At 44.3% G+C, this 57671-nt stretch carries 48 protein-coding genes, 1 tRNA gene, 2 pseudogenes and 1 riboswitch (1 of these 52 cut by a window edge); of the genes and pseudogenes, 38 read left to right on the top strand and 13 right to left on the bottom strand.

The features are described from left to right. Positions 1–1183 (bottom strand): annotated as a pseudogene (locus HMPREF1535_RS18625) (beta-N-acetylhexosaminidase); its annotated part reaches 399 nt to the left of the window's first position; the annotation flags it as partial. Between the two features lie 4 nt (positions 1184–1187). Here HMPREF1535_RS18625 and HMPREF1535_RS18620 point away from each other — a divergent pair. After that, positions 1188–1871 (top strand): annotated as a pseudogene (locus HMPREF1535_RS18620) (PA14 domain-containing protein); the annotation flags it as partial. A gap of 86 nt (positions 1872–1957) precedes the next feature. On the opposite strand, the gene HMPREF1535_RS18615 reads toward HMPREF1535_RS18620, so the two are convergent. After that, positions 1958–3331: an aminopeptidase P family protein gene (locus HMPREF1535_RS18615; RefSeq protein ID WP_007656811.1), complete on the bottom strand. Its 1374-nt coding sequence runs from the start codon at positions 3329–3331 to the stop codon at positions 1958–1960. A 196-nt stretch (positions 3332–3527) separates the two neighbouring features. Between HMPREF1535_RS18615 and HMPREF1535_RS18610 the strand changes: the two genes are divergently transcribed. From HMPREF1535_RS18610 to HMPREF1535_RS18585, 6 genes are all read left to right on the top strand, one after another. Beyond that, positions 3528–3872: a hypothetical protein gene (locus HMPREF1535_RS18610; protein ID WP_046147622.1), complete on the top strand. Its 345-nt coding sequence runs from the start codon at positions 3528–3530 to the stop codon at positions 3870–3872. 14 nt (positions 3873–3886) lie between these two features. Beyond that, a complete protein-coding gene (locus HMPREF1535_RS18605) occupies positions 3887–4309 on the top strand; it encodes an ATP-binding protein (protein ID WP_007656804.1) in 423 nt (140 codons plus the stop codon). 6 nt (positions 4310–4315) lie between these two features. Then, a complete protein-coding gene (locus tag HMPREF1535_RS18600) occupies positions 4316–5695 on the top strand; it encodes a [Fe-Fe] hydrogenase large subunit C-terminal domain-containing protein (protein WP_046147114.1) in 1380 nt (459 codons plus the stop codon). Beyond that, positions 5682–6020, top strand: a complete 339-nt coding sequence (locus tag HMPREF1535_RS18595; RefSeq protein ID WP_007656800.1) for a DRTGG domain-containing protein — start codon at positions 5682–5684, stop codon at positions 6018–6020. Before HMPREF1535_RS18600 ends, HMPREF1535_RS18595 begins: the two co-directional genes overlap by 14 nt. Next, positions 6017–6760 carry a PHP domain-containing protein gene (locus tag HMPREF1535_RS18590; RefSeq protein WP_046147113.1) on the top strand — a complete coding sequence of 248 codons (744 nt, stop codon included), beginning with the start codon at positions 6017–6019 and terminating at the stop codon, positions 6758–6760. The genes HMPREF1535_RS18595 and HMPREF1535_RS18590 overlap by 4 nt, the downstream gene beginning before the upstream one ends. Before the next feature lie 150 nt (positions 6761–6910). After that, positions 6911–7435, top strand: coding sequence for a sensor histidine kinase (locus tag HMPREF1535_RS18585; protein ID WP_046147112.1), 525 nt, complete (start codon positions 6911–6913; stop codon positions 7433–7435). 1 nt (position 7436) lies between these two features. Here the strand turns inward: HMPREF1535_RS18585 and HMPREF1535_RS18580 are convergent, their stop codons facing one another. Both HMPREF1535_RS18580 and rlmD read right to left on the bottom strand, forming a co-directional pair. Next, on the bottom strand, positions 7437–8831 hold the full coding sequence (locus HMPREF1535_RS18580; RefSeq protein WP_007656796.1) for an MltF family protein: 1395 nt from the start codon (positions 8829–8831) through the stop codon (positions 7437–7439). 11 nt (positions 8832–8842) lie between these two features. Further along, the gene (gene rlmD, locus HMPREF1535_RS18575; RefSeq protein WP_046147111.1) at positions 8843–10258 is read right to left on the bottom strand and encodes a 23S rRNA (uracil(1939)-C(5))-methyltransferase RlmD; all 1416 of its coding nucleotides are present in this window, start codon (positions 10256–10258) and stop codon (positions 8843–8845) included. A gap of 193 nt (positions 10259–10451) precedes the next feature. On the opposite strand from rlmD, the gene ppdK reads away from it, so the two are divergent. The 16 genes from ppdK (at position 10452) to HMPREF1535_RS18495 (ending at position 28318) form a co-directional block, all read left to right on the top strand. After that, positions 10452–13172 carry a pyruvate, phosphate dikinase gene (gene ppdK, locus HMPREF1535_RS18570; protein WP_007656792.1) on the top strand — a complete coding sequence of 907 codons (2721 nt, stop codon included), beginning with the start codon at positions 10452–10454 and terminating at the stop codon, positions 13170–13172. Positions 13173–13339: 167 nt separating this feature from the next. Next, on the top strand, positions 13340–13564 hold the full coding sequence (locus tag HMPREF1535_RS18565) for a hypothetical protein (protein ID WP_007656790.1): 225 nt from the start codon (positions 13340–13342) through the stop codon (positions 13562–13564). Positions 13565–13721: 157 nt separating this feature from the next. Then, positions 13722–14678, top strand: a complete 957-nt coding sequence (locus tag HMPREF1535_RS18560; RefSeq protein WP_046147110.1) for a fimbrillin family protein — start codon at positions 13722–13724, stop codon at positions 14676–14678. A 214-nt stretch (positions 14679–14892) separates the two neighbouring features. Further along, positions 14893–15291: a LytTR family DNA-binding domain-containing protein gene (locus HMPREF1535_RS18555; protein ID WP_007656787.1), complete on the top strand. Its 399-nt coding sequence runs from the start codon at positions 14893–14895 to the stop codon at positions 15289–15291. Further along, positions 15281–15934, top strand: coding sequence for an FHA domain-containing protein (locus HMPREF1535_RS18550; protein WP_046147109.1), 654 nt, complete (start codon positions 15281–15283; stop codon positions 15932–15934). The genes HMPREF1535_RS18555 and HMPREF1535_RS18550 overlap by 11 nt, the downstream gene beginning before the upstream one ends. A 137-nt stretch (positions 15935–16071) precedes the next feature. Next, the gene (locus tag HMPREF1535_RS18545) at positions 16072–16314 is read left to right on the top strand and encodes a hypothetical protein (protein WP_007656785.1); all 243 of its coding nucleotides are present in this window, start codon (positions 16072–16074) and stop codon (positions 16312–16314) included. Further along, the gene (locus HMPREF1535_RS18540) at positions 16311–16826 is read left to right on the top strand and encodes an FHA domain-containing protein (RefSeq protein ID WP_010803097.1); all 516 of its coding nucleotides are present in this window, start codon (positions 16311–16313) and stop codon (positions 16824–16826) included. Before HMPREF1535_RS18545 ends, HMPREF1535_RS18540 begins: the two co-directional genes overlap by 4 nt. A 14-nt stretch (positions 16827–16840) precedes the next feature. Continuing rightward, a complete protein-coding gene (locus tag HMPREF1535_RS18535; protein ID WP_007656780.1) occupies positions 16841–17644 on the top strand; it encodes a PP2C family protein-serine/threonine phosphatase in 804 nt (267 codons plus the stop codon). A 44-nt stretch (positions 17645–17688) separates the two neighbouring features. Then, entirely contained in the window at positions 17689–19596 is a 1908-nt protein-coding gene (locus HMPREF1535_RS18530) for a serine/threonine protein kinase (protein WP_046147108.1), read from the top strand. 8 nt (positions 19597–19604) lie between these two features. Continuing rightward, complete coding sequence (locus tag HMPREF1535_RS18525; protein ID WP_046147107.1) at positions 19605–20552, top strand: hypothetical protein; 948 nt, start codon at positions 19605–19607, stop codon at positions 20550–20552. An 11-nt stretch (positions 20553–20563) separates the two neighbouring features. After that, the gene (locus HMPREF1535_RS18520; protein ID WP_046147106.1) at positions 20564–22783 is read left to right on the top strand and encodes a Kelch repeat-containing protein; all 2220 of its coding nucleotides are present in this window, start codon (positions 20564–20566) and stop codon (positions 22781–22783) included. Between the two features lie 7 nt (positions 22784–22790). After that, positions 22791–23678 carry a serine O-acetyltransferase gene (locus tag HMPREF1535_RS18515; RefSeq protein ID WP_010803101.1) on the top strand — a complete coding sequence of 296 codons (888 nt, stop codon included), beginning with the start codon at positions 22791–22793 and terminating at the stop codon, positions 23676–23678. A gap of 101 nt (positions 23679–23779) precedes the next feature. Further along, on the top strand, positions 23780–24178 hold the full coding sequence (locus tag HMPREF1535_RS18510) for a (2Fe-2S) ferredoxin domain-containing protein (protein ID WP_007656771.1): 399 nt from the start codon (positions 23780–23782) through the stop codon (positions 24176–24178). 24 nt (positions 24179–24202) lie between these two features. Then, positions 24203–25996: an NADH-ubiquinone oxidoreductase-F iron-sulfur binding region domain-containing protein gene (locus HMPREF1535_RS18505; protein WP_010803102.1), complete on the top strand. Its 1794-nt coding sequence runs from the start codon at positions 24203–24205 to the stop codon at positions 25994–25996. Positions 25997–26035: 39 nt separating this feature from the next. Continuing rightward, positions 26036–27826 carry an NADH-dependent [FeFe] hydrogenase, group A6 gene (locus HMPREF1535_RS18500; protein WP_046147105.1) on the top strand — a complete coding sequence of 597 codons (1791 nt, stop codon included), beginning with the start codon at positions 26036–26038 and terminating at the stop codon, positions 27824–27826. A 3-nt stretch (positions 27827–27829) separates the two neighbouring features. Beyond that, positions 27830–28318 (top strand): NADH-quinone oxidoreductase subunit NuoE family protein, encoded by a 489-nt coding sequence (locus tag HMPREF1535_RS18495; RefSeq protein WP_010803104.1) that lies wholly within the window; start codon positions 27830–27832, stop codon positions 28316–28318. Between the two features lie 496 nt (positions 28319–28814). Here HMPREF1535_RS18495 and HMPREF1535_RS18490 read toward each other — a convergent pair whose 3' ends face one another. Together HMPREF1535_RS18490 and HMPREF1535_RS18485 are read right to left on the bottom strand one after the other, a co-directional pair. Then, positions 28815–29810 (bottom strand): TPM domain-containing protein, encoded by a 996-nt coding sequence (locus HMPREF1535_RS18490; protein WP_046147104.1) that lies wholly within the window; start codon positions 29808–29810, stop codon positions 28815–28817. A 21-nt stretch (positions 29811–29831) separates the two neighbouring features. Continuing rightward, the gene (locus tag HMPREF1535_RS18485; RefSeq protein ID WP_010803106.1) at positions 29832–30431 is read right to left on the bottom strand and encodes a LemA family protein; all 600 of its coding nucleotides are present in this window, start codon (positions 30429–30431) and stop codon (positions 29832–29834) included. A 251-nt stretch (positions 30432–30682) separates the two neighbouring features. Between HMPREF1535_RS18485 and HMPREF1535_RS18480 the strand changes: the two genes are divergently transcribed. The 9 genes from HMPREF1535_RS18480 to HMPREF1535_RS26430 all read left to right on the top strand — a co-directional run bounded on the left by HMPREF1535_RS18480 (position 30683) and on the right by HMPREF1535_RS26430 (position 40487). Continuing rightward, positions 30683–32056, top strand: a complete 1374-nt coding sequence (locus HMPREF1535_RS18480; RefSeq protein WP_046147103.1) for a cytochrome c peroxidase — start codon at positions 30683–30685, stop codon at positions 32054–32056. A gap of 23 nt (positions 32057–32079) precedes the next feature. After that, on the top strand, positions 32080–32544 hold the full coding sequence (locus tag HMPREF1535_RS18475; protein WP_010803108.1) for a septal ring lytic transglycosylase RlpA family protein: 465 nt from the start codon (positions 32080–32082) through the stop codon (positions 32542–32544). A 107-nt stretch (positions 32545–32651) separates the two neighbouring features. Next, complete coding sequence (locus tag HMPREF1535_RS18470; protein ID WP_010803109.1) at positions 32652–33920, top strand: TolC family protein; 1269 nt, start codon at positions 32652–32654, stop codon at positions 33918–33920. 39 nt (positions 33921–33959) lie between these two features. Beyond that, a complete protein-coding gene (locus tag HMPREF1535_RS18465; protein WP_046147102.1) occupies positions 33960–35045 on the top strand; it encodes an efflux RND transporter periplasmic adaptor subunit in 1086 nt (361 codons plus the stop codon). Positions 35046–35055: 10 nt separating this feature from the next. Next, entirely contained in the window at positions 35056–38181 is a 3126-nt protein-coding gene (locus tag HMPREF1535_RS18460) for an efflux RND transporter permease subunit (RefSeq protein ID WP_046147101.1), read from the top strand. Between the two features lie 41 nt (positions 38182–38222). Beyond that, a complete protein-coding gene (locus HMPREF1535_RS18455) occupies positions 38223–38900 on the top strand; it encodes a response regulator transcription factor (protein WP_007656744.1) in 678 nt (225 codons plus the stop codon). Next, entirely contained in the window at positions 38897–40075 is a 1179-nt protein-coding gene (locus HMPREF1535_RS18450) for a sensor histidine kinase (protein ID WP_007656742.1), read from the top strand. The genes HMPREF1535_RS18455 and HMPREF1535_RS18450 overlap by 4 nt, the downstream gene beginning before the upstream one ends. An 80-nt stretch (positions 40076–40155) precedes the next feature. Continuing rightward, positions 40156–40356, top strand: a complete 201-nt coding sequence (locus HMPREF1535_RS18445; protein ID WP_007656741.1) for a DUF6722 family protein — start codon at positions 40156–40158, stop codon at positions 40354–40356. Beyond that, positions 40353–40487, top strand: a complete 135-nt coding sequence (locus HMPREF1535_RS26430) for a hypothetical protein (protein WP_007656740.1) — start codon at positions 40353–40355, stop codon at positions 40485–40487. Before HMPREF1535_RS18445 ends, HMPREF1535_RS26430 begins: the two co-directional genes overlap by 4 nt. Here HMPREF1535_RS26430 and HMPREF1535_RS18440 read toward each other — a convergent pair. Beyond that, entirely contained in the window at positions 40477–42399 is a 1923-nt protein-coding gene (locus HMPREF1535_RS18440; RefSeq protein WP_046147100.1) for a biosynthetic peptidoglycan transglycosylase, read from the bottom strand. The two genes, HMPREF1535_RS26430 and HMPREF1535_RS18440, sit on opposite strands and share 11 nt — an antisense overlap. A gap of 87 nt (positions 42400–42486) precedes the next feature. On the opposite strand from HMPREF1535_RS18440, the gene HMPREF1535_RS18435 reads away from it, so the two are divergent. Continuing rightward, positions 42487–43485 (top strand): 2-hydroxyacid dehydrogenase, encoded by a 999-nt coding sequence (locus HMPREF1535_RS18435; protein ID WP_046147099.1) that lies wholly within the window; start codon positions 42487–42489, stop codon positions 43483–43485. Positions 43486–43573: 88 nt separating this feature from the next. After that, on the top strand, positions 43574–44428 hold the full coding sequence (locus tag HMPREF1535_RS18430; protein ID WP_007656737.1) for a patatin-like phospholipase family protein: 855 nt from the start codon (positions 43574–43576) through the stop codon (positions 44426–44428). Between the two features lie 5 nt (positions 44429–44433). Here the strand turns inward: HMPREF1535_RS18430 and thiC are convergent, their stop codons facing one another. From thiC to thiD, 4 genes are read right to left on the bottom strand one after another with little or no spacing between them, the layout of a single operon-like run. Continuing rightward, entirely contained in the window at positions 44434–46137 is a 1704-nt protein-coding gene (thiC, locus tag HMPREF1535_RS18425; RefSeq protein ID WP_046147098.1) for a phosphomethylpyrimidine synthase ThiC, read from the bottom strand. 10 nt (positions 46138–46147) lie between these two features. Then, positions 46148–46852, bottom strand: coding sequence for a thiamine phosphate synthase (locus tag HMPREF1535_RS18420; RefSeq protein ID WP_046147097.1), 705 nt, complete (start codon positions 46850–46852; stop codon positions 46148–46150). Beyond that, a complete protein-coding gene (locus tag HMPREF1535_RS18415; RefSeq protein WP_046147096.1) occupies positions 46843–47439 on the bottom strand; it encodes a thiamine phosphate synthase in 597 nt (198 codons plus the stop codon). Before HMPREF1535_RS18415 ends, HMPREF1535_RS18420 begins: the two co-directional genes overlap by 10 nt. Before the next feature lies 1 nt (position 47440). Beyond that, the gene (thiD, locus tag HMPREF1535_RS18410; RefSeq protein WP_046147095.1) at positions 47441–48286 is read right to left on the bottom strand and encodes a bifunctional hydroxymethylpyrimidine kinase/phosphomethylpyrimidine kinase; all 846 of its coding nucleotides are present in this window, start codon (positions 48284–48286) and stop codon (positions 47441–47443) included. Positions 48287–48306: 20 nt separating this feature from the next. Further along, a riboswitch (TPP riboswitch) is annotated at positions 48307–48404 on the bottom strand. 169 nt (positions 48405–48573) lie between these two features. On the opposite strand from thiD, the gene HMPREF1535_RS18405 reads away from it, so the two are divergent. Further along, entirely contained in the window at positions 48574–49122 is a 549-nt protein-coding gene (locus HMPREF1535_RS18405) for an AAA family ATPase (protein WP_046147094.1), read from the top strand. A 127-nt stretch (positions 49123–49249) separates the two neighbouring features. Then, positions 49250–51802, top strand: a complete 2553-nt coding sequence (locus HMPREF1535_RS18400; RefSeq protein ID WP_007656729.1) for a DUF5686 family protein — start codon at positions 49250–49252, stop codon at positions 51800–51802. A gap of 210 nt (positions 51803–52012) precedes the next feature. Here the strand turns inward: HMPREF1535_RS18400 and HMPREF1535_RS18395 are convergent, their stop codons facing one another. Both HMPREF1535_RS18395 and HMPREF1535_RS18390 read right to left on the bottom strand, forming a co-directional pair. Further along, complete coding sequence (locus HMPREF1535_RS18395) at positions 52013–53248, bottom strand: BamA/TamA family outer membrane protein (protein ID WP_046147093.1); 1236 nt, start codon at positions 53246–53248, stop codon at positions 52013–52015. A gap of 82 nt (positions 53249–53330) precedes the next feature. Beyond that, positions 53331–54989, bottom strand: a complete 1659-nt coding sequence (locus tag HMPREF1535_RS18390; protein WP_046147092.1) for a PAS domain-containing sensor histidine kinase — start codon at positions 54987–54989, stop codon at positions 53331–53333. A 199-nt stretch (positions 54990–55188) separates the two neighbouring features. Between HMPREF1535_RS18390 and HMPREF1535_RS18385 the strand changes: the two genes are divergently transcribed. Both HMPREF1535_RS18385 and HMPREF1535_RS18380 read left to right on the top strand, forming a co-directional pair. Beyond that, positions 55189–57501, top strand: coding sequence for a patatin-like phospholipase family protein (locus HMPREF1535_RS18385; protein WP_007656726.1), 2313 nt, complete (start codon positions 55189–55191; stop codon positions 57499–57501). A gap of 76 nt (positions 57502–57577) precedes the next feature. Further along, a tRNA-Arg gene (locus tag HMPREF1535_RS18380) sits at positions 57578–57654 on the top strand. Positions 57655–57671 lie beyond the last annotated feature (17 nt).

Genomic DNA, 57671 nt, shown 5'->3' with positions numbered 1-57671 from the left:
CAAACCGCCTTCCAGGATTTCATCCCAGCCGATCATTTCTTTTCCGTTATCATTAAAGAACTTCTCCATGTTATGAACAAACCAGGACTGCAACTCTTCTTCTGTCTTCAGCCCGTTATCTTTCATTCGCTTCTGGCAATCCGGACATTTCTTCCAGTTCGTTTTTTCTACTTCATCGGCTCCCAGATGGATATATTTATAAGGGAAAAGCGGAATGATTTCGCTATAAACATTCTTACAAAACTCAAGAGCCGAGTCTTTACCCGGACAAACCGGAGAAGAAAAAGTCGTTCCCCACCCTGTCTGATTAAAACAAGAAACACCTGAATAATTACTTACCGCCGCCAGCATATGTCCCGGCATGTCTATTTCCGGAACGACATCGATACCACGTACACCGGCATATTCAACGATTTCTTTAATATCTTGCTGGGTATAGAAACCACCATACAAAGTATCGCCCTGAGTGATACGTAACTTTTCAGCCGGAATTTCATAATCGGGATTATCCTGCTCTTTTGCTAATCTCATACACTCCCAGTCATGATTGTTAAAGGTACGCCAAGCCCCTTTCTCTGTCAGCAGCGGGTATTTCTTTATTTCGATACGCCATCCCTGGTCGTCGGTCAGATGCCAGTGGAATTTGTTCAGTTTGTAAAGAGCCATCATATCCAACAGTTCCTTCACTTCTTCTTTAGTAGAGAAATGACGGGAAACATCCAACATCAACCCTCTCCAACCGAAACGGGGTGCATCAGTGATCTGAACAGCCGGAACACTCCAATTAATATCCTTTACCACCGCTGGCGACTCTATCTCTGCCGGCAAAAGCTGGCGAAGGGATTCAATACCGGAAATAACACCGCCATAGGTATTTCCCTTGATCTGAACTTTACCGGAAGTAACGTCCAAAGAATAGGCACCTTCATTTTGACCGGCAATATCACTTACAGCCAAAGATATATCACCGTCTCCCTCGCGTACATTATATATATAGCCGGTTGAACGGGATAAAAGGCCGGAAAGATAGTTTGCAGCCGGCAATAACTGCTTATCGGCAACACCGATTGTCATGCCATCTTTCAAAGTAAACTGTCCATTGGCATTCTTAATCTCTTTGGGAACAGGAATAATAGAAACATCATGTGGCCACAGGGGTCGTGGGTGAACATGAACTCAGCATTAAAGCGCCGGACCTGGAAGGATTCAACAACACAAATGCATTTATCGGTGAAGGTACAGTGGCAATTACCTGTCTTGATCCAAGTGTTGAAATCCATTATACAACGGATGGCAGCATCCCGACTTTGGAATCGCCTCAGTATAACGGTCCGATCAAGGTAACGGAAACGACAGACTTCACTTTCCGCTCTTTCCGTCCGAACGGTAAGAAAGGTGATATCGTGAAGACGCGTTACGTTAAGAGCGAATATGCTCCGGCTGCGGATGCTACACCTTCCAAGAAAGGTTTGCAGGCTGTATGGCATGAGTTTAAAGGTAACAAATGTGCCGATATTGATAATGCTCCGGTAAACGGTACGTATGAAATATCTGAAGTGACTATCCCGAAAGAAGTGAAAGGTAATATCGGTTTGGTCGTTACAGGATATTTCAATGCTCTGGAAGATGGTATTTATACTTTCAACCTGTTGTCTGACGATGGCAGTACATTGAAGATTAACGGAGAATTGGTTGTTGACAATGACGGTCCTCATTCACCCCGTGAAGTAACCGGACAGAAAGCATTGGCAAAGGGACTTCATCCGATTGAAGTTAAGTATTTCGACCATAATGGCGGTATGCTTCAGCTAAAGGTTTTGACGGCTGATGGCAAAGAACTGCCGGTTAATGCAGATATGTTTGCTTATTGATCAGGTAACGACTAGAAATATAAACGCCCCGTAAAGATTAGAGATGCTTTACGGGGCGTTTTGTTTTATATTCAACTATTTCTTATTTACCGCAGTGCTTCCACTTCTTCCGTGTGTAAAGGAATCTTCTTTCCTAACAGACGGGCACCGTCTTCTGTAATCAGATAATCTTCTTCGTTGCGGATACCGCTGAAGTCTTTGTAAGTTACCAGCTTTTCATAATTGATAAATTCGGTGAACTTATTCTGGCTTCTCCAAAGATCCATCAATTCAGGGATAAAGTAAACACCCGGCTCGATAGTAAGAACGAATCCCGGTTCCAGTTTACGTCCCAGGCGGAGAGACTTACGGCCAAACTCTGTACTCTTCGGTTGTCCGTCGTATCCCACATATACTTCACCCAGGTTTTCCATATCATGTACATCCAATCCCATCATGTGTCCCAGACCACAAGGCATGAACATTGCATGAGCTCCGGCCTTTACAGCTTCCATCGGATCGCCTTTGACAAAACCAAGATCCTTCAAACCTTCCATAATGACTTTGCAGGATAGTTCGTACACATCGACGAAAGGAATACCCGGACGCAACGCTGCAACAGCCGCTTCGTGAGCCGCTACCTGAATATCATAAATATCTTTCTGGCGAGTCGTGAATTTGGAATCAGCCGGAATGGTAGAAGACATATCACCCGCATAACCCATTTCCGTTTCCGCACCGGCATCGAGCAGCAACATATCGCCACTCTTAATCATATTACTATGATCATGGTTATGCAGCGTCTGCCCGTTGATCGTTGCGATAATGGGGAAGGAGAGTTGATAGTCATTCGCATAAGCCACTTCAGCTACAGCAGCAGCCACTTCGCTTTCACGGATTCCCGGACGTACGGTGCGCATGGCAGTCAGATGCATGTCGGCAGTAACCACACAAGCCTTTTCTATTTCGACAATCTCTTCCGCAGTCTTATAATTACGCTGATTTACTACGCCGAAGATGAAAGGCACCGAAGGTTGTTCCGTTCCCGGCACGATACCCAGCCATTGGAACAGTTTGATCTGATGTTCCGCACGGTAAGTCGGCAGGTAATGGATACGCTGGCTTTTCTGTTGTGCTGCTTTCAGATACGATTCAATTTCCTTGAAGGGACGAACTTCGGTGATACCGGCTGCTTCGCTTTTCTCCTTCAGTGTCGGCTGAGTTCCCATCCATACGATTGCATCGATCGTCAATTCGTCACCGAAAATGATTTCTTTATCATTGTCAATGTCAATAATGGCGGACAGACCGGCATAAGGAAGCCCGAAGAAATACAGGAACGTGGAATCCTGGCGGAAGTGATAGGTGTTGTCTGCATAATTCATTCCCGACTCATCGTTTCCAAGGAAAAGCAACAGGCCTGAACCTATTGTCTGTTTTAGTTTGGCCCGGCGGCCCATATAGGTTTCTTTACTAAACATAAGAATAGAATTTTATTTATTGCTACCAAAGATAATGCAAGCCGAGAACAGAATAAAATGAACGAGTTCATTTTTTATGTCGAGGCGCAGCTTATCTTCGTTTTGGAACAAAGATAGTAATTAATATAAACTAACGGACATCTATTAAAAAATATTTCTTACATTGGCATCACGAAATTAAACCTTGCATGCGATTATGAAGATTCAGCAAATACAAGAACTTACCGATGCGACCGTGGCGTGTGGAAACGATAAGCTGGGCCATGAAGTACAATGTGCTTTTGCCAGCGACCTGATGAGCGACGTTCTGACATTGTGCTGTGATGGAATGATTCTCATTACCGGACTTTGCAATCTGCAAACGATCCGTACAGCCGAAATGGCCGATGTCGATTGTATCCTTTTCGTCCGTGGCAAGAAAGCTACGCCGGAGATGTTGCAACTTGCGTCCGAGAACAATATGATCTTGCTTGAAACCTGTCATTCCATGTATCATGTGGCTGGTGAGTTGTATTGCAGCGGTCTTGTGCCGGTCTATTAAAGAAAGGAGAGGATATGCAGCTAACGTTTGAATTGGAAGGAGGAAACTTCTCGAAGGCCGGATATGCTTCCAGCCAGATAAAGAAGATACTGAAACAGTTATCGATCGATTCCCGTGTCATCAAGAGAGTGGTCGTGGCGCTCTATGAAGCGGAAGTGAACGTTGTTGCCCATGCCTGGCGTGGGAAAGTGGCGGCAGAACTGGATGCGGATAAGATTACGCTGACATTGAAAGATGAAGGTCCCGGCATTCCGGATATTCCGCAAGCCATGCAGGAAGGCTTTTCCACGGCTTCGCCGGCTGTGCGTGAAATGGGGTTTGGGGCAGGAATGGGATTGCCCAATATGAAAAAGAATGTAGACGAATTAACTATAGAGAGCGAGGTAGGCGTAGGAACAATCGTACGCATGGTTACCTGGTTCAGGAAGAAGGAGTAGAAGACCATGGAAGATACTAAATTTTATCATGCCCTGAAGATCGACAAGGAGCGGTGCATCGGTTGTACACATTGTATGACGAAATGCCCGACTCGTGCAGTCCGTATCCGGGATGGGAAAGCCGTAATCCGCAAAGACTGGTGTGTCGATTGTGGGGAATGTCTGAAAGCATGTCCGACAGAAGCCATTTATGTGGAGCAGGACGACTTCCAGAAGATATTCGACTACGAATGCCGCGTGGCACTTGTTCCCACCGTTTTCATCGGACAGTTTTCCAAATATACGATGGAAGAAGAAATATTCAGTGCCTTGTATGAATTGGGATTTACCCATGTCTACCAGGTTGAGTTTACGGCCGATATGATTCATCGTGAGATGCTCCGGCAGATGGAACTGGCCGAAGAAAAGCCTGTGATCAGCTCTTTCTGTCCGGCGATTGTGCGTCTGATACAAATTCGCTTCCCGGCTTTGGTCGATAATATCCTGCTGGTGAAAAGTCCGGTGAATGCAACTGCTACCTATTACCATCAGGTACTGACGGAGGAAGGTCATTCCCCGGAGCAGATCGGCCTCTTTTATGTCACTCCCTGTGCCGCCAAGATTGCCGCCTTGAAGAGCGCCGACGGGTATTCGTCTACCATTAACGGTGTGATCAATATGGATACCCTATATAATAAGGTATACCATATCCTGCAAAACCGACCGAAAGGGTATAAGCCGGATTGCGTGCTTCCACCCGCCCTGACAAAGAAAGAAATGCGATGGAGCCAGACAGGAGGGGAGGCCAAACACTTCTCCGGCCGTTGCCTGGCCATCGACGAAATACATAATGTGATCGATTTCCTGGAACGTATGGAAACGACAACGGAGGTCCGTAATGTGGACTTCCTGGAACTCCGTGCCTGCGACCGCAGTTGTGCCGGAGGCGTATTGGCCGTTGCGAACCGCTTCCTTACGGCCGAACGGATCATGAAGCGTTCGATGAAACGTGATAAGGCACCGCTCATTTATGCCTCTGAACGATTGGGAGCTTTGGCTTATTTGAAGCAGCACATCACAATCCGTCCGCTCCAGCCTAACCCGAAGCTGCTCTATGACGGTTCTATCGAGGAGGTCCTGAAAAAGATGGAACAGGTGCGTCGTCTGATGTGTTATCTGCCGGGAATCGACTGTGGCGCTTGTGGAAACCCTAATTGCCAAAGCCTGGCAGAAGATATCGTCCGCCACGAGGCCCAGTTCAGCGACTGTATTTTCATGCAGCGCAATATGGAGAAGCATGGCAAACTGGATCAGGAACATGCCTTCCGCCTCGTCGAAAAGACCTGGGGAAAAGATCGTTTAAATAAAGACTGTTATAAGAAAGGAGCTAAATATGAAGGTCAGTGATCTTGTAAAAGAATTGAATCTTACCGTTTTTTGCGGAGAAGAGAATCTGGATACGGTAATCAAAGGTGGCTATACCAGCGACCTGTTGAGTGATGTAATGGGACATATGGAAGAGGGTATGTTGTGGATCACCATGCAAACCCATCAGAACATTGTTGCCGTTTCAACGCTGAAGGATGCTGCCGCCGTCTTGATTGTCAATGGCGCTTCGCCGGATGAAGAAACATTGCAAAAGGGGAAGGACGAGGATATTCCTTTGTTGGGTACATCTCTTTCTGCTTTTGTTATCAGTGGAAAAGTGTATCAACTGTTACAGAACGGATGAACCTCTACCGGGCCGATCTGCATATTCATACCTGCCTTTCGCCTTGCGGAAGCCTGGATATGAGTCCCACGGTCATTGTCGAAACGGCACTTGCCCGCGGATTGGACATCATTGCCATAACCGATCATAACACGACCTTGCAATGCCCTGAAATACAATCATTGGGGGGCGAAGCCGGATTGACAGTCCTTGCCGGAGCTGAAGTCTGTACCCGTGAGGAAGCGCATTGCATTGCCCTTTTCGGAAGTGATGAAGCCCGTGCCGCTTTCCAGCAATATCTGGAGAAACATCTACCGCCTGTACCCAATGATCCCGACCGTTTCGGTGACCAGGTCTGGGTAAACCGGAAAGATGAGATAATGGGAGAGGCCCCGTACTTATTGCTTTCCGCACTCGATCAGAACGTCAATCAGGTGGCTGCATTAGTAAAGGAACTGGGTGGCCTTTTTGTTGCTGCGCATGTGGAGCGACCTTCTTTCAGCCTGATCAGTCAGTTGGGATTTATTGATCCGTCATTATCGCTGGATGCAATAGAATATACGGATGCTTCCCGTTTCGCCCGGCTTTTGTCGGAGCAGAAGTATTTATCGAACTACACATCCTATCCGGCTTCCGATGCCCATTATCCGGAACAAATCGGGACTAAGCCCTGTTTGATACGGGCCGCTGCACCTTTATTCGAAAACATCAGGATGGCTTACGCCAAAAGTCAGGAACATTTAGTCTTTTCCTCCGCATAATTAAAATAGGAAGATATACTATACATAAATGTAAGGTATATTCTACATATAAGTAAGGCTATACTTGCCAATATGTAAGGCATGCCTTTCTTTTATAAAATAAAGGAGAAAAAAGTTTAATATTCAGCATATCAGGAAATAAATATCAGGATGAATACACTTACATTTCATATTACGGATATAGCATCAAACAGTGTTCGTGCCGGTGCGACTCGTATCTTATTGGAAATTGCTATAAATGAGGAGAATACAATCATCCGTATTGCAGACAACGGTTGTGGAATGGATGCAGAGACGATTGCCCGGGTAACGGATCCGTTCTATACGACCCGTACGACCCGAAAGGTAGGTCTGGGAATCCCTTTCCTGATACAAAATGCGGAACAGACTGGAGGTTTTGTCAAGATAAGTTCCCAACCGGGAGCGGGGACGGAGGTTACAGCTAGTTTTATAACCGCTAACATTGATTGTCCTCCCTGGGGAGACCTTCCCGGAACAGTCGCCATGTTGATAAGCGGCAATCCAGAAATCAATGTCTGTTTTTCATATAAAAAGGGAGAACAGCTTTTTGAAGTGAGTACGGAAGAGTTGCGGACTGTCTTTGAAGATATACCGCTAAGTCATCCGAAAGTAATACTTGCCATAAAGGAGATGATTGCAGAGAATCTGTCGTGATTCAACTATGCTTAGTCTTACTCTTGTAGTAATTGTAACGCTCCATCACTTCACGCACATAATTGAATGTCTCCGAACCGCGGAGATATCCATGTTTGCAGACAGGGTCATTATAATATTCGGGATCGCTTTTCAGGCGGATATACTCGGCAACATTATCTTCCCAGACGTTCGGGTTCTTTCCATACTTTTCGGCCAGGCGTTGAGCGTCATAGACATGTCCGATGCCGGCATTGTAGGAGGCTAATGTAAACTTTATCTTTTCCTGCGGGTCGGTAATCTCGGAAAAGCCCTGGCGGAATTTACGCAGGCAATCTACACCCGTACGGATTCCGATATCCGGGTCTTTCAGTTCGTGGGGAGTAACACCAAGCGCTTTTGCCGTGTTCGGCATGATGCCCATCAGACCTTCGGCTCCTGCCCAGGATACGACGGATGGGTTGAAATGGGATTCCTGATAGGAAATGGAGGCAAGCAGCTGCCAATCCCATCCGATGTTTTTGGCATGCCGACGGAACAAATCGTCATAAGGAGAAATATGCCCGTTCTTTACCGGGGGAAGATCTGCCGTTAACGGTTGCTTGCCCAGTTCGAAATAACGTTTCACTACTGCCCGGTAGACGTGCGAGCCAGATTTATCCGAGGCCCATGCATTGATCGCTTCGGCCAGTTGCGGACTGCTCTTACGAACCAGCCAGGAAGAACGCTGCATGAAGCTGACTTTCAGTGAGACATTGATATTCCAGAAGTAGGTCTTGTTCAGACGAGCGATATTATCGTCACTGATGGTATAAGGAATTTCACCTTGCGAGACCATCGCTATCAGGTCTTCGGTTGTTACCGTGTCTTTCTTTATGTCTTTTATATGGATGCCGCCGCCTAATTCTTTATCCAGGTTTTTAAGGCGTTCGTAATACTTTGTATCGGGTTTCACATATACGTCTTTCCCGATTAGTTGGGTGACATCTTTAAGAATCGTATCGCCTTTGTTGGCACGCTGAACCAATACCTGGCTGGTGAGTTCTTCCCGTCCGCAGTAGAGATAATTTTCTTTCAGGTTATTGCTTACCTGGATGGGATAGGCAATAACGTCGGCTTCTCCGGCTTCGAGCATTTCGATCAGGCGGGTGGCATTTTCGGCCACTTTGATATTCAGCTTCAGTCCTTCGGAACGGGCAAAGTCTTTTATCAGGTCGTATTCGTAACCCATCGGTTCCATTTTATACTGGAAATAAGACGTGGAACTGTAGAGTGTGACGGCTGTGATTTCGCCCTGTGCCTTCAACTGGGGGAGGTCCATAGACACAAAATCGTCTTCCTTCTGCTCTTGCTTCTTGCCGGAACAGCTACTCAAAAGCAAAGTGATACACAAAAGGGAGACGATTTTCCTATACATTATTATATATGTTACTTTTTCTTCTCTAATAAAACGACATTCTCCACATGATGTGTATGTGGGAACATATCGACCGGACGAACCTTCTTCACGTCGTACTTCACGCTAAGCAGGCTCAGATCGCGGGCCTGTGTTGCCGGGTTACAACTTACATAAACGATACGCTCCGGTTCGGCGAAAAGGATGGTGTTGATTACATCATCGTGCATCCCGGCACGTGGAGGATCAGTAATAATAACATCCGGACGGCCATGTTGGTTTATGAAATCTGCCGTCAGGATATCTTTCATGTCTCCGGCGTAGAACAGCGTATTGTCAATCTTATTCAAAGCCGAATTAACTTTGGCATCTTCGATTGCTTCCGGAACGTATTCGATGCCGATTACTTTCTTAGCCTGGCGGGAAACGAAGTTGGCTATCGTTCCGGTACCGGTATAAAGGTCGTAAACCATTTCATTACCAGTCAGTCCGGCAAACTCGCGGGCTACTTTATATAAGTTATAAGCCTGTTCACTGTTCGTCTGATAGAACGATTTCGGACCAACCTTGAACTGAAGGCCTTCCATCTCTTCAATGATATGGTCTTTACCACGGAATACCAGCACTTCCTGATCGGTGATCGTGTCGTTGCACTTTTCGTTTATGACATATAATAAGGAAGTGATTTCCGGGAATTGTTCTGCCACATGAGACAGCAGGGCTTCGCGGCGTTCCTTATCTTCATGGTAGAATACGACAACCACCATCAGGTCGCCCGTCGATGCCGTACGTATCATTAATGTACGGATAAAACCTTCCTGGTTCCGCAGGTCGAAGAAAGGATATCCTTCGTGTGACAAGCAATATTCTTTGATGTAAAGGCGGATACGGTTGGAAATATCATTCTGCAACCAGCATTTGTGTATATCCAGCACTTTGTCGAACATGCCGGGAATATGGAAACCGACCCCGTTCATGCAATCGAAAGTGGCTCCGGATTTTACTTCTTCTTCTGTCAGCCATTTCTTGTTGGAGAATGTGAATTCGAGTTTATTCCGGTAGAAGGTGGTGCGTTCGGAACCCAATATAGGCAAAATCTCTTCCATTTCTATCTTTCCGATACGGGTGAGATTGTCTATAACCTGCTTATGTTTGTACTTCAACTGCGCTTCGTAGGGCAGATGTTGCCATTTGCAACCGCCGCAAACACCGAAATGTTCGCAAAAAGGAACGGCACGTTCCGGAGAATATTCGTGGAAGTACACTGCTTTACCTTCGGCATAACTGTTCTTTTTACGGGTGAGCTGGATGTCTACTACGTCGCCGGGAGCAACAAAAGGAACAAACACTACTTTCTCATTTACTCGTGCAATCGCCTTACCTTCAGCGGCTACGTCTGTAATTGTTACCTTTTCCAACAAGGGTAACTGCTTCTTATTTCTTGCCAATTTTATCTGAGTTTTAAATTTTTCCCACGCAAATGTACATATTTAGGTAATACGAATAATAAGGAATAGCTATAAAACACATAAAATTGTTTAACTTTCTATATCCTTCATACTCTGAAATAGCATATATTTGCAGCATTGCAATGTAGAGATAGCAAAACTGAAATCTAATAAACATAATACTGTCTGACACATGGAAAGAAAAAGAGTCTACACATTCGGAAATGGAAAAGCCGAAGGAAAAGCAGATATGAGAAATCTGCTGGGTGGTAAAGGTGCAAACCTTGCCGAAATGAATTTGATTGGGGTTCCGGTTCCTCCGGGATTCACTATCACAACAGAAGTTTGCTCGGAATATTATGAACTGGGCCAGGACAAAGTCGTAGAACTACTGAAGTCGGACGTTGAAAAAGCTATTGCTAATGTAGAAACGTTGATGAACTCCAAGTTCGGAGATGTAGAAAACCCGTTGTTGGTTTCTGTCCGTTCCGGAGCACGCGCTTCTATGCCGGGTATGATGGATACTATCCTGAACCTGGGATTGAACGACGAAGTAGTAGAAGGGTTGACACGTAAAACCGGTAACGCTCGTTTTGCATGGGACTCTTATCGCCGTTTTGTACAAATGTACGGTGATGTGGTTCTGGGTATGAAACCGACCAGCAAGGAAGACATCGACCCGTTCGAAGCAATCATCGAAGAGGTGAAAGAAGCCAAAGGGGTGAAGCTGGACAACGAACTGACTGTCGACGACTTAAAGACATTGGTTACAAAGTTCAAAGCCGCAGTAAAGAAACAAACAGGAAGCGACTTCCCGACTTGTGCTTACGAACAGTTGTGGGGTGCTGTCTGTGCCGTATTTAACTCATGGATGAACGAACGTGCTATCCTGTACCGCCAGATGGAAGGTATTCCGGCAGAGTGGGGAACAGCCGTAACTGTTCAGGCTATGGTATTCGGTAATATGGGTGAAACTTCCGCTACCGGTGTATGTTTCTCTCGTGACGCCGGTAACGGTGAAGACTTGTTCAACGGTGAATACTTGATTAATGCACAGGGTGAAGACGTTGTGGCCGGTATCCGTACTCCGCAGCAGATCACTAAAATCGGTTCACAGCGCTGGGCTGAACGCGCCGGTATTCCTGAAGAAGAAAGAGCTGCCAACTATCCTTCAATGGAAGAGGCTATGCCTGAGATCTATAAGGAACTGGATGCTTTGCAGACGAAACTGGAAAATCATTACCGCGACATGCAGGATATGGAATTTACCGTACAGGAAGGTAAACTGTGGTTCCTTCAGACTCGTAACGGTAAACGTACCGGTGCTGCTATGGTAAAGATTGCCATGGATTTGTTGCATCAGGGAATGATTGACGAAAAGACAGCTCTGGCACGTATCGAACCGAATAAACTGGATGAATTGCTTCACCCGGTATTTAATAAGGCTGCGCTGAAGAAGGCTAAAGTATTGGTAAAAGGTTTACCTGCATCTCCGGGTGCTGCTACCGGCCAGATTGTATTTTTTGCCGACGACGCTGCTGAATGGCATGCTGCCGGAAAACAGGTTGTTCTTGTGCGTATCGAAACATCTCCGGAAGACTTGGCCGGTATGGCTGTTGCCGAAGGTATCCTGACAGCTCGTGGAGGTATGACTTCTCATGCAGCCGTTGTTGCCCGTGGTATGGGTAAATGCTGCGTATCGGGAGCCGGTGGTTTGAATATCGACTATAAGAAAAAAACAATCGAAGTAGGAGGTATCACGCTGAAAGAAGGTGACTTCCTGTCTATCAACGGTTCTACCGGAGAAATCTTTGAAGGACAAATCGAAACGCAGGCTGCTGAATTGTCGGATGATTTCGCTGAATTAATGAAGCTGGCCGATAAATATACTAAACTTCAGGTTCGCACAAATGCAGATACTCCTCATGATGCCGAGATTGCCCGTGCATTCGGAGCAAGCGGTATCGGATTATGCCGTACGGAACACATGTTCTTCGAAGGCGAAAAGATCAAAGCAATGCGTGAAATGATCCTGGCGGAAGATGCCGAAGGACGTAAGAATGCATTGAAGAAGATTCTGCCTTATCAGCAAGCAGACTTCAAGGGTATCTTCAAGGCTATGCATGATCTGCCTGTTACCGTTCGTCTGCTCGATCCTCCTTTGCACGAATTTGTTCCTCACGATCAGAAAGGTCAGGAAGAAATGGCTGAAGCAATGGGTATCTCCGTAAAAGAAATTCAGCAGCGTGTTGAATCGCTTTGCGAACATAACCCGATGTTGGGCCACCGTGGTTGCCGTCTGGGTAATACATATCCTGAAATCACTGAAATGCAGACACGCGCTATTTTAGGTGCTGCATTGGAATTGAAGAAAGAAGGTATTGTGGCTAAACCGGAAATTATGGTTCCGCTGACCGGTATTCTGTATGAATTTAAAGAACAGGAAAAGGTAATCCGTGCTGCTGCTGAAAAGTTATTTGCCGAAGTAGGAGACCGTATCGACTTTAAAGTAGGTACAATGATCGAAATTCCTCGTGCAGCCTTGACTGCCGACCGTATCGCTTCTTCTGCCGAGTTCTTCTCATTCGGAACAAACGACTTGACTCAGATGACATTCGGTTATTCCCGTGACGACATCGCTTCCTTCCTGCCGATTTATCTGGAAAAGAAGATCCTGAAGGTAGACCCGTTCCAGGTATTAGACCAGAATGGAGTAGGTCAGCTGGTAAGAATGGCTACGGAAAAAGGACGTGCTATCCGTCCGGATCTGAAATGTGGTATTTGTGGTGAACATGGTGGCGAACCGTCTTCAGTTAAGTTCTGCCACAAAGTTGGTTTGAATTATGTATCATGTTCTCCGTTCCGTGTGCCTATTGCTCGTGTTGCTGCAGCACAGGCCGCTATTGAGGATTGATCTGAAAAAATAATAAATAATGCGATTAAGAAGGGTATTTTTTTTGAATATCCTTCTTAATTCGTTTTAAAATGTACGTATTATTGGTTATTTATTTCTTTATTTTCAAATAATAATTACTTTTGTACTAATGATTTTATATTATCCATTAATGTATAAAGAATTATATGGCACGTACAGTAAATTATTCAAAGAAGATTGGGAAAATTAAAGCTCAGTTGGATGAGCTAGTTAAGGACATTGAAAATGGTTCTAAGAAAGGAGAAGAAGTTGTAGAACAGAAAACAAAGACTAAGATTTCTGATATCGATTTCGAAACTGAGGACCTGGCTACCTTAATGAAAATTCAGACGCGTTTAGTGCGCGCAATTAATGCAAAAATGAAGAATTAAATCGAATGCAGGTTTTATACCTTCGATAAAAGAGGGATATTCCATCCAATGGAGTATCTCTCTTTTTTTATTAAATAAGATCATATCCGCCACTCATTTGAACCAAAAGAGGTTTTAAAATGTATTATATAGACGAATAATTATAAAATGGCTGGTTATGGAAACTAAATTACTCAAAACAACACAATTGCTGGTATTTATCTATGTGATTTTCTTCTTTGCCGGATGTTCCAAAAACACAATAATCCTGGAGGTCGGTGATGAGAATAAACCTTCGGGAGGGAATAATACGGAAGGAACTAATCTGGTGACCTTCAATGCTTCAATTGAAGGTCGTAATTTGATGACACGTGCAATGTCACCCATGAATCAGGGAATAAAAAGCAAAGTATTAGTATTTGAACCCTCTACCCAAAACGGGACAAAAGGAACTCCTTCGGCACAGGGATTATACATCACTTCTGCTCCCGGAGTATTAACCGGAGTGGATGGATATAAAATGTATCTGGGAAATGGTATTTTTGACTTTTATGCAGTATCGGATAATTTTTCTACTATACCGCCTACATTCTCGGCCGGAAAATCGGAACCTTTATTCAATGGGATCGATTACCTTTGGTGGCATAATCCGAATCTGGATGTGGCAAGTTCACAGATCAATATACCGATTGTCTATTTGCATGCTGCAACACAGGTGGTAATTGAAATATCGGAAGGGGAAAGTATTCGATTAAACAAATTAATTTCAGCAACGATCACTCCGCCGGAACCGGGAGCAAGCATGGATTTGGCAACGGGAACCATACCTCCGGCAACTACATTCGACAGACCGGACAAAATGGGTATAAATGGTTTTCTGGCTCAGTATATCATGCTCCCGCTGGAAACATCCGAACCGATGTCTTTGACTTTGGAGGTAATGGCAAACGGAGAAAGTGCATCACGAATTTACACCGTTGATGTTCCTGTTCCCGACGGTACATTAAAAGCCGGTAATTCATACTTATTTAGTGCAATAATCGATGGAAACACCGTTACATTTTCAAGTGTGAATATAAAAAACTGGACTGAAGTTGATGAAACAGGCAATCCTCTTTATCCTACTTTGGAGTGAGATTAGTTTCCTGTTTTAAATTATACCTGTAAAAGCATTGAAATTTAACATAAACTTATTCCAGGCAAAATGCTTAGTATTTAGGAATGAAAGAGGAATATTTGTGAAAAATATTCCTCTTCCCATTTATATTTCTTTATAAAATATAGCCGGGGTAAAGATAAAATGCCGTATATTTGTTACTTGATGAAAATTAAAAAAACAATATCAACGTATGGAGCGGTATTTAATAATTAAGACGAGGGATGAATTGTTACGGATAAAGATAGGGCAGATACTCTACTTTGAAGCTGATAGAAATTATACTAAATTACTATTATCCAATGGAATCCAGTTTACGTTTGCGATTAATATCGGTAAGATAGAAGAGATACTGGAGAAGCAGGTAGAGGGATGCAACAAGATATTAATGAGAGTAGGAAAAAGTCACATCATCAATAAAAATCATATCCTGCAAATCAATTTACCCAAGCAAAAACTGTTATTATTGACAGAAGAAGGCAAGCCCAGGGAACTTATAATATCCAAAGATCCTTTAAAAGTACTAAAAGAATCGCTGGAAAAGGAAATGGGTAAACCGGAAGAACCAAAGGAAGTGAAAGATGAAGATTAAAATCGGTAAAGCTGAAGATAATGATTTTATAGTGAATGATCCTCATGTTAGCAGACATCATGCTTGTCTGGTTCGTGAGGATCATGGCTGTTGGTTGTTGGAAGATCTCGGCTCTACTAACGGAACTTTCGTCAATGGTTCACAGATCGTCAAGAAACGTATTACACCAACGGACAAGATTATTCTAGGTATCGGGTATGTGCTGAACTTGACTGAAGCGCTTAAATATAATAATGATTATAGTGAAGAGTTTGCTGCACTGAAGAAAGTGTATGACGATTATGTTCAAGAAAAAGTTAAGATACAGTCGGCTAACCAGTTTAAAACCAGATTATTCCAGTCCCTTCCTTTTGCGCTGCCCGGTGTGATAGGCGTTGTGATCGGATTTCTGGGCAAAGGAAGTCCGGAGTTCTTGGCTATAAGTTTGTTTATAACTATCTGTGCCCCGACGATAGGCATTTACCTGGGTGCAAAGCAGGCATCCAAGACTCCTCAACAGCTTCAGGACATTGCAAACCGGTTTAAAATAGACTATGTATGTCCTAAATGCGGTACTTTTCTGGGGGAAATTCCCTGGGAATCTCTGAGGAACAGGAAACAATGTCCTGTTTCTTCCTGTAAAGCAAAGTGGGTCAGTGAATAAGTTGTTTCGTATCTCAAAAGCGGACAGTTTGTACATAAAACCCAAACCTTTGATTATAAGAGAATATTAGATGTTAATTTAATCCATTACTTTTCCTACTTTTGTTTCCAGAAAGAATAATTTTAATTCAAACCAGTATGCAAGAGGAGGAATACACATTTGTTACACTAGACAGTGACGACTCCGTATTTAGTGATGCGGTAGTTGTAGATGTGGATGGGGAAAACGATTTATCTGGTATCGTAATGATTGATGACGATAATATGGATGTTTCAGATTTTATTACATTATCTGACGACACAATATTCTTGTCGGATGCAGACGTGCATGATACTTTCTCAACTGATATCGACGGAGCAGATTTATCATTTATGCTATGATTTCAGTTAAATGTCCACATTGTCACGTAGGATTAAAGGTAGACGAGGGGAAACTTCCCCTCGATCTGACCTCCTTTAAATGTCCGAAGTGTAAACAACCGATTCCTGTCTCTTTGCTTCAACTGGGAAAACAAGGACTTGATGCGGATCAGGATACAATTCTTGTCAATCCGGTTTCGAATGGTACGGGACAGCTTACAGTTGTTGGAGATTCGGCTACACCGGAACAAATTTTCCCTCTCAATGAAGGTATTGCAATCATCGGTCGTAAATCTAACGCTTCGAACGCTACAATAGGAATTGCAACGGCTGATAAGTCGATGAGCAGGGAGCATATACGAATAGAAGTTAAAAAAGACCCGAAAGGAGGGTATAAACATTTTCTTTCTGACAATAATAGTAAAAACCATACGTTATATAATAGCAATTACCTTGAAAATGGAGAGGTCGTAGTGCTTAAGAACAATGACGAGATCATTATCGGCCATACGGTTCTCCGCTTTAATGAATAAAATCTGTTCGTGCTATGAATATAACGATTGGCAAGCCTTGGGCCGTTTGTGAAAAAGGCGGTAGACAAAACAACGAGGATTCTATTTACCCCTTACCGGAAAGGGTAAACTCCAATCAGAAATTATTTCTGGTCTGCGATGGTGTCGGCGGCTCAGAAAAAGGAGAGATTGCAAGCTCATTAGCGTGTGAATCTTTTCAGACATTCTTTTCCACCTTCTTAGAGGATGAACCTACCGAAGAGTTTGTTAATAAAGCTGTCGGTTACACGGAGGTACGCTTTGACGATTATGTGAAAAATCATCCGGAAGCAAAGGGTATGGCTACCACATTAACGATGGTTTCAGTCGGAGCTTCAGGAATAACACTGGCACATATTGGAGATAGCCGTATTTACCAGTTCCGCCAGGGAGAAATTATTTATCAGACAGAAGACCATTCGCTGGTTAATTCGCTTGTCAAACTGGGGAAAATAAGCAAAGAAGAAGCATTGACCCACCCGCAAAAAAACGTAATAATTCGTGCCATACAGGGATCGGAGCATCCGACAGAAGCCGATGTAGTCCTTTTAAAGGATATACAAGCAGGCGATTATTTCTTTATGTGTACCGACGGTGTGTTGGAAAGACTTAAAAACGAAGATCTTTCTTCTATTTTCTCCACTTATAACAATCCGGAAGACATCAAAGACGGTATTATGGCTGCCTGTTGCGGAAAGACCAGAGATAACTTTTCTTTTTACATTTTACCAGTTCAAAATGTAGGTGAATCTATCGGAATAAAACAAAATATTCTCTCTTTCCTTTATTCTTTTATATAAATAACGTAATTTTGGCAGATTAAAAAGAATAGCGCGAGAAAGTTATGAATTTGCCAAACGGATATCCTCTTCAAAACGGAAAGTATCGACTTACTCATGTAGTTGGTCAGGGCGGCTTTGGTATAACTTACAAAGGCGTTTGGTATACAGAAGTTAAGGGACCCCTAGGAACGATCAAAACGGAAGTTCCTATATGTGTAAAAGAATATTTTTTTAAAGATTACTGTTACAGAGATCCTGACTCTTTCGCTGTCAAGGTCCATTCTGAAACGGGCAGGGCTCTTTTTGAAAAGTTTAAAGAGAAGCTGATCAAAGAAGCTAAAATCCTGTCCGATGTTCATCATCCCCATATTGTGAATGTATTGGAAGTGTTTGAAGAAAATGACACGGCCTATATTGCTATGGAGTATATTTCAGGTAATAGTCTGAAATATAAGATGGATAAGGAGGGCATAATGCCTGAAGCGAGAGTTCTCAGATATATGCGTCAGATAGGAGAGGCCCTTCAGTTTGTCCATGAGAAGAATATTCTTCATCTGGATATCAAACCTAGCAATATATTGATTGATCAGGCAGGGAAAGCGCGTCTGATTGATTTTGGTGTGAGTAAACGGTATGATATCGAGCAGCAGGAAACGAGTACCACGATGTTAACTTTATCGAAAGGGTTTGCATCTATTGAACAGTATGATAATGAAGGTACGCAAAGTTTTTCCCCTTGCCCGGATATTTATTCGTTGGGAGCAACCATGTATAATCTGCTGACGGGGAAGATTCCTACAGAATCCATTCTTCGTGCAGCACGTCCGTTGCCTTCCCCCCGGGATTTGAATCCCTCCATTTCTGCAAAAACGGAAGCGGCTATTATCAAAGCGATGGAGATTGTTCCGGCTGACCGTTTCCAGTCAATGTCGGAAATGCTGGCTGCATTGGATTTTCCGGAAGTTGAAGAAGAGGAGATAAAGAAAGATATTTCTTCCCCCGAATATTTCGAAGAAGATGAGACAACGATTCTGTTTACGACCCGTTTGCCTCAATCCGGAAAGGATGAAGGGGATGAGACTGTACTGAATAACGTCGATATACCGGCAGTATCTAAAAAGAAAAAAAGAAAAGTAACGTTAATCTCTTTACTAATTATTATATTTGCAAGTATAGGTTCAGCGGTGGCTCTTTTGGTACAGCGCAGTAAAGCTGTTCCTCCTGTTGCTGAAGTTTTGAATTCTGTTCCGGAAGGGAATAATAATCCTGTATCAGATTCGACTGTTCCTGTTGTTATTGACGAAAACAATACATCGGGAGTTGTTGAAGCAGAACCTGAAACTGAATCTGAATCGAAGAAAGAGAGTACCGGCGTTCGACCGGACTCACAGGAAAAGAAGATTGTTAAACCGGAAACGACTCCGAAACAGACCGATCCTGTAAAGCAGAAAGTCGAACCTGTCGTTAACGATATAAAGCAGCCGGTAACAGCACCATCAGTTCCTACTGAAGCAGAGATGAATGCAGAGTTTGAAGCATTGATCGCTTCCGGTAAAAATAAAATGGCAGCATCGGATGCATCCAGTAATGCGGCTGATTTTATAAAAGCAACAGAGGAGATTGCCGATGCCGGTACTGATTTCAGTAAGGCTGCCAAGATCAAGATGACAGATGAATTGATTAGTCTGATTGAAAAACGTAAAGTCAAAGAAGAAGAGATACTTTTAGCTGGTAGAAAAGCACTGTATGATGAAGTGAAGCCTTTTGGGGAACTCATGATCGTTCAGAAAAAGGAGACACAAAAGTTTGGAGCGATAGATGCCAGTGCAAAAGAATGTATTAAATGCAGGTATTTGGTTGCTTACAAGACACAACAAGGCTATATGGCTTTTCTTAGAGAGGATGAGTTGTTTGATATTTATGATGCAGAAGGGACAATGATTAGTGAAGGTTTATCTGGTTATTATTAAATGTATTTATGAAGAGACTTTGGATATTATTTATTATGTTCGTTTCTGTGTTACCAGAATATCTAATGGCACAGCAACAAACAGAATATAACAGAAAAGGAGATGAAGCAATGCGACTTCAGGATTACAGGAAGGCGACAATGTGGTATGAAGAGGGTGTTATACAATGTGATCCATATAGCATTGATAAGTTAACAACTATATGGAAAAACAATAAAAAAATGCGTTCGTCTATGCGTGGTCTGATGAGTCGATGTTTTGATTGCCTGAGAGACAAAGCGACAATAGAGAGTGATACTACAGCTATATCACAATTGATCCATTATTATACGGAAGGCATCGGGACGCAGGCTAATGAGGAACGTGCCAGAAGTTGGAGTAATCGTTTGGAAGAACTTCGCCGGCCGATGGAGCTGATCTCTTATATACCCCAAAAAGAAAAAAAGCCGAGAGAACCCATGAAGTTCTTTGTCGGTTATGCTTTTTCAATTGAAGCTCCTTATGGGTTAACCGTTGGAGGTGTCGGGGAAAGGTTCGGTTGGTACGCTCGTTTTAAAACCAATATGTCATTTGATAACTACACCTATGAATGCCGGGGAACGGATGAATTTGTAAGTTATCCGGATAATACATCCTTGAGATTTACAAACGAAAAGAAAGTGAACAGTTTAGCTGCCTCTGCCGGTCTTGTCGTTAAATGTACTCCCTGGCTATATACTTCTGTCGGTTTGGGATATGGTAAACGGGAATTGTTATGTGAATATCAAACGACCAGTTGGGATGATGTTAGTATACAGAAAAATGACTGGGCTAAAAATACAGATTACTCTCACGAAGGAGTTGTTGTAGACTTGGACTTTATGGTAAAATTCGGTTCTGTGTTTGTTAGTGCCGGATGTAATACTTTGAACTTTAAATATGTAGATTTGAATGCAGGTGTTGGTGTATTCTTTTAATTGATAGGCTTATGAAACAATTATACTTTATAATAACTATATTGTCTTTACTATTATTTGGTTGTTTGGAAGATCCGGAGATGAATACCGGATTGCAAAATGCATTGAAACCAGAGTTTGAAAAGTTTAGTGGAGATGACATTACAAAGACGGCGACAACGATTCTTGCTAAAGCTACCATAAAGAAGGAAAATGGCTCTCCGGTTACTGAACGCGGATTTCAGTATTGGGAAGAAAAAAGTTCCAACACCCGAAAAGTTACTGATGAAGAAAAAGAGGGTAAAGGAACATATAGCTTAACGATAAGTCAACTGATGGATGGTGAAACTTACATGATATGTCCTTATGCGATTAATGGAGTTGGCACCAGCTATGGAGATACGATTAAAGTCAATACAAATCCCGGTACCGGTAGGGTTAAGACATCGGTTATTGATGATGAATCTGTTGATGCTACTTCGGTAGATGTAAAAGGTATTATTGCGGAGAAAGGAGAAGGCGATTATGAAGACTATGGTTTTCGTTTGTTTAATGCGGAAAAAGACACGACATTCAATAAGGAGAGAGGTGTAGAACTTCGGGATGATAGTGTTTTAGTATATACTATTAAAGGATTGGAACCCAATACGGAGTATTTTGTAGAAGCCTATGTGAAGAATAAATTTGGAACATTCAGTTCTGATGGTAAAGTAAAATTTACAACAAAAGACGGCCTTCCTAAATTAGGCAGTATTAGTATCAAGGGAGAAGCTGCATATGATTATGTAGATTTAAGAGCACAACTGATTAGTGAAGGTGATTCTGCTGTTAAAGAGTTCGGTTTCTGCTGGGGAACAGATATTAAAACGCCAGGAAGACCGAATATTGAGGAAGATAGTACAGTTCAAGCCCTTTCCTTGGGGAATGATAACTTCTTTGAAGCTCGGATAGAGAACTTGAAAGCGGCAACAAATTACTATGTTATTGCTTATGCAACAAATGCTTTCGGAACACGATACAGTAATGATACGATCAGAGTTGTAACGAAGAGAGATCTCCCGACTATATTTCTCAATGACCCTTCAACTTATGTTATAGATACAGGAGTTGTTACTATTGGTGGAGAATTGCAAAGTGAAGGGAAAACACCTGTGACTAAATTAGCTATTTATTATTCTTCTACCTCTGCCCCTGGTCCGAAAAATTATGAAGGGAAAAAAGAGTTTACCACTGCTGATCTTGATGAAGATAAGAAATTTAATATTTCTATTGAAGGAATAAAGGGAGGTAAGAATTATTATCTCAGGGCATATGCAACCAACGAATCAGGTGATACCCCAAGTAATGAGGTCAAGTTTACTACTCCTTCAATATTTGGAAATGATCTGGCTACTTTCCCAGGAACCGGACGTGTTGAGTTTGCTACATTCTGTGCGAATAATCAGATATATGTTTTGGGAGGATCTTCTGGTACCGGGTATGTTAAAGATCTTTACGGTTATAGTCCGAGTGAAAATAAATGGGCCGCTTTGGCTTCTTATAAAGAGAGTGCGTATGGTGTTTCAGTCTGTACACAGGATGATAATGTTTACGCTGTAGCTGGTATTACAAGTGCCAGGTGGTATACTGAATTGTATACTTATAGTAGTAATACTTGGACTCAGTTTGCTTCATTGGAAAGTGATAAGAAGATGGAATGTATCTTTCCGACAAGTTTTGTTTATAAAGATTCAATCATCTTAATCGGAGGAGAAAGTCTTGGTGAAAGCAATCTGGCTGTGCGGGATACCATATATCGGTATGATATGATCAATCAGGAATGGGCCGGTTGTGGAAATTTCCCGGTTCCTATAAAGGCTGGCGTTTCTATTACTTCTGGTGATAGTGTATTCGTCGGACTCGGCAATAAACCGGAAGATGGTCCGGATGAACGGGGATTGTGGATTAATACTTCTGGTAATTGGAGTAACTGGACTCGGTTAACAGAGACTCCGCCTGAGATGAAAAATGTTTGTTCAGGTGTTTTGTTCAAAGATTGCTTGTACTATATAGACAATGGTGGTGTTATTTGGCGCTTTAATTTGGCTACAAAAGAATGGGCCAAAATGTCCAGCTTCCCTAAAAAGTTGACTAATACGCCTGTCGATTATAGGATATTCTTGTTGAATGATACCATATACATTTTCTTAATCAATTATTATTCTTCTTATTTGAAAACGTACGATCCTTTATGGGATGTACCGCAAAAATAGAATCGACATGAACAGGACTGACATCTTAAACCAGATACAAAAAAACGTAGAACGTTTGTCGGCTTCCGATCTGCCGGAGTATAAATATATTCCGCTGCATCAGAAGCCATCACCTTCAGTTCTTTCGCTTCGGGAAGTTATGTTGTTGCTTCGGAAAGTTATCTTTCCGGGGTTCTTCGGTTCCGAGCAGGAGGCACAGGTTGATTCTATTCAATATTATACAGGGGTATATCTGGAACAAATTTATGATTTGCTCCACGAACAGATATATAATGGTTTGTGCTTTGAAGTAGACCGTTGCTGCGATTCAAAGGACCGGGCATCCCGGATTGCGATAGACTTTATAAATAAGATACCTCATATTAAATATCTGCTTTCAACAGATGTCAAAGCTATTCTGGATGGTGACCCGGCAGCAAAGAGCCTTAGCGAAATAATCTTCTGTTATCCGGCTGTACATGCTATTCTTCATCAACGGGTTGCTCATGAATTATTAAAGTTGGGCGTCCCTGTGTTGCCCCGTATTATCACAGAGATGGCCCATTCCGAGACTGGTATCGATATTCATCCGGGGGCGCAGATTGGAGAATATTTCAGTATAGACCACGGTACCGGTATCGTGGTGGGACAAACAGCCATTATAGGTAATCACGTCCGTTTGTACCAGGGAGTTACTTTGGGAGCCAAAAACTTTACACTGGATGAAGAAGGATTACCTATCGACGTTCCCCGCCATCCGATCATTGAAGATTATGTGACTATTTACTCCAATGCATCTATCCTGGGACGTATTACGATTGGAAAAGGTTCAGTGATAGGCGGAAACATTTGGCTAACCCACAGTGTGCCGCCAAACTCCAAAGTCCTTCAAACCCGAGCGGTGGAAGACAAGTAAATCTTTTTTATTTTTAGGATAAAACACAGTCGTAATTTAAACAGAAATACGTATGTTTGCGTCATACCCATGTGGTAATAATGCCTTAAATGTGTACGATGATGAACAAAGTAAAAACGTTAGATGACCTTCGGAAGATGCGCGAATCTTTACGCGCTTCCCTCGACTTACGTGAGAAAAGTAACAATCCCGAGCAGATGGTTCAGATAAAGGTTGCCATGGCAACCTGCGGTATCGCAGCCGGAGCCAAAGAAGTTATGAGTTATTTTATTGAAGCTCTCGACCGGGAACGTGTAGATGCCCTGGTCACTCAAACCGGGTGTATGGGCTATTGCTATGCAGAACCGACAGTGGAGATTACTGTTCCCGGCAAAGAACCGATCGTATTTGGTCGTGTCAACAAAGCCAAAGTTGACGAGATTATAACCTGTTACATCAAACAGGGAATTTTGCTGGATGACATCATACCGGTCAACTATAACGCGGTCGGACCTGAATAACAAACCAATACAAATACTTACATAATGGCACAATATAGCAACTATATTCTGGTGTGTGGCGGTACAGGCTGCCGTGCATCACAAAGCGAACTCATACTTCAAAATCTGAAAGAGGCTGTCAGGGAGAACGGATTGCAGGAGAGTGTGCAGGTAATCCGTACCGGTTGTTTCGGCTTTTGCGAGAAAGGTCCGGTAGTGAAACTGATTCCGGATAATACATTTTATGTGGAGGTTACTCCCGAAGATGCAAACGATATTGTAAACGAACATCTGATAAAAGGACGTAAAGTAGAGCGGCTGCTTTATGTAAACCCCGAAACGAACGAACAGATACTCGACTCCAAACACATCAACTTCTATAAAAAACAATTGCGTATAGCCTTGCGTAACTGTGGTTTTATCAATCCCGAAAACATAGATGAATACATTGCCCGCGACGGTTATATAGCTTTAGGAAAAGCTCTGACCGAGATGACGCCCGATGAAGTGATTAAAGAGATTCTGGATAGCGGATTGCGGGGCCGAGGCGGCGGCGGTTTCCCTACCGGACTCAAATGGCAGATTACCCGCAAGGTGCAGGCTCCGCAGAAATATGTAGTCTGCAACGCCGATGAAGGCGACCCGGGAGCGTTCATGGACCGTTCTATCCTGGAAGGCGACCCGCATTCTATTGTGGAAGCGATGGCTATCAACGGATACTGTACCGGTGCCAGTAAAGGACTTGTCTATATCCGGGCCGAATATCCGCTGGCCGTAGAACGTTTAAAGATAGCGATACAACAAGCAAAGGAATATGGCTTCTTAGGAGAAAACATATTTGGTACAGACTTCTCTTTCGATATCCAGATACGTTATGGTGCTGGTGCTTTTGTTTGCGGAGAAGAAACAGCCCTGATACATAGTATGGAAGGGTTACGCGGTGAAGCTACAGTTAAACCGCCATTCCCCAGTGAACATGGATATAAAGGTTGTCCGACTAATGTAAATAATGTGGAGACCTACGCCAATATCCCCGTTATCCTGCTGAAAGGAGCCGGATGGTTCAGCAGTATAGGAACGGAGAAGAGTAAAGGAACCAAGGTCTTTGCCCTGGCGGGAAAAGTAAACAACGTCGGTCTGATTGAAGTCCCGATGGGAACGACGCTTCGTGAGGTGATATTCGGTATCGGCGGGGGAATAAAAGACGGAAAGAAATTTAAAGCCGTACAGACCGGAGGCCCTTCCGGCGGATGTCTTACAGAAAAGCATCTGGACTTGCCGATCGACTACGATAACCTGATAGCGGCCGGTTCCATGATGGGGTCGGGCGGTATGATTGTGATGGATGAAGACGATTGTATGGTGGCGATGGCTAAGTTCTATCTGGATTTCACCGTTGAAGAATCCTGCGGCAAATGCGCCCCTTGCCGGATTGGAAACAAACGGCTGCATGAGATACTCCAAAAGATTACATCGGGCAGAGGAACTATCGAAGACCTCGATAAGCTGCGTAACCTGGCCATGGTTATAAAGGATACCGCTCTCTGCGGACTGGGACAGACCTCTCCGAACCCTGTCCTTTCCACCATGGATAACTTCTATGACGAATACCTGGCACATGTCGATGAACAACGTTGTCCTTCCCACCAGTGCCGCGAACTTACCCAATATTTTATCAATCCGGAGAAATGCAAAGGCTGTACGATGTGTGCCCGAATCTGTCCGGTACATGCCATTACCGGCAGCCGGAAGGTTCCCCATACTATCGACTCGGATGTTTGTATCCGTTGCGGATCATGTATAGAGAAATGTAAGTTCGACGCTATTTACGTACATTAAATAGTTGACAGTGAATAATTGACAGTTGACAGAAAAGATATGAAAAACATAAAACTAACAATAGATAACAGAGAAGTGGAAGTCCCGAAAGGTACTACCATCCTCGATGCAGCAAAGAGCATGGGAATCCGTATCCCGACACTTTGTCATATGAAACTCGAAGATTTGCATTACGAGAACAATCCCGGCGCCTGCCGTATCTGTGTAGTGGAAATTGAAGGCCGCCGTAACCTGGCCCCGTCCTGTAAGATGGAATGTACGGAAGGAATGGTTGTAAGGACCCATACTCCCCGGGTAATGAATGCCCGGAAGACAGTGATGGAACTGATTCTGTCCAACCATCCGGCCGGTTGCCTTACCTGTAGCAGCAACGGATATTGCGAACTGCAAACAATAGCCCACGACCTAGGTATCCGTGAAATACGGTATCAGGGAGAACAATCCACCTTTGAGATAGACCGTTCTCCTTCCATCGTCCGTAACATGAATAAATGTATCATGTGCCGCCGTTGCGAAACGATGTGTAACAATATTCAGACAGTAGGAGCATTGACGGCTGTCAACCGCGGTTTCAACGCAGCCGTCTCTACAGCCTTTGAGCGTGATATCGCCGGAAGTACCTGTTCTTATTGCGGACAATGTGTTTCTGTCTGTCCGGTAAATGCCCTGAGCGGCCGTAATACTCAGCAGCCCGTATTGGATGCGTTGGCTAATCCGGCTAAGATTGTGATAGCTCAGACTGCTCCGGCTGTACGTACCGCCCTCGGACGTGACTTCGGCTGTGAACCGGGCACACTGGTTACCGGAAAGATGGTATCGGCTCTTCGCCAGTTAGGTTTTGACTATGTCTTTGATACTGACTTTGCAGCCGACCTGACCATTATGGAAGAGGGAACGGAGCTTCTTCAGCGTCTCAGCAAATATCTTTCAGGGGATGAAGAAGTGAAAATACCGATGATGACCAGTTGCTGTCCCGGTTGGGTCAGCTTTGTCGAGCAGCACTTCCCGGAGTTGCGCGAACATCTGTCTACAGCCAAAAGCCCGCAACAGATGTTCGGAGCCATAGCCAAAAGTTATTTTGCAGAAAAGCTGGGAGTAGACCGTAAAGATATAGTTGTTGTCTCCATCATGCCTTGCCTGGCAAAGAAATATGAAGCCAGCCGTCCGGAGTTTGCCGTAGAAGGAAATCCGGATGTAGATATTTCCATCTATACCCGTGAACTGGCCCGTCTGATTCGTTATGCCAATATAAACTTCAACGAACTTCCCGACAGCGACTTCGACCATCCTCTCGGCGAATCGACCGGTGCCGGAGTTATCTTTGGAACTACCGGGGGAGTTATAGAAGCCGCCTGCCGTACGGCTTATGAACTGTATACGAAGAAGCCGCTCGAACGAATCGAGTTTAAGGAATTGCGCGGACTGGAAGGTATCCGTAGCGGAACGATTAACTTTGACGGCGTTCCCGTGAAGATAGGTATCGCCCACGGTCTCGGTAATGCCCGTAAGCTGGTTGAAGAAGTAAAAAGCGGAAAGTCTCCTTATCATGTTATCGAGATAATGGCCTGCCCCGGTGGTTGCATCGGAGGTGGCGGCCAACCGTTCCATCAGGGAAGGATGGATGTTTTGCGTAAACGTGCCGCCGCCCTTTACAGCGAAGACGAAAGCAAACCGCTCCGCAAAAGCCATGAGAATCCGTATATTCAGCAGTTATATAAAGAATACCTGGGCGAACCTTGCGGACCAAAGGCGCATGAATTACTGCATACTCATTACTTCGACCGCAAAGAAGTAGTCAATATGTTTTTGGAAACCGATAAAGACGAATAAGCCATGGAAAAGATACATTTGCCCCAACCGAAAGTAAACGAACTGCATGCCATCTGCAAAGAGCATGACAACGACCCCGGCGAGCTAATCAATATCCTGCACGCAGCACAGGAAATCTTCGGTTACCTTCCCCGTGAAGTACAGGAAATGGTAGCGGCCGAATTGCATATTCCCGTATCCCGAGTGTATGGTGTAGTCACCTTTTATTCGTTCTTTACCATGACTCCGAAAGGGAAATACCCGATTTCCGTCTGTCTGGGAACCGCCTGTTATGTGCGGGGAGCCGAGAAAGTACTGGACGAATTTCAGCGTCAACTGGAAATCAAGATAGGAGAGACCACCTCCGACGGTTTGTTTTCTCTGGACTGCCTGCGTTGTGTCGGGGCTTGCGGACTGGCTCCCGTGGTGACGATAGGAGGTAAAGTCTACGGAAGAATTACACCGGAAAAGGTACGGGATATCCTGTCGGAATACTATATCCGCGAAGAATAAGAGTTTTTTCGTTCAAAAGTCTTTGCAGGTTCACTTGTATGCATGAGCGCTTTATTATCAACAGATGGCAAGGCAGAAGTAGTTGTAGGAATAAGCCTTCATCGGATGACAGATGACAGACGATATTGCAAATAGAACTTTTATTTGCAATGCTGTAAGTGATTTATAGACAGTTATATACGAGTAAACATGACAGATGGCAGATAAAATCCAGAAACTTTTGTGTAGAGAGAAATATTTACTTATATAAAAGGGAAATGAGTGGTTAACAACTAGCTCGTTTCCCTTTATTTTTTATCTCAAAGAAGCATAGAAACTAATTGAAAAGTAGTAACAACGTAAAATTACCCTGTACACCTTACTCCGGTAGGCTGTACAGGGTAGTTAGCCAGGGTGTACACCATAATCGATTATCCTGTACACCCTGGTATTAGTGAGTCCTGACCTTTATATTAGTTTGTCCAGACCTATGCCTTAATAGTCAGGGACCTAGTGTTTAGAAACGGCTGATGGAACCGCCACCTCCCGAGCGTCCTCCGCCCCAGGAACCGCCACCACCACCGCCAAAGCCACCGAAACCACCTCCGAAGCCTCCGCCTCGTCCGCCACCACCAATAATGATAGGGCCTGTGCTACGTCGTAGCCGGCTGATGTTCCGATTTTTCTTTTCGGTATAACCGCAATTCTTGCAACGATACGTATCTTCTGCCAGTCCTTCCGACTGGTAAGTAGCCCGCTGTATAACTTGCTGGCCGACATATACCAACGTCTTTTGTCCGCAACGGGGGCAGATACGGGGACGGTATTTGAGGAAAGAGACAAGAATAAAGATTCCGGCAGGAAATACAATCATCATAATCATGAATAACCACAGGAAAAGATTATCGTCTTCCGACTGCCTGCTAGTGTTTCCTCCCGTCATGGCGGCACGCTCATAATCGCTTGCCATCAGGTATTGCTTTACGGCGGCTACGCCTTTCAGCATACCGGTACTATACTCACCCGCTTTCAGGTCCGGAATCATATATCTCTGTTGCAGACGATAGCAGATTGCATCCGGGAGCACTCCTTCTATGCCGTAACCCGTCTCGAAAACGACGGAGCGTTGCGTAGGTTCGGTAACAAGCTGTATCAGGAGTCCGTTGTCTTTGTCCTTTTTTCCCAATCCCCAGTGTTGGAACAGGTCGGTGGCAAACATGCGGGCATCGTTATCGCCGATACTTTCAACGGCAACGACGGCAACTTCTATTCCCAGGCTGTCTTCTACAATCTGCAACAGGCGGTTGATGCGGTCGACATCCTGAGGCTGTATGATTCCGTCGGGGTTGCTCACGTGATTATTCCGGTCGGAAAGGCGTACGTTAGGTATCATTTCGACTGTATAATCTTTTGCCGCAGAGAGATGTAACGGGAAAAGGGATACGAGCAGCAAGACTGCCAGCCATAGAGCCGGCAGACGTTTACCCGTTAGTATTCTATTCAGATTTCTCATCCTTTACCTGAACTTATCGGATTAGAATTCAACTTTCGGAGCTTTCTCCGCACCGCTCTCCGCACTGAAATAGGCTTTCGGCTGGAAACCGAACATACCGGCCAGGATATTGGTCGGGAAACTGCGGATATAGGTATTATAAGACTGCGCCGTTTCGTTGAAACGCTTGCGTTCTACCGAGATACGGTTTTCTGTGCCTTCCAGCTGTGCCTGCAATTCGGAGAAGTTCTGATTGGCTTTCAGGTCCGGATAACGTTCGATAACGAGCATCAGGCGGGAGAGGGCACTGCTCAGTTCCCCTTGCGCAGCCTGGAATTTCTTCATCGACTCTTCGTTCAGGTTGGATGGGTCGATGGTTGTTTTGGTCGCCTCGGCGCGGGCGCTTACCACACCTTCCAGAGTCTCCTTTTCATGCGTTGCATATCCCTTGACTGTATTTACCAGGTTAGGAATAAGGTCCATACGGCGCTGGTATTGGTTCTCCACCTGGCTCCAGGCAGTTTTTACTCCTTCATCTTGTGTAACCATTGTGTTGTAAGTGCCTTTTACCCAGGAGTAACCGGCAAATAAAAGTACCACGATAATGGCAATTGTAATCCACAAAGCTTTGTTCTTAAACATTTTCTTTTTGCTTTAATTGTTATACATAGTGTTGCAAAGCTATATAAAAAACAGGAGAGGAGAAGAAACTGTTTTGCACAATTATCGTTTAGGACGAAATTTATCCGTATTGTACCAATGGGAGAATCATTGCAGATAAAGTAATATAGACACAGCCTATCTCGCCATAAATAAAACTTATCAATCTTGTGAAGATATCTTAATAAATATATCTACTTTTGCAGGAAACAAATCTCAAACAACCAATAATTATGCGTAACACTAGTTTTAGTAAGATGGCGGTACTTCCTGCCGGACTGCTTACGTTGGCTTTGACAATGCCTTCGTGCTCATCCAATGAGTACAAGAAACATGAGGGCGACAAGGCAAAACAGGTAGCTTCGATTATCCGTAACAACGGATGTATGGAATGTCACTCGGCCACCGCAAATGTTCCTTTTTATGGAAAGTTGCCGGTTATCGGTCCGGTTGTGCAGGCTGATATGAAAGAAGGTACACATTATCTGGACCTTACAGCGATGTTAACAGCACTGGATAACGGACAGCCTGTGTCGGAAGTCGATTTGGCGAAAGTGGAGAACACTGCCCTGAGCGGTTCGATGCCTCCAGCCAAATATTACACAGTGCACTGGGGAACCAGTCTGAATGACGACGAAAAAGCGGTCATTATCGCTTGGGCGAAAGATGTCCGTAAGAACAATTATGTATCGCCTACCGTAGCAGAAGAGTTTGCCAATGAACCGGTTCAACCGTTGATGGCTGCTATCCCGACCGATTCGGCTAAGGTTGCTTTAGGATTTGATTTGTATCACGACACACGCCTGTCGGGTGATAACACGGTTTCGTGTGCCACTTGTCACGGATTGAATACGGCTGGAGTAGATCGCAAGCAGTTCTCGGAAGGTATCCATGGCCAGTTCGGCGGAGTGAATGCACCGACCGTTTATAATGCGGCACTCAACTTCGTGCAGTTCTGGGACGGACGCGCTGCCGACCTGAAAGAGCAGGCTGCCGGACCTCCTTTGAACCCGGTGGAAATGGGTAGCGCTTCATTCGACGAAATCTGTGCCAAGCTGGCTGAAGACAAGGAGTTGAGCAAACGCTTCCTTGAAGTATTCCCCGAAGGGTTTACGCAGTCGACGGTAACGGAGGCTATCGCTGAGTTTGAAAAGACGTTGCTTACACCGAGCCGTTTCGACAAATACCTGCAAGGAGACAAGAATGCCCTTACAGCCGAGGAACTGGAAGGTTACCAGTTGTTTAAAGACAATAAGTGCGCGACTTGCCACGTCGGTATGAACTTGGGCGGACAGTCGTATGAATATATGGGTATCAAGGATAATTATTTCGATTACCGCGGCACTGGCTTGACGGATGGTGACAACGGACGCTGGGCAGTAACCAAAAACGAGGCTGACCGTCATAAATTCAAGACACCTACACTGCGTAATGTAATGCTAACAACGCCTTATATGCACGACGGTTCGATAACCACAATAGAGGATGCTATCCAGGTGATGCATGAGTTCCAGATTGGAAAACGTATCTCGGATGCCGAAACGGCGAAGATTGTGGCGTTCCTCGGTACGTTGACCGGCGAGTATAACGGAGAGTTGCTTCAATAATACAAATTAGTTATATAATGCACATGCCCTTCCGCTTGTTCCATATCGTTCTTCTGCTGATTGCTTTGCAAAGCACAGGGGGCGTATGGGGACAGGAGGAGGGGCTTGCTTCTTATTACCACGAACGTTTTCACGGTCGGAAATCATCGAGCGGCCGTATCCATGACAAAGACGAGATGGTTGCCGCCCACCGCACTCATCCTTTCGGTACTTATCTGCGTGTCACCAACCTTGAGAATATGAAAAGCGTGATAGTCTGCGTCACCGACCGCGGTCCACACCGTAAGGGGCGGATTATCGACGTATCCTCGGGCGCTGCAAAGCTACTGGGATTTAAGAAGAAAGGGCTTGCCCGTGTACGGGTGGAAGAAGTCCCCGGCCCTATAGATTTGCGCTGGCTGGAACTTATCTATCCTAAATTTCCTCCGACACTTACCACGGAGGATATGATGCCTAAACCTCCATACCGCATGATAATAAATGATTGAAGCGGTTCTAATCAAATTCTAATTTCAACTAAGAGGATTCTAATCGGATACGTAGGGACGTAAAATGCCCCGCCCTATACCTTTGCGCTCAAAAAAAAGAGATGCACATGGGTAAACGATTCATTCTTTTATTACTTGTCTTACCGGTATTCTGCTATGTCACCAGGGCAGAGGGTCAATCTGTCAAACTTACTTTACAGGAAGCTGGGCAGCGCTTTGCCACCTGCAATCTCGAACTGATCGCGGAGCGTTATAATATCGACATTGCCGAGGCTGGAGTTATCCAGGCCAGGTTGTTTGAAAACCCGGTCATTTCGCTGGAACAGAATGTCTACAACCGTCTGAACGGGAAGTATTTCGACGTCGGGAAGGAAGGCGAAGCTGTGATAGAGATTGAACAGCTAATCTATATTGCAGGACAACGCAACAAGCGGGTGCGGGTAGAGAAGCTAAATAAGGAGATGGCGGTCTACCAGTTTGAAGAGGTGTTGCGCACGTTGCGCAGCGAGTTGAACAGCAAATTCATTGAGATTTATTATACCCGGAAATCACTCTCGGTCTATGACAAGGAGATAGATTACCTGGAACGACTGCTGGAAGCGATGAAGGAGCAGAATGAGAAAGGAAATATCTCCCTGCTCGAAAAGTCGAGGATACAGGCACTTTTGCTTTCTCTGCAACAGGAGAGGAATGATGCGTTGAACCGGCTTATCGCCTTGCAAGGGGATATGCGGTTGCTGCTGGGGTTGGAGGCAGACGAGACGTTTGAGCCGGTCTTCGATGCGTCGGTACTGAAACAGATGGATACCGGGGCAGTCCCTTTTGCGGAACTGTCGGAGCGGCTTGCCGGGCGACCGGATATGAAGATGGCGCGGACGAATATACAGGTGTCACGTGCCAATGTGAGCTTGCAAAAGTCGCTGGCCTTTCCCGAAGTAAGCCTGAAAGGGTCTTATGACAGGGCAGGTAACTTCTGTGATAATTACTTTGCCGTAGGACTGAGCATCTCGGTTCCTGTCTTCAACCGCAATCAGGGGAATATCAAATCTGCCCGCCTTGCCGTACTGCAAAACACGAACCGGGAAGAACTTGCCCGCCGGCAGGCGGAAACGGAACTTTTCACCAGCTATGCACGACTGGAGAAGGCGGTCAAACTGTATCGTTCTTCCAACTTTGAACTGGAACGTGACTTCGGGACTATCATCGAGGGGGTAAACAGCAACTACCAAAAGCGTAATATCAGCCTGCTGGAGTTTATCGACTATTACCAGGCGTATAAAGAAACCTGCCTGCAACTTTACCAGACGGAGAAAGATGTATTCCTCGCCATGGAGGAAGTCAATACCGTGACGGGCAGCGACGTGTTCAGCTATTAATGCCTAATGAATATTGAATATAAGGATATGAGAAATAGAATGAAAAAGAATTGTATTGTATGGATGCTGTTGTTGCCGTTACTGATAGGGTGCGGTAGGAAAACAGGCGGGCAGGAGGAAGCGCCGGCACCTTTGATGTTGACCGACAGTTTGCAGAAAGTGGTTTCGGTCGAGACTGTGCATGAGATGCCCCTGAGCAATGAGTTGCTGTTGAATGGGCGTGTCGGTTTCAATCCGGAACAACTGGCGCGTGTCTATCCCATCTTCGGAGGAAATATCACGGAGGTGAATGTCGAGATGGGCGACTATGTAAAGAAAGGAGATATACTCGCCGTTATCCATAGCAGCGAAGTGGCTGATTACGAGAAGCAGCGCAAGGAGGCGGGGCAGCAGATTATACTTGCCGACCGCAATCTGGAAGCTACACGGGATATGTTCAACAGCGGAATGGCTTCCGAACGTGATGTCCTTCAGGCGGAGCAGGAAGCGGCAAATGCCCGGGCCGAGCAGAAGCGGATTGACGAAGTGTATGCCATCTACCATATTACGGGTAATTCTACTTATGAGATACAATCGCCTGTCTCCGGTTTCGTTATCGGGAAGAATGTAAGCCGCAATATGCAGATACGTTCAGACCAGACGGAGGAGTTGTTCACGATTTCGGGATTGGATAACGTCTGGGTGATGGCTGATGTTTACGAGAGCGATATCAGCAGGGTTGGCGAAGGAGCGGCAGTCCGCATAACGACACTGGCTTACCGGGACAGGGAGTTTACCGGAACGGTTGACAAGGTCTATAATATGCTGGATAGCGAGAGCAAAACAATGAGCATACGGGTTAAGTTGAAGAATGAAGATTACCTGCTGAAACCTGGCATGTTCACCAATGTCTATGTGCAGACTGATGCGAACGGGAAGGTGATGCCCCGTGTGGAGGCCCGTGCCGTCATATTTGAGAACGGTCGTCATTTTGTTGTGGGGATAGGCAGCGACAATGTGTTGCAGACTCGTGAAGTGACGGTATTCAAACAGACCGATAAGTACTGTTTCCTGGAAACCGGGCTGAAAGAGGGCGACCGGATTATCGACCGGAATGCTCTTTTGGTTTATAACGCTTTAAAGTAAACGAGGAACGATGCATACATTTATAGATAACATAATAGCTTTCTCGCTGAAGAATAAATTCTTTATCTTTTTCTGTACCGCCATAGCCGTGATAGCGGGAGCAGTGAGCTTTATCCATACGCCTGTCGACGCCTTTCCCGATGTGACGAACACGAAGGTGACAATCATTACCCAATGGCCGGGACGCAGTGCGGAAGAGATAGAGAAGTTTATCACTATCCCCATCGAAATAGCGATGAATCCGGTACAAAAGAAAACGGATATCCGCAGCACGACGCTGTTCGGCCTCTCGGTCATCAATGTGATGTTCGACGATGACGCGGATGACTTCTATGCCCGCCAGCAAGTATATAACCTGTTGAACGATGCCGACCTGCCGGAGGGGGTTACGCCGGAGGTACAGCCTCAGTACGGACCGACGGGGGAGATTTTCCGTTATACGCTGCGGAGCGACAAACGGACAGTGCGCGAACTGAAGACGTTCCAGGACTGGGTAATCGAGCGTAAGCTGCGGGCGGTGCCGGGAGTGGCGGATATCGTCAGCTTCGGCGGCGAGGTGAAGACGTTTGAAGTGAGTGTTAACCCGAACCAGCTAATTAACTATAACGTGACGTCTCTGGAACTGTTCGACGCGATTGCAAAGAGTAATATTAATGTAGGGGGCGATGTGATAACCAAAAGTTCGCAGGCTTATGTGGTACGCGGCATCGGACTGATCAACGATACGAAGGAGATTGAGAATATCGTCGTCAAGAACATCAACGGCACGCCTATCCTGGTGAAACATCTGGCAAGCGTCCACGAATCGAGCCTGCCCCGGTTGGGACAGGTGGGACGCATGGAAGAAGACGATGTCGTGCAGGGGATTGTCGTTATGAGGAAAGGAGAGAATCCGGGCGAAGTGATTGCCGCCCTGAAAGAAAAGATAGCGGACATACAGGAAAATGCGTTGCCGGAAGATGTGCGGATTGTATCCTTCTACGACCGCGAGGACCTGGTGGACCTGGCGGTACGGACGGTGACGCATAACCTGGCCGAAGGTATTTTGCTGGTAACTTTCATTGTGTTGATTTTTATGGCAGACTGGCGTACAACGGTGATTGTATCCATTATTATCCCGTTGGCGCTGCTCTTCGCCTTTATCTGTCTCCGGGCGATGGGAATGAGTGCAAACCTGCTTTCGATGGGGGCGATCGACTTCGGTATCATTATCGACGGGGCGGTCGTGATGGTGGAAGGGTTGTTTGTGGCTCTCGACCGGAAGGCGCGTGAGGTGGGAATGCCTGCCTTCAATGTGATGAGTAAGATGGGACTGATTCGCCAGACGGCCAAAGACAGGGCGAAGGCGGTGTTCTTCTCCAAGCTAATCATTATTACGGCACTGGTTCCGATATTCGCTTTTCAGAAGGTGGAAGGGAAGATGTTCAGTCCGCTGGCATATACGCTCGGGTTTGCCTTGCTGGGGGCTTTGATATTTACGTTGACATTAGTCCCGGTGCTTTCTTCGATGCTGTTGAAAAGGAATGTGCGTGAAAGGCATAATCCGTTTCTGGCGTGGATAAACCGGGTATCCGTTTCGATATTTGACCGTTGCCATGCACATAAGAAGACTACTATCGGCATTGCCTCGCTGGTGGCTGCCGTTGGTTTGTGGTGTTTTACTTTGCTGGGGACTGAGTTTCTTCCGCAGCTGAACGAAGGTTCTATTTATATCCGTGCCACCTTGCCGCAGAGTATTTCCCTGGATGAGTCCGTTAAGCTGGCAAACCGGATGCGCCGCGAACTGGCGTCGTATCCCGAAGTACGGCAGGTGCTTTCGCAAACGGCCCGTCCCAACGACGGAACGGATGCGACAGGCTTCTACAATATCGAGTTTCATGTAGACATTTATCCTGAAAAGGAGTGGGCCAGCAAATTGACTAAGGCGGGATTGATTGAGAAGATGGAGGACGACCTCGCTATCTATCCGGGCGTAGACTTCAACTTCTCCCAACCTATCACCGATAATGTGGAAGAAGCTGCCAGTGGCGTGAAAGGTTCGATTGCAGTGAAAGTGTTCGGTAAAGACTTGTACGAGTCGGAAAAGAAAGCCGTCGAAGTCTTTAAAGTCCTGGAAACCGTCGAAGGCATCGAAGACCTGGGAGTCATACGAAATATCGGGCAACCGGAACTGCGTATCGAACTCGACGAATCGCGTCTGGCCCGTTACGGAGTGGCAAAAGAAGATGTGCAGTCCATTATCGAGATGGCGATAGGGGGCAAGAGCGCCTCGTTGCTTTACGAAGACGAACGGAAGTTTAATATCATGGTGCGCTACGAATCAGCCTTCCGCCGGAGCGAGGACGAGATAGGAAAAATATTGGTTCCGGCCCGCGACGGGACGATGGTGCCCATCAAAGAGTTAGCCGATATCCATACGATAACCGGCCCGCTGATTATCTATCGCGATAACCATGCCCGTTTCTGTGCCGTTAAATTCTCCGTCCGTGGCCGCGATATGGGTACGGCAGTAGCCGAAGCACAGCAAAAAGTCGACCGGCAGGTGAAGCTACCGGAAGGTTATACCCTGAAATGGACGGGGGACTTTGAGAACCAGCAGCGTGCTACGAAACGACTGGCACAGGTGGTTCCGGTGAGTATTGCCATCATCTTCGTCATCCTGTTCGTGCTGTTCGGCAATGCCCGCGATGCCGGATTAGTGCTGTTGAATGTACCCTATGCGGCTGTGGGAGGGATTGTCGCTCTCCTGCTTACCCGCTTCAACTTTTCGATTTCGGCAGGTATCGGTTTTATCGCGCTGTTTGGTATCTGTATCCAGAACGGGGTTATCATGATTTCCGATATAAAAGGTAACTTGAAAAACCGTACACCTTTGCCGTTGGCTGTAAAACAAAGTGTGAAAGACCGTGTCCGCTCCGTGCTCATGACGGCTTCGATGGCAGCTATCGGACTGATGCCCGCCGCCCTCAGCCACGGTATCGGCTCGGAAAGCCAACGCCCGTTAGCCATCGTCATCATCGGCGGACTGATAGGGGCTACTTTCTTCACACTCTTTGTCTTCCCGCTTATGGTGGAAGCCTTTTACAGCCGGATGCTGTATGATAAAGATGGAAAGTTATTACAGCGTAGATTGTAAATCGTATATTTGTAATCTGAACGACATAAATGGCAAATCAGATGGCTAAGATATTATTGGTAGAAGATGAAGTGAATATCGCCTCTTTCATAGAGAGGGGGTTGCAGGAGTTCGGTCATGAAGTAAGCGTGGCTTATGACGGTATGGCGGGTTGGGAGTTGTTGCAGAAAGAGAACTTCCAGTTTTTGATACTGGATATAATCATGCCCCGGATGAACGGGTTGCAATTGTGCCGCCAATACCGCCAGTTGTACGGATACCAGTCGCCTGTGATTATGTTGACGGCGTTGGGTACGACAGACGATATTGTTAACGGCCTCGATGCCGGTGCAGACGATTACCTGGTCAAACCTTTTAGCTTTCAGGAACTGGAAGCACGTATCAAAGCTCTTCTGCGGCGGATTGGAACGGAGACTGCCACGGCTTCCTTGCGCTGTGGCGACCTGAGTCTCGACCCGACCAGCCACCGGGCGTTTCGTAACGGTACGCCGATAGACCTCACGGTCAAGGAATACCGCTTGCTGGAATATTTCATACTGAATCAGGGTACGGCCTTGAATCGCCTCACCCTTTTGAAGCATGTATGGGATAAAGATTTTGATACTAATACAAATGTAGTCGATGTCTATGTGAATTACCTTCGCAGTAAGATAGACAAGGACTTCGACCATAAGCTGATTCGTACCGTTGTAGGTATCGGTTATATGATGGAAGCATGAAAACAGGGAATAAGATAGCCTTCTTCTATACGGCGATGACGGTGGGTATCATTGCGCTTGTCACGGTTGCCTTTTATTTTATTGCGACAAACTATATCAGCCGCCTCTATTATTCTTATCTGACGGAAAAGGCCTATGCAACAGCCGAAAAACATTGGGAGAAGGATGAAGTGGACGAGGAAAGTTATGCCCGGATACAAAAACGGTATGAAGAGACTTTACCCGTTGCCACCGAGATATTACTGAATGCGGACAGTGTGGCGGAGACGCATGTAACGTTGGTCCGTTATATGACGGAAAAAGAGATTGAACGGTTATATAAGGGCGAGGTAATCACTTTCCATGAAAAGGAGAAGGTGGGAGCAGCACTTTATTATCCGGATAACGAGGGTAATTTTATTGTCCTTGTTATCTCCAACAACCAGTATGGCGGAGATATCCAGCAGCGTATCGGTTGGTTGCTGCTGGCTTTGATTGTTATAAGTGCGGTACTGATTTATTTTGTCGGAAAGCTCTATGCAATCCGCATGGTCGACCGTATCGATGCTGCTTATCAAAGTGAGAAGGCGTTTATCAGTAATGCCTCGCATGAACTGAACAATCCGCTTACTGCTATACAGGGAGAGTGTGAGATTAGTTTGCTAAAGGAACGTACTCCGGCAGAATACCAGTCCGCATTGAAACGTATCGCTTCGGAAAATAAGCGTATCATACAATTGATGAAGCATTTACTCTTCCTCTCGCACGGGGATAAAGAGATACTTAAAAATGCGACCGAGACTATTATGCTGGCCGATTTCCTGATGCAGTTTGTCGGTAACCGTATCAAGTTCACGACAGATACTTTTGCCTTCTGCCTGACGGCAAACCCTCATTTATTAAAGATAGCCATCAGTAATATACTGAATAATGCCTGTAAATATTCAGGGGAAGAATCGGTCGAGATGCGTTTGATGGGGTCGGTCCTCGAAATAAAAGATACGGGAATTGGCATCCCGGTGGAAGAATTGGAGCGTGTCTACCAGCCTTTCTACCGTGCCTCCAATACCCGAGAGTTTTCCGGACATGGCATCGGGCTTAGTTTGTCATTGCGTATACTGACGACCTATGGGGCTAAAGTTACGATTGATTCGGAACTGAATAAAGGGACAAATGTTATCATAGACTTTGGATAATAATAGTTCTCCTTTCATTTGTTTATTGGAAAAGAATCTTTATCTTTGGCGCAATGTTTATCAACTAAAAACTTATAACTATGAATGTAAAAGAAAAAGCGGGAGAGTTTCTCCTTGATATGGCTAAATTGATTTTTGGAGGAATTATTCTCAGTGGTATCGTGAATGAACCCATTAATAGATGGGTTATTTATAGTTTGGGAGTATTTTTCTCATTCTTTTTAATAATGATGGGATTTGTTTTAATTGACAATTCTAATAAAAAGGAAGTAAAGTTATGAATATCTACGTATATATGATCGCTTTAGTTATGGTTATAACTGTGTTATCTTTTGTCAAGTGGGTAGATATAAGAGATCGCAAGCAGGAAGAAAAGAAACGGGAAAAAGAAAAACAAAGTTCTAACGAATAATATCATCCGGGCCAGCTAAGTAATATTTAGCCGGCCCTGTTATTTTCAGGTCTTCGGGACGTACTCCTTCCGTTTCTTCGGGAGTTATCAGTCCGCGGTCGATGAGACGATTTATAATTACGTTATAAAATTCAGTATAATATGGTTTTAACTGTAATCCGTCAAAGCAATACCGGACATGTTTCGGTTTGGGGATTATGCTGGCAAGGAAGATACATTCTCCCAAAGTCAAAGCCGAAGGTTCTTTGGCAAAGTAGAAATGCGAGGCTTCGGCGGCACCATAGATAAGCGGTCCCCATTCAATGATATTCAAATAGACTTCAAACATACGTTCTTTTGTGGTAAGACGGTTGCTTTCTATCAGCCAGACAATCAGCATCTCTTCCAGCTTACGGGCAATCGTCTTATTGCGGCTCAGGAAAACGTTTTTCACCAGTTGCATACTCAGCGTACTTCCGCCACGAGCAAAACGCCGTTCTTTCAGGTCGAGAATCAGGGATTCACGTATCGCGCTCGGAATAAATCCGTTGTGATGAAAGAAACCGGCATCTTCGCTCTGCATAATAGCTAATGGCAGATAACGGGATACGGCCTGGAAAGGACGGAAAGAGGGATTGCTTTCGCCAATCTCAAATGTACGGACCGGCTCTCCGTTTTCATAAGCCGTATATTCAAACGGCTCATTCATCTTCCTCAGGTCGGTGTTTCCATATTGGACAATCCGGAAGTTACGGGCAGTAAGCGATGACTCCAGTTGCAGGCTGTCCAACAAGGCTAAATCCATGTCTAATAGGAAATGATACGATAAAGTACCGTCAGCCCTCAATCCTTCCAGGTTGTAGAACAGACCTCGAGGTAAGGAAGCGAACAAATCATTGGCAGGAAAATCCTGTTTATTTACGGAAGCTGTAATATGCCAGTCCTGATTTTTCTCAGTCTTCAGATAGGGATGGAAATCCAGCCGGTTGAAGTTGATTAGAGAAGCGCTGTCCAGTTCCAGATAATTCTTTCCGATATTCACCAGGCAGTCGAGCGTGGCCTGGTCCAGTAGAACCGTATCGGGAGAGATACGTTGTTGATGAAGCGTCAGGCCGCTGATATGTGCCTGTCCCCGGACGGTATGCAGGTCACTCTTTTTCTGTATCTGCTCCAGTTTAAAAGCCAGCGTGTCAAACTGTATCTGTGCACCCCAGCGGTAATTCAGAAAGGGGAGGGTAATCTTTATATTCTCCCTGGCATGCAGCCGGGCCTCTATTTTCTTCTCTTTGTCCTGTAATGAACCTTCACAAACCCACTCGCTTTGGATACCGTTTTCCGTACTTCGTATTCCAGTGGTGAAATGATTGTCTCTTATCGTCAGGGAAGGAATCTCAATAAGAAGTTCGTCTCCTTTATTCAGATAAGAGACGCTCAGGTTTCGTAAAGCAGCGTTATTGGGAAGCAGTTTGAAAAGCAGGCCAAATATTTTGCCTGTTCTCTGTGCAAAATTCCGTTCTGCCCCGGATTGAACAGGAGCTTCCGGAACTGTTGCTCCATGATACAGAAATTCAAAATTTGAAGTATTGTTATTCTTTATGAAAGAGACATTCAACCCCTCCGCCTCAATGCTTTTTACCGATATCTTAAAAAGGAAAAGTTCGGAAAGTTCCAGTTTAATCCGGAAAGAACGGCTTTGCAGAAAAGTATCCGCCTCCAGCGGGATTACAGATACTCCATCGATTTGTATACCGCTCAGGCCGAGCATATGTATATCGTCATAATGGATGGATAACCGGCGTACTTCCTCTATCTTTTCCAGTTTACGGTCTATATATTTCCGTACGAACAGATTCCGTGCGGAAAACAAAAGAAGTACCAGAACAGTTAAAAGAATGACACCTGTTGCAATTCTTTTCCTAACAGGTTGATGCATAATTTCTTTTCGTTTAAAACGGGGTAAAAATAATGCTTTTTCTCAACATTCGATATGTTTAATCTGTTTTAATAAAAAACAAATAATATGTCATACAAGATTGCATTTTTTGGAGCTAAACCATACGATATAGCTTCTTTCGATAAAGTAAATGAAAAGTATAATTACGATATCAAGTACTTTAAGGGGCACCTTAATCCGAATAACGTTGTCCTGACGCAGGGTGCCGATGCTGTCTGCATCTTTGTGAATGATACGGCCGATGCGGCTGTTATAGATGCGATGGCCGATAATGGGGTCAAACTGTTGGCTTTACGGTGTGCCGGTTTTAATAATGTAGACCTGGAAGCGGCTAAAGGTAAACTTCCGGTTGTCCGTGTGCCGGCTTATTCTCCTTACGCCGTAGCCGAATATTCGTTGGCTCTGATGCTTTCGTTAAACAGGAAAATCCATCGTGCTTATTGGCGGACACGTGATGGTAATTTCTCGTTGAACGGCTTGATGGGATTCGACATGCACGGCAAGACTGTCGGTATTATCGGTACCGGAAAGATTGCCAAGATATTGATACGGATATTGAAAGGACTGGGTATGCATATCCTTGCTTACGATGTTTATCCGGATTATAAATTCGCAGAAGAGGAAGGAATTACTTATACGACGCTGGATGAATTATATAAAAGTTCGGACATTATCTCGCTTCACTGCCCGTTGACGGAGCAGACCCGTTATATCATTAACGATGATTCAATCGCTAAGATGAAAGACGGCGTAATGATTATCAATACCGGACGTGGACAGTTAATTCATACGAATGCCCTGATTGAAGGACTGAAAGAAAAGAAGATTTCGGCAGCCGGACTGGATGTGTATGAAGAGGAAGGAGATTACTTCTATGAAGATAAATCCGACAAAATTATTGACGACGATGTGCTGGCGCGTCTATTGTCTTTCAATAATGTGATTGTCACCTCTCATCAAGCCTTCTTTACCAAGGAGGCAATGCATAATATTGCGGAAACGACCTTGCAGAACATCGAGGATTTCCGTCAAAACCGTCCTTTAGTGAACGAAGTTATTCTGTAAACAGACTATTTTTTTATCGCTGATTTATTATATTTTTGTGGCCATTGTCCGGTGTGAGCCAGGCAATGGCTTTTTAAATTTAATAATTATGATAATAGATAATCAGACAGGACTTGTATTGGAAGGCGGAGGGATGCGTGCCACGTTTACGGTCGGAGTATTGGACTGTTTTATGGACCACAATATCTGGTTCCCTTATACGATAGGGGTATCGGCTGGTGCCAGTAACGGCATATCTTATGCGTCCCGGCAGAGAGGACGTTCGCGTTTCGGCAATATAGATTTATTGAAAAAGTATAATTATATCGGTCTCCGCCATTTCCTGCGCGGCAAGGGATATATCGATATGGAATATTTATTCTATGTTTATCCTGATAAATACTATCCGCTGGATTACGATACTTATTTTAAATCGAAAGAACGTTTCGTGATGGTTACCAGTAACTGTCTGACCGGGAAAGCGGAATATTTCGAAGAGAAGAAAGATAAAAACAGGCTGGTAGATATTTGTTGTGCCTCCTGCACATTGCCGGTTCTTTGTCCAGTTGCCTATGTGGACGGCGTCCCGATGGTCGATGGCGGAGTTTGTGATGCCATTCCTATCCAGAGGGCTATTGATGACGGTTTCCGGAAGAATGTGATAATCCTCACAAGAAATAAAGGATACCGTAAAAAGGATAAAAACTTTTATCTGCCGGGATTCATCTATAAAAAATATCCGGCCATACGGGAACAGCTCAAACTGAGGTATAAACGTTATAATGAAGTACTCGATTATATCGACCAACTGGAAGCCGAAGGTAAAGCATTCGTGATTCGTCCTGAAAACAAAATAGAGGTGACGCGAACAGAAAATAATCTGGAAAAGCTGGAAGCGTTATATAATGAAGGATATGCTTTGGCTGAAAGGTTAATAGGGACGGCCCTGACAGCCGCCCTATAACAGTTTTATTCTTTACATTCCTTATGCAGGTCTTTGCTTAAACGCATGGCGCAGAAGTTCGGACCGCACATCGTACAATATTGCCCGTCGGTAACAGCGCTTTCCTTATAATATTGCAAAGCCCGTTCCGGGTCGAGTGACAGGTTGAACTGGTCTTTCCAACGGAAATCAAAACGTGCCTTACTTAATGCGTTGTCACGGACCTGTGCTCCGGGATGTCCTTTTGCCAGGTCGGCGGCATGGGCGGCTATCTTATAGGCAACCACTCCGTTGCGTACATCTTCTTTGTTTGGCAATCCCAGGTGTTCTTTCGGGGTTACATAGCAAATCATAGCTGTGCCATACCAGGCAATTTGTGCGGCACCGATAGCCGATGTGATATGGTCGTATCCCGGGGCGATATCCGTTGTCAACGGGCCTAATGTATAGAACGGGGCACCGTGGCAGGCATATTGCTGTTCTTTCATGTTCTCATGAATCTTGTTCATCGGGACATGACCCGGACCTTCGATAATAACCTGAACGAATTTTTCCCAGGCAATCTTTGTCAATACGCCCATCGCATGCAGTTCGGCAAACTGCGCTGCATCGTTGGCATCATAGATGGAACCGGGACGAAGACCGTCGCCGATAGACACAGCAACGTCATATCTGCTCAGGATATCGCATATTTCTGCAAAATGGGTATACAGGAAGTTTTCTTCATTATGCAGCTGCATCCATTTAGCCATAATGGAACCACCACGCGAAACAATACCTGATAAGCGGGTCGCTGCCAAATCGATATGTTTTTTCAATAGTCCGGCATGAATGGTGAAATAGTCCACGCCCTGTTCAGCCTGTTCAATCAATGTATCGCGATATACTTCCCAGTTCAAATCTTCCACATTTCCGTTCACTTTCTCCAAAGCCTGGTAAATAGGAACTGTTCCCATCGGAACCGGACAGTTACGGATAATCCATTCACGTGTCTCGTGAATATTGTCACCCGTCGAAAGGTCCATCAGGGTATCGCCACCCCATTTACAGCTCCACACCGCTTTTTCAATCTCTTCACTGATACCGGAAGACAATGCTGAATTACCGATATTGGTATTTATTTTCACCAAAAACTTCTTACCGATAATCATCGGTTCCGCCTCCGGATGGTTGATGTTGGACGGTATGATGGCACGTCCGGCAGCAATTTCTTTACGGACAAAGTCGGGAGTGATATAAGATTTCAGTCCCAATGCTTCGATTTGCTGGTTTTCACGTATGGCCACATATTCCATTTCCGGAGTGATGATACGTCGTTTGGCATAATACATCTGGGTGATATTCTTACCTTCTTTGGCCCGGTAGGGAAGGTGACGCTTCGGAAAACGTATCTCATCCAGACTTTTATCTTCCAGACGGGCACGGCCATATTCGGAAGACAACTCGCTCAGTTGTTCGATATCCTTACGTTTCGAACACCATTCTTCGCGGACACGGGGAATACCGGCATTTATATCGATATTTATTTTAGGGTCGGAAAAGGGACCGCTTGTGTCATAGACAATCACCGGATTGTTTTTCTTGAAAACTTGCTCTCCGTTTTCGTCGATAGTGACGGTATCCAGAAGTTTGATTTTACGCATACCCACTTTTATCTTGTTGATTTCGCCCGGGATATATATCTTTTCCGATGCGGGATAGGTGATACGCATGTTTTTCTTGCTTGCCATTACAGTATGTTTAATATTTATTTATCTCATTAATAAAACGACGGGTCTCTTCTACGGGGTCGTCTGCATGGATGATCGCTCCCGATACGGCTATTCCGGTAATTCCGGTCTCCATTAACGGGGCAACATCTTCCAGGCAGATTCCTCCGATTGCAAATATCGGAATTTTATAGCCAGCCTCCTTACATTGCTGCACTATTTTTCTGTATCCTTCCAGACCGAGAACGGGACTGAGTTTCTTTTTCGTTTCCGTATAACGGAAAGGCCCCAGGCCGATATAGGAAGCTCCTTGTCCGACAGCATGCTCGATATCCTCAAAGGTATTGGCAGTGGCGCCGATATAGAAGGTTTCGCCCGGAAATAACTGCTCTTTTGCCATTTCCCATGCGGCGGATACTGATATATCTTCTTTCCCCAGGTGAACAGCGTTCGCCCCGCATCTCAAAGCAATCCGTGCATTATCGTTTATACAATAGATGCATTTGTTTGTATGCTCATTGATTAGTTGCCCGATTTCCCTGGCTGTAAAAATATTCATGTTTCCTTTCATCCGTAGCTGTACCCATGAACAACCGCCGTCAAGAACCATTTTGACTTCTTCCCGTTCCGTGTATTTAGAAGTACCGTGGGTTATAAACATCAGGCGTTCACCACTGCCCTGTGGAATAAATTGTCCTTTATCTTCGTGCTTGCGCAAATGATATTCTATTGCCATATATCCAGTTGTTTGTATCGTTTGATTATAGATGTCTCGTTTGTTACAGAAGGGTCTTTACCCCATAAAGCTCCCAGAATAGCAGCTCCTCCGAAATGTAAGGAGGCAATCAGCGGAATGTTCTTTTCTTCTATTCCGCCCAGGGCAATTACCTTTTCGTTGATTATGCCCGAAGCAGCCGCCTCCCGTAATCTCTCCATCGGAAAGCCGTTTCCGTATCCTTCTTTGGATATACTTTGAAAGATGGGGCTCAGAAATACATAATCCAACTGTTTGTTATCCTGCACTTCCTGCAAGGAATGGCACGAACGGCTTATGCTTCCGGCAAAACCTTCCGGCAGGGTATTATTCCGGCTGTTCAAATGGATGCCGGCCAACCGGTATCCGGCTGTGAGTTCAAAATGTTCGTGCAATACAATCCGTGAATGATATTCGACAGGGATAGCGTCCAGTAAGAGACGAAACTTGTCGATGTCACTCTGGGGTTTGCGCAGATGCAAGCGCTGCATTCCCTCCCTGAACAAATGGATTATTATCCGGCTTTCCCCTTCAAAAAAGAAAGGGGTTGTGATTACGAACAGCTTCATACTATCCTTTTATCTCTGTTTTTACTAAAGGAACCGGAGCAAAGAAATGGTTCAGGGGACCATGCCCGTGTCCTGTCCGTACATCTTTGCCTTCAGTAATCGCTTTTGTTATATACTCTTTAGCCAGTCTGACGGCATCCGGCAGGCTCTTACCCAAAGCCTGATAAGCGGCAATAGCAGAAGACAACGTACAACCGGTGCCGTGGCCGTTGGTTGTAATTACAGTTTCCGCCGAAAGCCGGAGAGGGGACGCCTCCGATACATATAATATATCAGTCATCTCTTTTCCTTTTAAATGTCCTCCCTTCATTAATACGGCATGGCAACCTAAAGACAGCAACTTCTCTGCCGCCAGGCACATCTCTTTTTCGGAAGTTATCTTCATTCCGGACAGGAATTCAGCTTCGTCGATGTTGGGAGTGACCAGCGATGTCCGTTTGAACAGTTCCCGGACAATGATGTCTATGGCATCATCCTGCAATAATTTATTACCACTGGTCGAAATCATCACCGGGTCCAGGATAATACGCGACGGTGAATAAGTATCGATTGCATTTACGACGATTTCTGCCGCCGTTTTATTATGCAGCATTCCTATTTTGACTGCATCGATGGTAATATCTTGAAAGACCGCATCCAACTGGCCTTTCAAGACTTCCGGAGAGATGGCTTGTATGCCTCTGACACCTTGTGTGTTTTGGGCCGTAATGGAGGTGATTACGGAAGCTCCGTAAACTCCCAATGCTGAGAATGTTTTAATATCTGCCTGTATCCCGGCTCCTCCGCCGCTGTCGGAACCAGCAATGGTTAACGCAGTCGGATAACGATATAATGTATCTGTTTTCATATTTACACACGAAAGGAGGGAAAAGCCTTGTCTGTCTTTCCTACGGCGGCATTACCCGCATCAGGTTCACAGGGTATAATCTCAGCCCGTTTACAGTATGGCACCCCTTTTCGTGTACAAAGGTAGAAAGATTGATAAGAGAAAACAAAAGTGAAATGTTAAATTTAAGAGTGAATTGATAGGTTTAAAAAAATAATCCAGTATATTTGCATCTACAATTCCGGTTATAACAGCTTTTCTTCCGGGTTGTATTTCCTTTTGGCATAATAGTCATAAAAAGACAAATCATGTTGATAAAAACAGGCTTGTATGTTATTACCGGTGGACCAGGAACGGGTAAAACATCATTAATTGAAGAACTTAAAATAGTTGGATATCAAACAGTAAAAGAAGTAGCACGGGATATTATCAAAGAACAACAGCAACAGGGTGGAGACGCATTGCCCTGGAAAGATACCGTTTTATATACCAGTATGATGCTGGAACGTTCTGTTGAATCATATCTGGCTCATAAAGAAAATGAAGGCATATTATTTTTTGACAGAGGAATCCCTGATACACTGGCATATGCAAGGTTGATTGGGTTAACCGACCGGAAAGAAATAGAATTGGCTGTCGATAAATACAGGTATAACAGGCAGGTATTCATACTTCCTCCCTGGGAAAATATATATCATACGGATAAAGAACGTAAACAATCATTTAATGAAGCGATAGATACATATTATGTAATGAAAGATGTCTACAAAGATGCAGGATATACATTGATTGAAGTCCCGAAACTTCCCGTTACGGAAAGAAGGAATTTTATTATTAATAGTATAAATTCATTTTAAAACATCTATTTTGGGTCTTTTAAGTGAGATTTGTTGTCAATTGGAATATAATCGGTTCAATTTGGAACATTCATAAAAAAGAATCTGTTATAATTTTGCGGAGTTTAACGAGGGAGTTAATAAAATAATGGGGAAAAAGATTGTTTTTATTCTGGCACTTGTTTTGGTTGCATTTGCATCAAAAGCTCAGAACACTATAATAAGTGGAATAGTAACGGACTCTATTACAGGAGAAACGTTACCATATGTTTCAGTTATACTGAAAGGTACAACTATCGGGACAACGACTGATGATGACGGTAAGTTTACGTTGACTACCTCGTCCAATGCACGGACTCTGTCCGTTTCATATCTGGGATATACCGAAAAAGAACTGAAAGTGGCTATAGGTAAAAAGAATTATTTTAAAATACCTTTGGCCCCTTCCAGTATTGATTTGGGTGAAGTCATTGTAAAGCCGAAGAAAGAGAAGTACAGCAAGAAAGAAAATCCAGCCGTGGCTTTTGTCAAGAAGGTTATCGAATCTCGCGAAAGTAATGATCCCCGTAATCATGATTATTTCAGTTACAGCCAATATGAAAAGATGGTTTTCGCGATGAACGATTATCAGCCGAAACCTAAAAAAGAGAATGGTAAGGGCGGGAAATTCGATTTTCTGATCGATTATATCGATACGCTGGATGTCGGAAAGACCATTTTGCCAGTGTCGGAGAAAGAAAAGGTGGAAGGCATTTTCTATCGGAAAGATCCTAAAGTAGAAAAAAGAGTCGTGCTGGGAGCAAAGGCGGCCGGTGTAGATGAAATATTTTCACGGGATGGTATGCAGCAGTTTCTGGGAGAGGTGTTCCGTGAGGTGGATATCTTCAAGAATGATATTCCTCTTTTCCTGCAACGTTTTGTAAGCCCGTTGTCTAGCATGGGGCCGAACTTTTATAAGTATTATTTACTTGACACCCTGGATGTGAACGGACAGAAATGTGTAGACCTGGGATTCGTTCCTTTCGTTTCTGAAGGTTTCGGATTTACCGGACATCTTTTCGTTACGCTCGATTCGACTTATTTCGTTAAGAAAGCAATCCTGAATGTTCCTAAAAACATCAACCTGAACTTCGTCAGCGGAATGACTATCGAGCAGACATTCGAAAAGACGGAAGATGGTACACGTATTATTACCAAAGATGATATAAATGTCGATTTCAAGCTGACGGAAAAATCGAAGGGAATGTATGCCCGAAGGTTGAACATATACAGCAACCATTCTTTCCTTCCGCCCGAAAGCGATGAGATATTTAAGGAGAGTGCTCCGATTATCACATTGCAGAACGCCTATAAGCAGACAGAAGATTTCTGGGATTTGAACCGTCCGGAAGAAGCCGGTAAACGAAAACAGAATACGGTTGAAAAATTGATGGAAAAGTTACGTTCGGTTCCTATTTTCTATGTAACAGAAAAAATTGTTACAATCCTGACTTCCGGTTACATAGGAACCAGCACTGACCCCGCTAAAAATAAATTCGAATTCGGACCGGCCAATACCTTTATCAGTGGTAACGCGATCGAAGGAGCCCGTTTCCGTGTCGGAGGAACTACTACTACTGCTTTCAGTAAAAGATTATTCCTGGAAGGATATGCCGCTTATGGTACAACAGACCGGAAAATCAAGTATGATGCCTTGATAGAGTATTCATTCAATGACAAGAAGGAATACCGTAAAGAATTTCCGGTTAATTCTATCCGTCTGGAATATCTTTACGATATCAACCAGTTGGGACAGCAATATATGTACACCAACAAAGATAATATCTTCCTGGCCTGGAAACGTCAGAGAGATACCCGTGCAACTTATCTGAGAAATGCCGAACTGACTTATTACCGCGAACATTATAATGGTATCGCTTACGGTGCGGTTTTACGTAATAAAAAGGAATATTCGACAGACTATGCCGTTTTCGACCGGATAGAGGAAGATGGCCGCATTACTCCTATAAAGTCTTACTCGATGACGGAGCTGGAATTCAAATTCCGTTATGCCCCGAACGAGAAATTCTATCAGACCCGTAACTATCGTTATCCTATTACTTTCGATGCTCCGGTAATTACATTGAACCATATTACTGCCAGAAAAGGGGTGTTAGGTGCTGACTATACCTATAACCGTACAGACCTGGGTATTCAGAAACGTTTCTGGTTCTCGGCCTTCGGATATCTTGATATTATCGGTAAAGCAGGTAAGGTGTGGGACAAAGTTCCTTATCCGTTATTGATATTGCCGAACGCGAACTTATCCTATACAATCCAGCCTGAATCATACACCAATATGAATGCGATGGAGTTCATCAGCGACGAGTATGCATCCTGGGACGTTACTTATTTTATGAACGGACTTCTTTTGAACCGTCTTCCCCTGATAAAGAAACTGAAATGGAGAGAGGTTCTTTCATTCCGTGGAATGTATGGTCATCTGACCGATAAGAATAATCCTTACTATGGTGGCAAAGATTTGTATCTGTTCCCGGAAGGTTCTTATACATTGGGTAATACGCCTTATATGGAAGCCGGAGTAGGTATTGAGAATATCTTTAAGTTCCTTCGTCTCGATTATGTCTGGCGTTTGACCTACCGCGATAATCCGGGTATTCAGACAAAAGGTGTACGCTTCTCGATGAAGCTATCGTTTTAACGAACACACTTGCGAACCGAAATAAAAAACATCCGTCGTCATTTACTCTAACTAATGACGGCGGATGTTTTTTTATGCAGTTCCCTCAGAATTTCCTAAGCAGGAAACGCTGGTTTCCTAGTAAGGGAACTACAGTTTCCCAGGCAGGGAATTACGAGGAAACTGTAATCGATTGACAAATAGCCTACTAAGACTAAAATGAAGATTCGGTTAAAAAGCCTCTGTCATGTTCATATAAACCTGAACTCCATCCAGCCCCGGCTCTTTACCGATGTCGAGTCTGAAGTTCTTGCCCGGTTGCATTTGCACACGTAATCCGGCACCGAAATTCAGTTTCCATTTATTCCAGTCGAACGGAGTGTCACCGATTGTTCCGGTTCCCATCCAGGCAACAAAACCGCATTTAGCCCAGAAGTTTCCGCTTTTGTATTTTTCCGGTGAGCCGAACATATGGCGGTATTCCAATATGCCATAGGCCATGGATTTATCCCGGTATTTACCCCAGTAATATCCGCGCAGGTCGAAGGGCGAACCGAAAGAAGGTAATTCGGAGTAGGGGACATCTCCCATGCCTATCTGGCTTTTAGCGATCCATGCCAGGGTACTTCTCGGGCGGAATACATTCACAAAATGCCGGTATTCAAGTTCCAGTATTTCGTAGTTATAGGCACCTCCGAGATATTTTCCGAATGCTTTCATATTCCCGCTTAACAAAACGCCTTTTGTGGGGGTGGCGACATCGTTTCTTGTGTCGTATTGAATCAAGCCTCCGATTCCCACGTTTAGGTATTTTCGTTTGAACTGATTGAAATAGTAGTCTTGCTCCATCACCGGATTTATATCTGATGCATTTGTAAAGTTGATATCGAACAATCCTCCCAGGTAAAAATGCGGACGGATTTCCCAGACAAAACGGGGATATATCTGGAAATAACTTCTATGGTAGCGGGTTGTCGAGTCGCTTCTGTCTACATGTTCAATGGTTTCATAGCCTTTGCCGTAATAATGGGCCGGTTCGTTCCTGTATCCGTAGCTGGCATAAATACGGAACTTATTCTGATTAAAGAAGAAAGTTCCGGCTCCTGCCACCACGATCGTACCGTTTATTGAGAGGTTGATTCCTGCCGGAAGGAAAGAACGTTGCGAAATCGTGTCGTTTTTGTTCATCCTGAAACTGGCCAGTACGGCACCTCCGACACCTAGCGATGCTTCCGGAGTATAGGACGGACCACCCAGGACAGACCACCAAATCTTTTTATGGGCCCTGATGGAATCTTTACGTAACTGACGGTAATAACGTTGCAATTGCTTTTCGTTAAGCTGTTGCCCATCAACAATAACAACCTCTTTTGAGACAGTGTCGTTCGGCGTTAAGTTCTGTGCCTTTCCCGGCAAAACAGAGACAAACAGGAGTACTCCTGTAAAAGCGATTAAATGTTTAAACATTGACTGTTCTTTATTTTAGGTTGCAAAAGTATGAAAAAGAAAACATACCAACACCTTTTTTGTTCACAGCCTTTGGAATACTTTAGGTTTCTTCAGATTCTTTCATTGGAATGCTTAACCAGAACAGAGAGCCTTTGCCTTCTTCTGATTCCACTCCGATGCTTCCTCCGAACTTTTCGGCAATCATGGCGCAGATAGGAAGCCCCAAACCTGTTCCCTGGGCAAATGTATTCAGTTTGACAAAGCGGTCGAAAATCTTATCTTTCTTATCCTGAGGTATACCTATTCCGGTATCTTTTACATAAAAACGAATGGCTTTGCCTGATTCTTCGATCGTATACCCAAAAGAGACAGCCCCTTCAGGTGTAAACTTCAGGGCATTTGTCAGGAAGTTGATCATGACTTGCATCAGCCGGTTACGGTCTGTGTAAATCAGGCATTGAGGCAATTTCTCGTCAAATGAAATGCTGACAGCTTCGGATTTGTTCTTTAAAATCATCTGGCTGCAAATTTCTTCCATTAATTCATTAATATCAATCTGAGAATAGGTAAAATCCAGGGAGCCGGATTCGATCTTCGCCATATCGATGATATCGTTGATCAATTGAAGCAAGAGTTCGTTGTTTGTCGATATGATATGAATAAACTCTTGTTTCTCTACAGGGTCATCCGTCTCTGCCAGTAAGTTGGAAAAGCCGACGATTGCATTGAGGGGAGTCCGGATTTCATGACTCATATTTGCCAGGAAAGCCGATTTCAAACGGTTGGCTTCATCTGCTCTTTTCACCTCATACATCAAATGTTCTATCCTTTTTTTATCGGATATATCTTCGACCTTCATTAGTCCGCCAACAATGTTGGTATCTGTATGGTCAAAAAGAGGGATGGCACTGATCTCTACCGTTGTGTCTCCTTCGGTAAATTCGTGGCGGACCGATTCTCCTTTTGTTATAGCTTCACTGAGAGCGCAACGGGGACAAGGTTCCGTTCTTCCCCTGACTGTTTCATAGCAGACCTTTCCCGGAGTATAACGCCGGCCTTTGGCTATTTTATGCAAGTTTGTGGTAGATTCCCATTGAACCCGGTATTCTTTATCTATATAGATGAGTCCGAAGTTAATACTTTCGAGCACCATGTTCTGGGTTTTAGCTGCATCTTCCAATTTCTCTTTTGCTTTGATGAGTTCCCTTTCGTACTCTTTCATTTGGGTAATATCCCAACGGGCAACCAACAGCAAATGACTATGACCATGGGCTATGATGGATTTATTTACAATCGTATTATGCAAAACACCATCTGGGGTTACGTAATCTTCTTCGGCCCTGTAATTTTTCCCTTCTTTGACTAGTTGTTCATCTATTTTCCGGTATCGCATTCCTCGTTCAGGACCAAAAATGTCGAAGTCAGAAAGTCCAACTATCTCTTCCCGGGGAGTACCGGATTGTAACTCTGCTTCCTTATTCCAGAATACATATTTATAATCATCGTCGATATTTTTTACAAAAAGGGGAAAAGGCAGATTCTCTAAGATATCGAGGCTGAACAACGCTTCTTTTTCTTTGTTGTTTTCCTGCATATCGTCCAATAGGTCTTTATACCGTTTCTTTTCACAAACGAGTTTCCTGTTTTTGATTGCTAGCAAAACAACCAGGATAAAGAGGGCCAAAATAAGCACCAAGTATCCTGCTGTTCCTGTTGGCAGCATTGATAGTATAGAATTCATCAATACAAGTATGTTCATAGAGTGATATTTATTTGTCTTACCCTTTCATTTTCGGCAAATTTATCATTTATATTTTAATTAATCTCTGAATGCTGCTGAATTTCATAATATTTTCGCTATTGTAGCACTAAATCTTAACACAATAAGCCTGCCACACACCTTGTAGTCTGAGAAAATAATTTTACATTTGAAGTTGTAAACTGAGAGAAAGTAAAGTATGAAGAAAGTAGCTGTTCTGGTAACCTTTTTGCTGATCGTCCTGCAAGCGGCCGATGCGCAAAAGGTGGGACTGGTATTAAGTGGTGGAGGAGCTAAAGGTGCTGCGCATATCGGAGTCATTAAAGCCTTAGAGGAGAATGATATACCTATTGACTATATAACCGGTACATCTATAGGTTCCATTATAGGTAGTTTATATGCCATGGGATATTCTCCTGATGAGATGCTGGAATTAATGTTATCAGAAGAATTTAGTTACTGGCAGACCGGTACCGTAGAAAATGAATATAAATATTACTTTAAAAGACCGGACCCGACTCCTGAGTTCGGCCATTTTTCTATTGATATGACCGATTCATTGCAAATCAAGGCCAACTTTTTACCGCAAAGCCTTATCAATCCGATCCAGATGAATCAGGCGTTTATGGCATTGTTCTCGCAGGCTACCGCTAAAGCCGGATGGAATTTTGACAATCTGTTTGTCCCGTTCCGTTGTGTCGGTTCTGACATCTATAATAAAAAGGCTATCATATTCAAGAACGGAGATCTGGGAGATGCTGTCCGTGCTTCCATGACTTTCCCTTTCTTTTTCCAACCGATCTGGAAAGACAGCATTCCTCTGTTTGATGGCGGTATTTACGATAATTTCCCTGTCGGACCGATGAAAGAGGCTTTTCATCCTGATTTTATTTTCGGATCGACTGTTGCCGGAGGAAATAACAAACCTTCCAATAATGCTTATAATCAATTGGAAACGATGATTATGCAGAAAACGGATTATGATGTTCCGGAAGAAGATGGCATGATGGTTAAATTCAGTTTCCCGACTGTTTCATTGCTGGACTTCCAAAAAGCAAAGGAATTGATGGATATCGGTTATAAACGTACGATGAGTATGATTGACTCGATCAAGCAAAGAGTGCCCCGCAGGGTTCCGCTTACGGAAGTTAATATGCGCAGGGTTGCTTATAAGGAAAGTTTGCCGCCGCTGATCTTTCAAAATATATATGTAACCGGCGTTTCCGAATCGCAGCGTAAGTATATCGAGGCACAACTGCATCGTGATATGAATCATGAATTTTCGATGGAAGAATTTAAGCGGGCTTATTTCAAGATGCTCACTTCTTCGAAGATACGGGAAATTATGCCCCATGCTGTTTACAATCGCAGGGAGAAAAAGTTTGACCTCTATCTGGATGTAAAGATGAAAGAAGAAATAACGGTCGGTTTCGGAGGTAATATTTCATCGCATCAGGCAAACCAATTGTTTTTAGGATTGGGTTATCAATATTTAGGCCGTTTTGCCGCCGATGTTAATTCTAACTTTCAGGTAGGTAATTCTTTCAGTGGAGTTATGCTGAACGGACGAATCTATTTGCAGACCAGGATTCCAACCTATCTTAACTGGCAGGGGGTATATTCCGATAAAAGATATCAGGAAAGTCAGTCGCTGTTTTACGAAGATGTGTTACCGGCCTTCATTAAACAAAAAGAATTGTATATGAAGCTAAAGCTGGGATTCCCGTTCCTGAACAGGGCAAAATCAGAAATCGGTTTTGCATACGGGCAATTGAATGATTACTATTTTCAGAGTAATAATATGTTGTTCCCTAATTCTAAATTCGATCATAGCTGGTACAATCTGTTCAGCGGTTCGCTGAGTATAGAACGGAATTCACTGGATGCTAAACAATATCCTATAGCCGGGCGGAAACAGTTCCTGATCGCTCAATATGTTACAGGTACTGAGAATTATGATCCGTCTCCTACATCCCAAAGTCAGTCAATCAGAAAGAAAGTTTACAGTTGGCTTCAATTAAAAGGGGAGTGGCAGCACTATGAAACATTAAGTAACCGTTTCAATCTGGGATTCCAGGGAGAATTGGTCATATCCAGCAAAAACCTGATGAATAACTATACGGCATCGGTATTGCAGGCTCCGGCTTTTACGCCTACGCCGCATAGCCAGATTGTTTTCAATGAGGCTTTCCGGGCCAATCAGTATTTTGCAGCAGGCATTTCACCAATCTATAAGTTTAGCAAATTACTTCATTTCCGTCTGGACTTGTACGGCTTTGCTCCTTTATATGAAATAAAGAAAGAAACTAATGCGGACAATCCTTATATGGCAGTTCCTTATTATGGCAAGTTTCTTCATTCATTTAAGTACATGGGAGAGGCTGCCCTGGTGTTACAGTTACCTTTTGCCTCTATCAGCCTGTATGCCAATGGGTATAGTTATCCGGCAAAGAATTTCAACTTCGGACTGAACATCGGTTACTTGATCTTCAATCCAAAAATGTTAGATTAAATTGAAAAAAAGATGTACTAAAGTCTTGCAAGTTTAAAAGAAAACACTACCTTTGCACTCGCAATCACGAAACAATGGCCGCGTAGCTCAACTGAATAGAGTAGCTGACTACGGATCAGCCGGTTACAGGTTTGAATCCTGTCGCGGTCACCATTCGAGATTACAGTTTA

The organism is Parabacteroides goldsteinii DSM 19448 = WAL 12034, from assembly GCF_000969835.1.
In the GTDB taxonomy this organism is placed as follows: Bacteria; Bacteroidota; Bacteroidia; order Bacteroidales; family Tannerellaceae; genus Parabacteroides; species Parabacteroides goldsteinii.
Note: the sequence above shows the minus strand (reverse complement) of the source record. Positions and strands in the feature narration are given on the sequence as shown.

Bases quoted from the DNA above. Each gene is read 5' to 3' on its own strand.
- HMPREF1535_RS18445 (WP_007656741.1), top strand. From the start codon at position 40,156: ATGAATGTAAAAGAAAAAGCGGGAGAGTTTCTCCTTGATATGGCTAAA.
- HMPREF1535_RS18455 (WP_007656744.1), top strand. From the start codon at position 38,223: ATGGCTAAGATATTATTGGTAGAAGATGAAGTGAATATCGCCTCTTTC.
- thiC (WP_046147098.1), bottom strand. From the start codon at position 46,137: ATGGCAAGCAAGAAAAACATGCGTATCACCTATCCCGCATCGGAAAAG.
- HMPREF1535_RS18415 (WP_046147096.1), bottom strand. From the start codon at position 47,439: ATGAAGCTGTTCGTAATCACAACCCCTTTCTTTTTTGAAGGGGAAAGC.
- HMPREF1535_RS18580 (WP_007656796.1), bottom strand. From the start codon at position 8,831: ATGTATAGGAAAATCGTCTCCCTTTTGTGTATCACTTTGCTTTTGAGT.
- thiD (WP_046147095.1), bottom strand. From the start codon at position 48,286: ATGAAAACAGATACATTATATCGTTATCCGACTGCGTTAACCATTGCT.
- HMPREF1535_RS18430 (WP_007656737.1), top strand. From the start codon at position 43,574: ATGATAATAGATAATCAGACAGGACTTGTATTGGAAGGCGGAGGGATG.
- HMPREF1535_RS18465 (WP_046147102.1), top strand. From the start codon at position 33,960: ATGAAAAAGAATTGTATTGTATGGATGCTGTTGTTGCCGTTACTGATA.
- HMPREF1535_RS18385 (WP_007656726.1), top strand. From the start codon at position 55,189: ATGAAGAAAGTAGCTGTTCTGGTAACCTTTTTGCTGATCGTCCTGCAA.
- HMPREF1535_RS18520 (WP_046147106.1), top strand. From the start codon at position 20,564: ATGAAACAATTATACTTTATAATAACTATATTGTCTTTACTATTATTT.
- HMPREF1535_RS18495 (WP_010803104.1), top strand. From the start codon at position 27,830: ATGGAAAAGATACATTTGCCCCAACCGAAAGTAAACGAACTGCATGCC.
- HMPREF1535_RS18480 (WP_046147103.1), top strand. From the start codon at position 30,683: ATGCGTAACACTAGTTTTAGTAAGATGGCGGTACTTCCTGCCGGACTG.
- HMPREF1535_RS18565 (WP_007656790.1), top strand. From the start codon at position 13,340: ATGGCACGTACAGTAAATTATTCAAAGAAGATTGGGAAAATTAAAGCT.
- HMPREF1535_RS18550 (WP_046147109.1), top strand. From the start codon at position 15,281: ATGAAGATTAAAATCGGTAAAGCTGAAGATAATGATTTTATAGTGAAT.
- HMPREF1535_RS18555 (WP_007656787.1), top strand. From the start codon at position 14,893: ATGGAGCGGTATTTAATAATTAAGACGAGGGATGAATTGTTACGGATA.
- HMPREF1535_RS18615 (WP_007656811.1), bottom strand. From the start codon at position 3,331: ATGTTTAGTAAAGAAACCTATATGGGCCGCCGGGCCAAACTAAAACAG.
- HMPREF1535_RS18460 (WP_046147101.1), top strand. From the start codon at position 35,056: ATGCATACATTTATAGATAACATAATAGCTTTCTCGCTGAAGAATAAA.
- HMPREF1535_RS18605 (WP_007656804.1), top strand. From the start codon at position 3,887: ATGCAGCTAACGTTTGAATTGGAAGGAGGAAACTTCTCGAAGGCCGGA.
- HMPREF1535_RS18405 (WP_046147094.1), top strand. From the start codon at position 48,574: ATGTTGATAAAAACAGGCTTGTATGTTATTACCGGTGGACCAGGAACG.
- ppdK (WP_007656792.1), top strand. From the start codon at position 10,452: ATGGAAAGAAAAAGAGTCTACACATTCGGAAATGGAAAAGCCGAAGGA.
- HMPREF1535_RS18435 (WP_046147099.1), top strand. From the start codon at position 42,487: ATGTCATACAAGATTGCATTTTTTGGAGCTAAACCATACGATATAGCT.
- HMPREF1535_RS18585 (WP_046147112.1), top strand. From the start codon at position 6,911: ATGAATACACTTACATTTCATATTACGGATATAGCATCAAACAGTGTT.
- HMPREF1535_RS18475 (WP_010803108.1), top strand. From the start codon at position 32,080: ATGCCCTTCCGCTTGTTCCATATCGTTCTTCTGCTGATTGCTTTGCAA.
- HMPREF1535_RS18420 (WP_046147097.1), bottom strand. From the start codon at position 46,852: ATGGCAATAGAATATCATTTGCGCAAGCACGAAGATAAAGGACAATTT.
- HMPREF1535_RS18595 (WP_007656800.1), top strand. From the start codon at position 5,682: ATGAAGGTCAGTGATCTTGTAAAAGAATTGAATCTTACCGTTTTTTGC.
- HMPREF1535_RS18395 (WP_046147093.1), bottom strand. From the start codon at position 53,248: ATGTTTAAACATTTAATCGCTTTTACAGGAGTACTCCTGTTTGTCTCT.
- HMPREF1535_RS18515 (WP_010803101.1), top strand. From the start codon at position 22,791: ATGAACAGGACTGACATCTTAAACCAGATACAAAAAAACGTAGAACGT.
- HMPREF1535_RS18440 (WP_046147100.1), bottom strand. From the start codon at position 42,399: ATGCATCAACCTGTTAGGAAAAGAATTGCAACAGGTGTCATTCTTTTA.
- HMPREF1535_RS18525 (WP_046147107.1), top strand. From the start codon at position 19,605: ATGAAGAGACTTTGGATATTATTTATTATGTTCGTTTCTGTGTTACCA.
- HMPREF1535_RS18610 (WP_046147622.1), top strand. From the start codon at position 3,528: ATGAAGATTCAGCAAATACAAGAACTTACCGATGCGACCGTGGCGTGT.
- HMPREF1535_RS26430 (WP_007656740.1), top strand. From the start codon at position 40,353: ATGAATATCTACGTATATATGATCGCTTTAGTTATGGTTATAACTGTG.
- HMPREF1535_RS18510 (WP_007656771.1), top strand. From the start codon at position 23,780: ATGAACAAAGTAAAAACGTTAGATGACCTTCGGAAGATGCGCGAATCT.
- HMPREF1535_RS18470 (WP_010803109.1), top strand. From the start codon at position 32,652: ATGGGTAAACGATTCATTCTTTTATTACTTGTCTTACCGGTATTCTGC.
- HMPREF1535_RS18390 (WP_046147092.1), bottom strand. From the start codon at position 54,989: ATGAACATACTTGTATTGATGAATTCTATACTATCAATGCTGCCAACA.
- HMPREF1535_RS18530 (WP_046147108.1), top strand. From the start codon at position 17,689: ATGAATTTGCCAAACGGATATCCTCTTCAAAACGGAAAGTATCGACTT.
- HMPREF1535_RS18560 (WP_046147110.1), top strand. From the start codon at position 13,722: ATGGAAACTAAATTACTCAAAACAACACAATTGCTGGTATTTATCTAT.
- HMPREF1535_RS18500 (WP_046147105.1), top strand. From the start codon at position 26,036: ATGAAAAACATAAAACTAACAATAGATAACAGAGAAGTGGAAGTCCCG.
- HMPREF1535_RS18600 (WP_046147114.1), top strand. From the start codon at position 4,316: ATGGAAGATACTAAATTTTATCATGCCCTGAAGATCGACAAGGAGCGG.
- HMPREF1535_RS18450 (WP_007656742.1), top strand. From the start codon at position 38,897: ATGAAAACAGGGAATAAGATAGCCTTCTTCTATACGGCGATGACGGTG.
- HMPREF1535_RS18535 (WP_007656780.1), top strand. From the start codon at position 16,841: ATGAATATAACGATTGGCAAGCCTTGGGCCGTTTGTGAAAAAGGCGGT.
- HMPREF1535_RS18545 (WP_007656785.1), top strand. From the start codon at position 16,072: ATGCAAGAGGAGGAATACACATTTGTTACACTAGACAGTGACGACTCC.
- HMPREF1535_RS18485 (WP_010803106.1), bottom strand. From the start codon at position 30,431: ATGTTTAAGAACAAAGCTTTGTGGATTACAATTGCCATTATCGTGGTA.
- HMPREF1535_RS18490 (WP_046147104.1), bottom strand. From the start codon at position 29,810: ATGAGAAATCTGAATAGAATACTAACGGGTAAACGTCTGCCGGCTCTA.
- HMPREF1535_RS18590 (WP_046147113.1), top strand. From the start codon at position 6,017: ATGAACCTCTACCGGGCCGATCTGCATATTCATACCTGCCTTTCGCCT.
- HMPREF1535_RS18505 (WP_010803102.1), top strand. From the start codon at position 24,203: ATGGCACAATATAGCAACTATATTCTGGTGTGTGGCGGTACAGGCTGC.
- HMPREF1535_RS18400 (WP_007656729.1), top strand. From the start codon at position 49,250: ATGGGGAAAAAGATTGTTTTTATTCTGGCACTTGTTTTGGTTGCATTT.
- HMPREF1535_RS18540 (WP_010803097.1), top strand. From the start codon at position 16,311: ATGATTTCAGTTAAATGTCCACATTGTCACGTAGGATTAAAGGTAGAC.